Origin of the sequence: uncultured Erythrobacter sp. (genome assembly GCF_947492365.1) — a bacterium.
Lineage (GTDB): Bacteria > Pseudomonadota > Alphaproteobacteria > Sphingomonadales > Sphingomonadaceae > Erythrobacter.
In genome coordinates this window covers 226150-280624 of record NZ_CANLMB010000001.1, presented here as the reverse complement: position 1 = coordinate 280624, position 54475 = coordinate 226150, and the positions used below count along the sequence as shown (strand labels likewise).

Genomic DNA, 54475 nt, shown 5'->3' with positions numbered 1-54475 from the left:
GCAGCCGATCCATTCGCGGCCCAGACGTTTAGCCACCGCGCCGGTCGTGCCGGTGCCAAAGAATGGGTCGAGCACCACGTCGCCCTTTTCAGTCGTCGCCAGCAGCACGCGGTAAAGCAGCGCCTCGGGCTTTTGCGTGGGATGGGCTTTCTTGCCGTTTTCCTTCAGCCGCTCGCCGCCCGAACAAATCGGCAGCACCCAGTCGCTGCGCATTTGCAGCTCGTCATTGAGCGTCTTCATTGCGCGATAATTGAACTGGTAGCGCGATTTCTCGCCTTGGCTCGCCCAGATCAGCGTTTCATGCGCATTGGTGAAGCGCGTACCCTTGAAATTGGGCATCGGATTGGTCTTGCGCCAGATGATGTCGTTGAGGATCCAGAAGCCCAGATCCTGCAAAATCGCGCCGCAGCGGAAGATGTTGTGATAGCTGCCGATCACCCATAGCGAGCCATCGGGCTTGAGCACGCGTCGCGCTTCGGTCAGCCATGCGCGGGTGAACTCGTCATAGACGCGGAAGCTGTCGAACTGGTCCCAATGATCGGTCACCGCATCGACTTCGCTGCCATCGGGACGGTTCAGATCGCCGCCAAGCTGGAGGTTATAAGGAGGGTCCGCGAACACGCAATCGACCGAGTTATCGGGCAGCGAACGCATTGCCTCGATACAGTCGCCATCCAGAATCTTGCCCAGCGGCAGGAGCGCGCGCACATCCTCAGCCAACGGTTTCGCCGCCTTCTTGCTGCGCAGTTTCTGTTGTTCCATCACGCCCATAATTCGCCCCGAGAAATCACTATTCGCCAAACTTATCCACAGGCATGAGTCCTCGCGGACTCCACGTCAAGCGCTGAGATTCTCGGAGGTTATGGTTAACAGCTGGTAAACGCCATGAAGCTCATGCGGAACGAAAGGTGACCGGCACAAGATGTTGAGTCCCCCGGATTCCAGCGGACTCGATATGGAGGGGGTGTTGCGCTGAGGACTCAGCTAAAGACTATCACCACATTGGCCGCAAAAGCTGCGACCAAGATTGCACCCAGCGTCCGTCCAATCGACTTTGCATACCAAAGCAGCGCCAGCAGACCCACCGCGCTTGCTGTCAGCAGAGCCATCTGAAGCCCCGCAAGATCCATCGGCAGCGCAAAGGGCGCGATGCTCATGGTCGCTCCGCCGATCAGCAGGATGTTGTAGATGTTGGAGCCGAGCACATTGCCGATTGCGAGGCCCGATTTGCCGCGCACAGCGGCTGCAATCGAGGCCGCGAGTTCGGGCAGCGAAGTGCCGACAGCGACCACGGTCAGCCCGATCACCGTCTCAGGCACGCGGAAGATTGTCGCAAGCTCGATCGCGCCCTTCACCAGCGCGTCGCCTCCGATGACGAGGATCACAAGACCGCCGACAAAAAGCGCCACTGCAAGCAACGTGTTGGATGGGGCCTCGTCAGGAGCATCTTCTTCTGCCGCCGCGCTCGGATTGCGGTAGCGCCAGACGATATAGACCACGATCAGCACCAGCAGCGCCGCACCGATCCAGCGTGCGCCGAGGCCCGACAGCGCCAGCGCCCACAGCAGCAATGTCGCCGCCAGCGCGACCACCGCATCGCGCCTGCCGGTGCCCTTGAGCGCGATCGGCATCACCAGCGCCGACAGACCGAGGATCAGCAGCGTGTTGGCAAGGTTCGACCCGACAATATTGCCCCATGCGATCTCGGGCGATCCGGCAAGGCTGGCCTGCACGCTTGCCACCATCTCGGGCATTGAGGTTGCAAAGCCGACGATCACGAGGCCGGTAAACAGCGTCGAGACGCCCAGCTTTTGCGCAATGCCAACCGCACCGCGCACCAGCAATTCGCCGCCAATCGCAAGGCCGACAAGCCCCGCCAGACTCAATAGGATCGCTTCAATCATGCGCCGCGTGTTTCACAAAAGGCTGGCCTGGGCAACGGGCGCGAAGCTTTGGCGGTGCAAGCGTGTCGGGCCGTGGACGCGCAAAGCCTCCATATGCTCCTTCGTTCCATAGCCCTTGTTACGCTCCCAGCCGTAATGCGGATGCGCTGCGGCGGCGGCGATCATCAACCGGTCGCGCCACTCCTTTGCGATGATCGAGGCCGCGCCGATGGCAGGCTCGATCCCGTCGCCGCCGACGATAGCGCGCGCTGGCCAGTTCCACTCGGCGCAGCGCCGCTCGGGCGTCATATTGCCGTCGATCAGCACGATCTCGGGCGCTTGCTCAAATTGCACGCACAAATCGCGCACGCAGCGCGTCATCGCCACCATCGTCGCCTGAAAAATGTTGATCCGGTCGATCTCCTCCGGCTCCACAACCGCGACCGCCCAATGCGAGCTGGCGCGGATCTGTTCGTCGAGCACCGCACGGCGCTTGGCGGAAAGCTTCTTGGAATCGCCAACGCCAGCGGGTACCTCGGCTCCCAGCACTACCGCAGCGGCCACCACCGGCCCGGCGAGCGGCCCGCGACCGGCTTCGTCCACTCCAATGACGATCCGCGCCGGTGGCCGTTCGGCAACTTTTGAACGATCAGGAGCGACCTGAGCCATGAAATCCCTTTTCAAATCTTCCGCAATCTTGTCCCTCCCCGCGCTTGCGCTCGCAAGCTGCGCGCATGCGGAATCGGGGGACAGCGCCTCTGCCGCTGCCGATGAACCGAGCTGGACCGTCACCGAAATGGGCGAGTTCGAGCGGCCTTGGGCGATAGAATTCGTGCCCGGCACTGACATGCTCTTCATCACTGAAAAACCCGGCACGATCAAAGTGATGGACACGCGCACTGGCGCGGTCGGCAAAGTCAATGGTGCACCCGAAGTGGCCTTTGGTGGCCAAGGCGGTCTTGGCGATATTGCCTTCCTCGCCTCCGAAGCAGGCAATCCATTGAATGGCCGGACGGTCTATCTCAGCTGGGCCGAAGCAGGCGAAGGCGAAACGCGCGGCGCGGCGGTCGGTCGCGGCATTCTGGCATGCGACGATGTGAACGCCTGCGCCATCGACGGACTGTCGGTGATCTGGCGTCAGACGCCCAAGGTCGAAGGGCGCGGGCATTACTCACACCGCATCACCTTCTCGCCCGATGAGCAATTTATGTTTGTGGCCAGCGGCGACCGGCAGAAGATGGAGCCCGCGCAGGACAATTCGAATACAATCGGCACCATCGTGCGCCTCAACCTCGATGGCAGCGCGGCGGCCGGCAACCCGTTTGCAGACCAAGGCGGGGTAACGGCGGAAATCTGGTCCTACGGCCACCGCAATATCCTTGGCATGGATTGGGATGCTGAGGGGCGCCTGTGGGATGTCGAACACGGGCCTGCGGGCGGCGACGAGCTCAATCTGGTCGCGCGCGCGGCCAATTATGGCTGGCCCACCCGCTCCTATGGCGAACATTACAATGGCGACCCGATTGCCGATCACAGCGACGATGACGGCTTTACCAAGCCCGCAATCTGGTGGACGCCAGTGATCGCGCCGGGAGACATGATCTTCTACACCGGCGACATGTTCGAAGCATGGCAGGGCGATGCTCTGATTGCAGGCATGGGCAGCCGCGCATTGGTGCGGGTCGAGATTGACGGCGACAATGCCACCGAAGCTGCGCGCTACAGCTTCGACGGTCGAATCCGTTCGGTCGAACAGGGCCCCGATGGCAGCATCTGGATCGCCGAGGACGGCGAAGGCGGCAAGGTGCTGCGTCTGACCCTTTGATGTCCGCACCCCGTCCGAGGTGCGATTTCCTCGCTCATGCGACCTGAAGGTCGCGTCGCTGCGGGCGCGCAGTCGCGCTTGCGACACCTTCGGCGTCGTTTCAGTGCCCGATTTTGAGCTTGGACTGGCTCGATCTTGAGCCTAAGCGGCCTGACCGATGGATGACACCGCCACTCTGATCCCGCTCTCTGCGGTTGACCCTGCCATGGTCGAGGCCTTGCTCGATCGTGCTTTCGGGCCGGAGCGCCATGCGCGCACCGCCTATCGCATCCGCGCAGGGATGGAGTGCCTCGACGCGCTCAGCTTTGCCGCGCTCGACGCGGACGAGATGCTGGTGGGCACGATCCAGTGCTGGCCCATCGCGCTGATCGACAAGGAAGGCCGCCCCGTGCCGCTCGTAATGGTAGGCCCCGTTGCGGTGGTGCCCGAACGGCAGAGCGAGGGCTTTGGTCAGGGGCTGATGGCGGCGATGCTCGATTCCGAAGCACGGCTGGCGCAAGACGGATCACCCGCCTTTGCGCAAGTGCTGATCGGCGATCTCGATTATTATGGCCGCTGGGGCTTCTCGTCAGCGGCGACAAGCGGCTGGCGCTGTCCGGGGCCCTATGAACCCGAACGCCTGCTCGCGCGCGGTGCTGCCTTGGCGGCGATGCCATCGGAAGGGATGCTCGCGCCCTGGGGTAGTGAATAGCGCGCAGCGAATAGCCCCCTTCCCCAAGCTCCCGCGTTCTGCCAACGCGTATCGCCAATGCCTTACGAACCGCCACCCTACCTCGCCGAACTCACGCTCGCGCAGATTGCCGAGCAGGTCGCGCAGCGCAAACTGCCGCCGGTCGAAGGCTGGGCGCCTGAAACCGTGGGCGAGAGCCATATGCGCATCGCCGCCGATGGCACATGGTTTCACGAAGGCGACCCGATCCGCCGTCCGGCCATGGTGCGGGCCTTTTCGGGCCTTTTGACCCGCGACGAAGCAGGCGCGCACTGGCTCGTCACCCCGTTCGAAAAGCTCGCAATCACCGTTGAAGACGCCGCCTTCATCGCGGTCGATTGCGTGGAGAAGGACGGCGATCTCGCCTTCCGCTTGGACAGCGATGAGCTGCTCTTTGCAGGCCCTGACCACGCTCTGCGCGTGGCGGGCGATCTGGATACGCCGGCGATCTACCTGCATGTGCGGCGCGGGCTAGAGGCGCGGCTCAACCGATCAACCTATGCGCAGCTGGCTGAAATCGCGCTTTCAAACGGCGGTGAAGACTGGCGCGTTACCAGTCAGGGTCAAACCTTCTCGCTGCTTCCAGACGAACAGGGATGAGCGCGCTCTTCGATCATCTAAGCGCCGCCTTCGAAGCGGGGCACAGGCGCGAGGTCACTGACCTGCTCGATGACGGGCATTTCGCCCGCACCGAGCAGGCAACCCCAGCCGCCGTGCTGATCGCCGTCACCGACAGGCCCGAACCCGGCGTGATCCTCACCCAGCGCCCGCGCGACATGCGCGATCACCCTGGCCAAGTCGCCTTTCCCGGCGGCAAGATCGACGCGGGCGAAGATGCCACAGCTGCGGCGCTGCGCGAGGCGGAAGAGGAACTCAGCCTGCCGCGCGAGGCAGTGCGCGTGATCGGCACCAGCGACCTCTACCGGACCGGCACAGGCTTTGCTGTCACACCCGTCCTGGGCGTGGTGCCACCTGATCTCGACCTCATCCCCAGCCCTTCCGAAGTCGAAGCTTGGTTCGAAGTCCCGCTTGCGCTGCTGCTCGATTCTGAAAGCTGGACCAGCAATGAAGTGTTCTGGCGCGGCGCGATGCGGCGCTATCTGGAGATGGATTACGAGGGGTTTCGCATATGGGGCGTAACCGCCGCGATCATCGCCAATCTCGCCAAGCGCATGCCGCTCACTGAACTTAACGCCCATTTCCGTTCGGCCTGACCTTGCCCGAGGCAGGTGTTTTCTATTAGCGCATCGCTCGTGAATAACGCACTTGCCTCTGCCGACTGGCCCCGCCGCGAAGGAATGCGCGCGCTGACCGCTGCGTTGGGCGCGGAGCATATCCGCTGGGTCGGCGGTGCGGTGCGCGACACTTTGCTGGATCACCCCGTGCGCGACGTCGATTGTGCAACCACGCATACGCCCGACATTGTGATCGACCTGTGTGCCAAGGCGGGCATTCGCACCGTGCCTACAGGGATCGACCACGGAACAGTGACCGCCCTGACCGAAGGCGGGCCGGTCGAAATCACGACCCTGCGCCACGACGTTTCGACCGATGGTCGGCGCGCGACCGTAAGCTTCGCAACCGAATGGCGCGAAGATGCTGCACGGCGCGATTTCACGATCAACGCGCTCTACGCCCACCCCGAGACGCTCGAGATTTCTGACTATTTCGGTGGTCAGGCCGATCTGGCCGCGCGCCGCGTGCGCTTTATCGGCGATGCCCGCGCGCGCATTGCAGAGGATCACTTGCGGATCCTGCGCTATTACCGCTTCCAGGCTCGCTTTGGCTCAGAGCTCGACCACGATGCCGAAGAAGCCTGCGCGGACCTTGCTGAGACACTCAAAGGCCTCAGCCGCGAGCGGATTGCGAGCGAATTGCTCAACCTGCTTGGCCTGACCGACCCGCACGCAACTGTTTCGCGGATGCGCGAGCGCGGTGTGCTCGGCGTCATTCTGCCTGAGGCGTGCAAGGTCCATGTTGAGGCTTTGGCGCGGTTGATCGCAGCCGAGCGTGCGCAGGGATTTGCCCCCGAAGCGTTGCGCCGCCTCGCCGCGCTCCTGCCCCCCTCGCCCGACATTGCCGAAAGCATCTCCGCCCGCCTGCGACTGTCGCGGGCCCAGCGCGCAAGGCTGGTTTCGGCGGCTGAGCGCGGCGCGGGCACTGATACGAATATCGAGGGGCTCGCCTATCGGATCAGCCCCGATTTTGCCATCGACCGGCTGCTGCTGGAAGACAAAGACGCACGCGCCTTGGCAAGTTGGCAGCCCCCCACCTTCCCGCTCAAAGGCGGCGCGATCGTTGCGCGCGGCGTCGCTGCCGGTCCGCAGGTTGCACGCATCTTGCAGGCTGTCGAGAAGCGCTGGGTTGATGAGGGGTTCCCCGATGCGGCACGGGTCGACACCCTGCTCAATGAAGAACTCGGAAACGCTTGACGCTTACGTTAAGGCGAGCTTCAGCCGCGCATGTATAACCCCTGCTCATAGGCCGCCGACTTGTCAGATGGCCTATGTCCCGTTAGGGAACCGCCCGCGCGGTTGAGCCAAATCTGGCTCCGCGCGTTTTCCATCGCTGTTGGTGCGGCCAATGCGGTCTAGCGTCGACGCTTCGCGCGCTGCCCCCCTTTACTCGGCGGCCGAATGACGAATTTGAATTACTGGAGAGTTGAGTATCATGAAGTTTGCAAAGCTGGCCGTTCTTGCCACCGCTATCGCAGCCACCCCTATCGCAGCCAACGCGCAGGACGTTGGCGCGACCGTTTATGGCAATGATGATGCGCCGATCGGCACAGTAGCTGCCAACGAAGGCGGCGTTGTCACTGTCGACACCGGCAAGCACAGCGCCCCGCTGCCCGCAAACCTGCTTGCAGAGCGTGAAGGCAACTGGACGGTCAACGCAACCAAAGCCCAGATCGACGGCATGATGGACGCACAGGTTGCTGCTGCGAACCAGGCACGCGATGCGGCTCTGGTTGAAGGCGCTGCGGTTGTTAGCGCCGACGGCATGCCCGCTGGCACTGTCTACACTATCGACGATGCCGACACTGCGATCGTGCAGAGCGAAGCTGGCATTATCACTCTCACGCGCGAATCCTTCACTGTCGATCCGAGTGGCCGGCTGATGGCGCTCTATTCGGCTGAGCAGCTAGCTGCCAACACAGTGGCAGTGCCCGAAGGTGCGGAAATCCTCACCCCGGCACAGGCCGCTGCGAAGGAAGCCGAAATGGCCGCCGCCGAAGAAGGTGAAGCTGCCGCTGGCGCCAGCGAGTAAGTTAAGAGCAATCGCAAGGGTCCGACGGGACCTGAACGAGACCGCGGTCACCGGGGATGGTGGCCGCGGTTTTGTGATTCTTTGGGGTTAAGCTCCCACCTCCGTGGGAGCATCCTCGCTAGACGCGCAGCAAAGCTGCGCCCGCTGCGGGCGGCCAGTCGGCCTATGACTGCCGTGACCATGGGGATGGCTTGGAATGGCTCGACGCCGCAGGCGTCGCAAGGCCGACCGGCCGCCCGAGCTTATGCGAGGAAAGCCAAGCGACGCGGACGCGTCGCGCCCGGCGTCTGAGGGCGCAAACAAAAAACGCAAACAACCCTAAAAACGGTTGTTTTTAGGGAACCCCTGCGGCGGAAGCCTGCCCGCCGCTCCGCGCGCGACCTTCCATTGCCAGATCTCGCTTTCGGTGCGAGTGCGTTCGCCTGATCCGCCCATCTGCCAGCTAAGGCCATCGGCAAGCGTGAAGGTCGTCGCGTCGCTCAAACCGCCGTCGCGATAACGTTGCAGCATCACACCCTGCCCGCGCGTCATCACCGGCATTTCTTCGAGATTGAAGACGATCAGCTTGCGGTTCTCGCCCACCGCCGCGACGTGGTCATGACCTTCGGGGACTTCGCGGATCACCCGCAGCTTTGCATCGCCCTTGAGGTTCACCACCTGACGCCCTTTGCGCGTTTCCGCGATCAGTTCGGCGGTCTCAGCGATGAAACCTTTGCCGATGGAAGATGCGAGCAGCAGCTTGCCGCCCGGTCCGTGCACCAGCATCATCACAATCGACGCCTCGGTTTCGAGGTCGATCATCGTGCGCACCGGCTCGCCAAAGCCGCGCGCGCCCGGCAATTTGTCGCACCCAAGCGTGTAAAAGCGGCCGTCCGAGCCTGCGATCAGCAGCTTGTCGGTGGTCTGCGCGTGGAGGATGAAGGCGAGCGCATCGCCCTCCTTATATTTGAACTCCTGCGCCAGATCGACATGGCCCTTTGCCGCGCGGATCCAGCCCTTCTGGCTGAGGATCACCGTCACCGGCTCTTTCTCGATCATCGCATCCATCGAGAATTCAACTGCCGGAGCCGCCTCCTCAATCCGCGTGCGGCGCGCGCCGATCTTGGTGTCTTCGGCGTAATCCTTGCGCAAAGTGCGCAGGTCTTTCTTAAGCCGGGTGCGCTGCCGGGCGGGAGAATCAAGCAGCTTTTCAAGATCGTCCTTTTCCGCCAGCAATTCGTCCTTTTCCTGACGCAGCTGCATCTCCTCCAGCTTGCGCAAGCTACGCAGGCGCATGTTGAGGATCGCTTCGGTCTGGCGTTCGGTCAGGCCAAACTCGGCCATCATCACGGCCTTGGGTTCGTCTTCGTAGCGGATGATCTCGATAACGCGGTCGAGATTGAGGAACGCGAGGATGTAACCCTCGACCAGCTCCAGCCGCCGCGCGATCTGGTCGAGCCGGTATTGGGTGCGGCGCTGCAGGATCTCGATCTGCGCCGCAGTCCAGTGGCCCAGCAATTCCTTGATCCCCATCACCATCGGGGTCCGGGTCGCGTCGAGCACGTTCATGTTCAGCCCGAAACGCGTTTCCATATCGGTGAGCTTGAAGATGCTCTCTTTCAGCAGCTCCGGATCGACATTGCGGCTGCGCGGGACCAGCACGATGCGCATGGTCTCATCGCTTTCGTCGCGCACATCCTCCAGGATGGGCAGCTTCTTGTCGGCAATCGCCTGCGCGATCTGCTCGATCAGTTTGCCTTTGGCGACCTGATAGGGAATTTCCGAGATCACCAGCTGCCACTGCCCGCCGCCGAGCCGTTCGATACCAAGCGCCTGATCTTCGGCCTTCTCCGCCTCGGGCGCATGGAAGACACCGCGCAGACGGAAGCTGCCGCGACCGGTGCGATAGGCCTCCGAAATCACTTCGGCGCTGTCCACCAACTGGCCGCCAGTGGCAAAGTCCGGCCCCTGCATCAGTTCCATCAGGCGCTCATGCTCGACATGCGGATTGTCGATCAGCTCCAAGGTCGCATCGATCACTTCGGCGACATTGTGCGAGGGAATGTTGGTCGCCATGCCCACCGCGATCCCGCTCGCCCCGTTGCCCAGCAGATTGGGGAACAATCCGGGCATCAGTTCGGGCTCTTCCTCCTCGCCATTATAGGTCGGGATGAAGTCGACCGTGCCCGCATCCAGCCCTTCCATCAGCTGGATCGCGGTCTTGGTCAGCCGCGCTTCGGTGTAGCGATAGGCGGCGGCGTTATCGCCATCGACATTGCCGAAATTGCCCTGCCCCTCGACCAGCGGATAGCGCAGCGAGAAGTCCTGCGCGAGGCGGACCATGGCATCGTAAGCGGCGGTGTCGCCATGCGGGTGGTACTTACCGATCACTTCGCCGACGACGCGGGCGCTTTTCTTGAAGGTGCTGTCGGGCGACAGCTTCAACTGCCGCATGGTCCACAGCAGCCGCCGGTGAACCGGCTTCAACCCGTCGCGAAGATCAGGCAGCGAGCGCGCAGTAATCGTAGAAAGCGCATAGACCAGATAACGCTCAGACAGAGCGGCATCGAAAGGCGCATCGACAATCGCGTCGAACGGATCAGAATCATCTTTGGTGGTCGGATCGGACATGCCTCCCGCTTAGCAATGCGCGCGACGCTGAGGGAGAGGCGTTTCCACAGGGAAAAATGCTATTCTACGGGTTCTGCGCCTGCATCGTTCCCTTCTTTTGTATCAATCCGGGCATGCACCGCGATAATGGCAGCAGCGATCTCTGCAGGCACCTCTTCCTGAAGGAAATGCCCTGCCTCGGTTTCAATGACCGATGCTTCAGGGAATTGCGCACGCATTGAGTCCAATCCTTGAGCAAGGATCGGGTCATTCATCCCCCAAACCAGTGCGGCCGGCACATCAAGCGTTGCAACATAGGCTTCGATTTCGCGCATTTGATCAGAACTCGGATGGTCCGGGCCATTGGGCACCATTCGCATCAAAGCGAGCGGAGCTTTTGCATTTCCACTGTCTTCCACGGGCAGCGAATAGAGGTCGATCACGTCCTTCGGCATTGAGGCGGGATCACCCTGCACACTGGCGAGGTTGCTCCAAATCGATCCGATCCCTTCGAGCATCAATTCTCCGACAATCGGAGTGCTGACGGTATCGTGCGCGGCTGAAAGTGAGCGCTCTTCTTTGGGCGCAGTGAAGCCAGTGTTCATCGCCACAACGCCCTGCAAAAGGTCAGGCGAACGTGCCATAACTCCCATACCAACCGGGCCACCCCAATCCTGTCCGACATAGATCACCTGCGCGACCCCAATTTGATCGAGCGCATTCGTCATCCAACGGATATGATTTTCAAGTGTGTGCTCGCTTGCGGGCACCTTAGTTGAAAAGCCCAACCCGACCATGGTCGGCATGATCAGGCGGAACTGGTCGTGCGGGAGTCCAGCGGCGACCTTGCGGTAGAGCATGCCGTTGGTCGGATTACCGTGCTGGAGATAGACTGGATAGCCCTCGCCTACTTCGAGGACATGGATTTTGACACCCGGTTCCACCTCCACAAAGTAACTTTTGTAATCGTCAGTGAGCGCTGCTGCGGCGTAGTCTGGAAGTGTGAATCCTTCAAACTCGCCTCCAGCGGTGGACACGGTTCCGCTGCCTTCTGGGGTAACGGACGATCCATCGCGCGTGAGATAGAAGACATAGGCTGAGCCTGCAACGATCAGAACCAGCAAGAGGTTCAGTAGAATCCGCTTCATGCAATCTCTCTCCTTGGGACGAACGGCGGGCCGCGTATCTCAGCCCTTATCGCGCTCTATTCGCAAAGCTGCAACGTCGCTCCTTAGCATCCGTAACTGCTCCAAAATCTCCTCGCGCTCGCTATGTGCCTCCTCACCCGTCGCCTCGGCCATGGCGTTGACGATCACACCGATGAAGAGGTTCAGTACGATGAAGCTGGTGAGCAGGATGAACGGCACGAAAAATGCCCAGGCATAGGGGAACTCTTCCATCACCGGGCGCACGATACCCATGCTCCAGCTTTCCAGCGTCATGATCTGGAACAGCGAATAGAGCGAGGCACCGATGCTCCCGAACCACTCGGGGAAGGATGCGCCGAACAGATTGGTCGCCATCACCGCGCTGATATAGAACAGCAGCAGCAGCATCACGATAACCGTGCCAATGCTCGGGATCGCTCTGAACAGGCCGACGATCACCTTGCGCATGCTCGGCACGACCGAAATCAGCCTGAGCGCCCGCAGGATCCGCAACGCGCGCAAGACCGAGAATTGATCGCCCGCAGGCATCAATGCCGCGCTCACAATCGCAAGGTCGAAGATGTTCCAGCCATTCTTGAAGAAGGCGAGGCGGTAGACAAAGAATTTGAGTGCCAGTTCGACCACGAAAATCGATAGCGCGATTGTGTCGAGCCACGATATGACGCTGCCCGCGACGCCCATAACCGCAGGCGAGGTCTCCAGACCCAGCCCGATCGCGTTGATGACGATGATAGTGATGATGAAACGTTCGAATCCAGCAGATTCGACCAGCGCTGTTGCGCGTTCTCGCAAAGTCATGACCCCTTGAAATTCCTGCTCTTACATCTTTCGCGCATCGTTGCTCGTCGCAGGCACGCTAACGGTCAATCCGTCAAGCTCCCGCGTGAGGTCGATCTGGCACGACAGGCGGCTGGTGCGGCGCGCTCCGGCTGCGAAATCGAGCATGTCCTCCTCCTCTTCGGAAGCCTCGGTGAGCTTGTCGAACCATTCCGCCGCGACGACCACGTGGCAGGTCGAGCATGCCATCTGGCCCTCGCACGTCCCTTCGAGTGGAAGGCCCGCAGCCTGTCCGACCTTTAGCAGATTGTCGCCCGCTTCGGCCTCGCAGACAACCGGATTACCGCGCGGGTCGATGAATGTGATTTTTAGCCCGCCCATGTCATATCCATGCGTCCTGCTCCTTAACCGCCGCGTTGATCGCTTTGGCGGCGGCCTCCAGATCGTCAAGCGTGGTGTAGCGCCCGAAGCCGAGCCGGATCGAGCTTTTGGCCTGAGCGTCGGTCAGCCCGATGGCTTTCAGCACCTTGCTGGGCTTGCCAGAACCGCTGGCGCAGGCGCTTCCGGCGGAAAACATGACACCGCGCACATCCGACATCAGCCTAGCGACATCGAGGCCGTCCCTGCGGATGTTGAGGTTGCCGTGCCAGCGTGCGCTTTCGCTGCCATTCAGCTCCCACCCGGCGAACAAATCACGCGCGCGGGTCCAAAGTTGCTCGGTGTGTGCGGCGTCCGCTTCCATCCGCTCCTGCGCGAGCGCGGCGGCGGCTCCGAAACCGGCGATCAGTGCGGGCGAGAGCGTGCCGGAGCGCAGCCCAGCCTCCTGCCCGCCGCCTGTTTGCTGCTCGGTGAGTGCAACCCCGTCGCGCACCCACAAGGCGCCGATCCCTTTGGGACCGTGAAACTTGTGCGCCGAGACTGCGATCAGGTCGGCCTGCGCGACCGGCATTTTGCCATAGGCCTGCACCGCATCGACCAGGAATAGCACGCCGGCCTCCTTGGCGCGGCGGTGCCAGTCGCTCACGGACTGGATCACGCCGATTTCGTTATTGACCTGCATCACCGCGATCATCCGCGCGTCTTGCGGCAGGTTCTGCGCGGGATCGCACAGCCCGTCTTCGCCTACGCTTAGCACTTCATGCGCGCCCGCAGCCTTGGCCGTATCGGCGACTGCGGAATGCTCGATCGCGGAGAACGCCACCGCGCCATCCCCGGCCGAACCGCGGATCGCGAGGTTGAGCGCTTCGGTCGCGCCGCCGGTGAAGATCACCTGACCGCCGGGAGGGAAAAGCGCCGCCACCTTGTCGCGCGCCGCCTCGATTGCAGCCGCCGCCTGCCGCCCCATCCGATGCGGCGAATGCGGATTGCCAAAGCCCGCCCCATCCGGCCCGTCGAGCCATTTGAGCATCGCATCGCGCGCCTCGGGCGCAAGCGGCGTGGTGGCTTGGTAGTCTAGGTAGATCATGCAAGCGCTCTCCACGCTTCAGCAAATTTTTCAAGCTCTTCCGGCGTCGTGCTCCAGCCGATGCTGACGCGGATCGTGCGCGCGGCCACTTCGTCGGACACGCCGAAAGCGTCGAGCACGCGGCTTTTCTTGAGCGTGCCGGAGGAGCATGCACTGCCTGCCGAAACGGCAAAGCCTTGCGCGTCGAGCCGGATAAGGAGCGCCTGTGCGGAGAGTGTCGGGTGCGTGAGCGCGACAATGTAGTCGCAGGCCTCGCCCACAGTCAGTCGGTCCGCGCCGAGCTGCTCTGAAAATTGCGCGCGATCTTCTGCCGTCGTCGCCCAAGCACCCGCTTCAAGCGCCGCCGCCATGCCCATCGCGCCCGGTAAGTTCTCGGTGCCCTGACGATAGCCACGCTCATGCCCGCCCATCGGCTCCAGCAGATTGAAATCGCGCAGCAGCAGCGCGCCGATACCAATGGGGCCGCCAAATTTGTGCGCCGAGACGACCGCCATGTTTACGTGCGGGAGCACCAGTTTGCCCGCAGATTGCGCGCAGTCGGACAAGAGCACCGCTCCGGTGGGTGTGATGCTCTCACCCATCATACTCACCGGATTGATCGTGCCGGTTTCCGAGTTGACGTGCTGGATCGCGATCAAGGTCTGCGCGTCCAGTGGCAGTTCTTCATCGAAGATCTGTGCATCCGGCGCAGCCCTGAACACCGCGTCATGCTCCACCGCGCTTACAATCCGCCGCTCTACCTTCGCACGATTGAGCGCGATCCATAGCGCCTCGCTTGCGCCAGAAGTGAAGATCACCTCGCCATTCCACGCCAACGACCGCTTGATCCGCTCGCGCGCGTCTTCGAGCACCTGCTTGGCCTTGCGCCCCTCGGCATGCGGGCTGGACGGGTTCGCCCATAGCGCAAAGCCTTCCTCCATCGCCGCGCGCGCTTCGGGGCGCAGGGACGAAGTGGCGGCGTGGTCGAGGTAAATTCGCGTCTTAATGAGAACGATTCTTAAAAAATTGCAGAATGAAGTTCATCCCTATATAGAGCGCGCAACCGCAGGTGCCACCCGGCATCTTGCGCCACCCATATTGCAAGGTTTCCTCGATGCCATCAGTCATCTTCCCCGGCCCAGAGGGTCGTCTCGAAGGCCGTTTTTCACCTCCCCCGCGTCCGCGCGCGCCGGTTGCCATGATCCTCCATCCGCACCCCGAAGGCGGCGGCACGATGAATGACCGGATCGTTCAGCGGCTCTACAAGACCTTTGCCGATCGCGGCTTTGCGACATTGCGCTTCAACTTTCGCGGCGTGGGTCGCAGCCAGGGCAGCTTTGACAACGGCATTGGCGAGTTGAGCGATGCGGCAAGTGCGCTCGACTGGGTCCAGTCAATCCATCCCGAAGCGCAGACCACATGGGTCGCAGGCTATTCCTTCGGCGCGTTGATCGGCATGCAATTGCTGATGCGCCGCCCCGAAGTGCGCGGCTTCATCTCGGTCGCACCGCCGGCCAATATGTATGATTTCAGCTTCCTCGCACCCTGCCCCGCTTCGGGCATTTTCGTGCAAGGCGTCGCTGATACGGTGGTTCAGCCGAGCGCGGTTCAGAAACTGGTCGACAAACTGCGCACGCAAAAGCACATCACCATCCATCACGACGAGATCCCACGTGCCAACCATTTCTTTGAGAATGAGATGGAAGACATGATGGCATCGGTCGACAACTATCTCGACTTCCGCCTGTCGCCGGATTGTCCGATCAAGTAAGGGAATTTGCCGCGGGGCCGGAAGCTCCGCGCGCAACATTCTTACACAATCCTGATCAGTTTTGATCACATACGGGTTGCAAGGGGCAACGCGATAGTTCTTGCTTACTAAATGTTATGTTGTAACATCTATCTCATCTCACCAGAGAGAGGAGATGCCAATATGAGCTATGCAGCCAACGCCAACCGCCTGAATCCCGCCGCTATGGTCGGAGCGCTGGGCGTACCGGGAGCGTTTGGGGCCGTGCTGGTCATAGGACTGGCGGTCACCATCGTCGTCGATCCGCCGGTCGAGAATCCCGATGTCTTTGATGTCGTGCAAATACCGGAAGTCACCGAGGCTCCGGTTGAGCCAGACAAGCCGAGTTCGAGCTCAGAACGTGTGATCGAAGAGCCTGTCACGACACCTACCCGTCCCGATACTCCCTATGAATTCGAGATGGACAGTACCAATTCCATTACAACGCTTCCCGGCTTGGGCGATGACCTCATAGGGTTCGACCCTATCCCTTTTGAAGTCGAGCCAATCCCTCCAGCCCCCAATTTCAACCCTGTTTCGGCCTCCCCGCGCGGCAATCCGGGGCGCTGGATCACTGATAACGACTACCGCACCAGTTGGATCAATCGCGGATATTCGGGTGTGGCGAGCTTCTCGCTCGAAATCTCGGCCAGTGGGCGGGTGAGCGATTGCCAAATCACCAGGTCCACCGGACACGACGCGCTCGACGCAGCGACATGCCGCCTGCTGACCAACCGCGCGCGCTTTGATCCGGCAAAGGACAATTCGGGCAATTCAGTCGCTGGCACCTATTCCAGCTCGGTCAACTGGCAAATCCCGGAATAGGGCCTTTGCGCAATAAATCTTTCAGCGTCCGTCCGTGAAATTGGGTCGCTGGAAAGAAGCGGTCGGAGTGTTAGCGCGCTTCGGCCGCTTCGGCTTGTTCCAAAGGTGAAGATCCGTCTGCATTGGGCACCGTCCAGATCAGAACATTGCCAATCGCGATCAGCGCCAGCAGCACCATCAAGGCGGGCTGTTTGACCTCTCCAGTGCGACGCCACAGGAACACGGCGCCAAGCACCAGCAAGATCGCCGCCAAAACCACCAAAGAGAGCACCAAATCCATCTTCGCCAGCCTCGCTTTACCAAGCTTTACATTATCACACCGTCTGGAGCCATATGAGCACTGGAACATGCGCGCGTTACCGTCTAGCCTGAAATCAATCTCAGCACGAAGGAGGAAATCATGGGTATTTTCAGCTCAATCTCGAACGCAATTTTTGGCTCTGACGAAGAAGAAGCACCGGCAGCAGAAGCAGCTCCCGCCGCAGCACCCGAACGCGCCGCCATCAGCGGTGTCGATGTCGAACAGCGCATCGGCAGCATTCCGGGTTCGGACAAGCTCAACTGGCGCACTTCGATTGTCGACCTGATGAAGCTGGTGCAGATCGACCCGAGCTACGAGAACCGCAAGGAACTCGCGCAGGAACTCGGCAACACCGGTTATTCGGGAACTGCCGAAGACAATATCGCGCTCCACAAAGCCGTGATGCAGAAGATTGCGGATGCGGGCGGTATCGTTCCTGCCGATCTCAAGGACTGATTGACACAGGCCTGATTGACTCAGTCCTATAGCGGGCTAACACCTGCTGCATGACTGACAAAAACACGAACTTCACACGCCGTCAGGCCCTTTACGGGCTTGGCGGCGTTTCTACACTTGCTCTGACCAGCGCCGTGCTCCCAGGATGCAGCGGCTTACCCGGAGGCGCTGCCACAGCAGCCATGTCTCCGGACGAGAAGCTCGACGATATCGCCTACCGGATGCTCGCGCATGAGCCGGGACGCGCGACGGGACTTGGCGTCGACACGGGCGACTTTGCCGATTGGCGCGGCACCTTTGGCACAACCGGCGAAGCGGGCCGCGAAGCCTACAAAGCGACGCTGAGCGAATTGCTCCAAGTAACCCGCGACTATCCCAAGGACGCCCTGACTGCCGATCAGCAGACCGGTTTTGAAGTGGTCGAAAGCGCCTTTTCCAAAGCAGTCGAGGGTATGAACCTGCCTTACGGCGATGTCGCTGTCGGCAGCTGGCGCAACGCGCCCTATCTCGTCATCCAGAATGTCGGCGGTTACATCGACTTCCCGCGCTTTTTCGGCGCAACCCAGCCGCTGCGCGAGGCAAGCGATGTCGATCATTATCTCGGCCGCTTGAACGAGGTCAGCGCGGTGCTCGATGGCGAGACCGAGCGCGTTCAGCAGGCGCGCGGGATCGGCGTCGTCCCGCCCAACTTCCTGCTCGACAAAGCCATCGCGCAGATGGAGACCAACATTGCCGATGCGGCTGATGGCGGCGGCGCTTACACCGCGCCGCTTGCAGGGTCCGAACTCGACCCGGATGGAACGTTCGCGGGGCAGGCCGGCGGTATTGCTGCTGACCAGATCCTGCCTGCACTCCAGCGTCAGCTTGAAGAACTCAAAGCTCAGCGCGCCATTGCCAAATCGGATGCAGGCATGTGGGCGCAGCCTGACGGAGCGCAATGGTATTCATGGGCCACCAGCGCCTCGACCACCACCCCGCTCAGCCCCGATGAAATCCATCAGCAGGGCCTCGACGAGCTGGACGAATTGCACGGGCGGATGGACCCGATCCTGCGCGAGATTGGCTATACTCAGGGTTCTGTGGGCGAGCGGATGCAGGCGCTCTCCGACGACCCGCGCTACCAATTTGCCGAGGGCGATCCGGGGCGCGAAGAGATCAAGGAGTTCATCTGGGAGCGGTACAACTGGATCAAGGACCAGATGCCGCGTGCCTTTGACCAACTGGTCGATCCCAACTTTGAGGTGCGACGCATCCCGATCAATGAAGAGGCCGGTGCGCCGGGTGCCTATGGCGGAGCGGGCAGCAAAGACGGCCAGATACCGGGCCGGTTCTGGATCAATTTGCGCACGACTGACCTTCACCGCAAATACGATCTGCCTGACCTCACTTTCCACGAAGCCATTCCGGGCCATGTGTGGGAGGGCGAATATTCCAACCGTCTGCCGCTGATCCGCTCGATCCTCGCCTTTGGCGCATTCAGCGAAGGCTGGGCGCTTTATGGCGAGCAACTTGCCGATGAACTCGGCGCCTATGACGATTTCAAGGTCGGACGGCTTGGCTATCTGCAAAGCCTCGCCTTCCGCGCCTGCCGTCTGGTGGTTGATACGGGCCTTCACGACAAACGCTGGACCCGCGAGCAAGCGCGCCAGTTCTTTGTCGAACGCAACGGCTCAAAGGCCGAGGAAGTCGCGTCCGAAGTCGATCGCTATTGCAGCTGGCCCGGACAGGCCTGCTCTTACAAGATCGGCCACAGCGAAATCGTGCGCCAACGCGCCCGCGCCGAAGCCGAGCTGGGCGACGCCTACGACTTCAAGGCCTTCAACACCGCAGTGATCCTAGGCGGCAACGCCCCGCTCGACGTGGTGGGCAAGACGGTGGATCGGTATATTGCGGGTTCGCAAACCGGCTGAGAATTGCGAATGGACCATTCGGCAAGAAATGGTCTGGCCAATTGAGAATTACCGAATATAGTCAGTCCCAATCTGTGTAATCGCAGCCACAGATTGGGGGACTGTTTCTATGACTATTCGGCTAATTGCGCTTCTCGCTATGATGGCGGGCACGCTTATCTTCGCAAATCCTGCCGAGGCCAAATGGCACAAGGCCGAAAGCGAAAGATTTGTCATCTACTCTGACAGCCGGGCGGAGGATATTGAACAGTTTGCCAGTCTGCTTGAGCGCTATCATGTCGCACTCGAGCTGGAGACTCAGCGCCAGATCCCGGCTCCCAGCCCGTCCAATCGGCTGACCGTCTACATGGTCGGCAGCCGTGATGATCTGCGCGATCTGTATGGCGGCGGCAGTCGTTCAGCCGTAGCGGGTTTCTACATAGCGCGCTCCAATGGCTCTGTGACATTCGTGCCGAATATTCGTTTCGGCGTCCGCGATGCCGGCCGCGGCAGAATCGGCACACGATATTCGCGCAGTGTAGATTCGGGCGACGGTATTGGTTCAGATCCTTCCTTCTCGATCCTGTTGCACGAATACGCCCATCACTTCCTCATCGCTTCTTCGCGTCATGCCATGCCGCGTTGGCTCAGCGAAGGGGCAGCGGAATACTTCTCATCGGCGCGATTCAATGATGACGGCTCGGTCGATATCGGATTACCCAACAATGATCGCGCGTGGGAGATCAGTCAGGCTGCCCCTGTTTCTGTGCAGGAGCTGCTCGATTACAGCCTCTATCGCGACAATCGGGGCAATCGGTACACCGCCTATTACGGGCGCAGTTGGTTGCTCTATCATTATCTGCGTTTTGACTCCCGGCGTTCGGGCCAGCTCATTCGCTATTGGCAAGCGGTTGCCTCCGGCGCTGATAGTCTTGAAGCGGGTGAGCAGGTATTTGGCGATCTCGACCAGCTGGACAACGAGCTTCGCGCTTATGGCCGGCAGCGTTCCATGTCAGGCATGCGGTTTAGCAGTTCAGACATCTCAATTGGAGCGGTCTCCGTGTCCGAATTGAGCGAAGGCCACGCCGCGATGATGCGGGTGATCATGCGTTCAAAGCGCGGCGTCAACAGGGAGCGTGCGCAAGACATCGTCTCCGATGCACGGGAGGTTGCCGAGCGGCATTCGCAGGATGCAGAAGTTCTCGCCGCCCTTGCCGAAGCAGAATACGATGCCGGAAATGATGATGCCGCGATCGATGCAGCCCAGCGGGCAATCGCAATCGACCCCTTGGTACTCAATGCCTATGTCCAGCAAGGTTACGCACTGTTCCGCAAGGCGGAGAGCGCCGCAAACCAAGAGCAAGCCTATGCTGCAGCGATGCGCCCATTTGAAGCGCTCAATGCGATCGAAAGCGACCATACGCAGCCACTGATCTATTATTATCGCAGCTTTGTCAGACGCGGCGTGGCGGCGCCCGAGGGGGCGCAATTCGCGCTCGAACGGGCGACTCAGCTTGCCCCGTTTGACCAGTCACTCGCGGTTGAAGTGGCTGCGATGAAAGCAGGCCAAGGCGATCCCGTGGTTGCGCGCTATCTGCTCGCGCCGGTAGCAGCCAATCCGCATGGCGGGAAAGAGGCGCGCCTAGCACGTGCAATGACGACCTATCTGGAAAGTGTTTCCGACGGAACGCGCGTCAACTTCGCCGCCATGATGGAACGCTTCGAAGAAGCGGACAGCGATGATGACGATTCCGGCGAAGGAGATGACGGAGACGCATAACCTGCCTCTCCGTCCTTACCCCCTCTACCGGCTCATCATCCCCGTCACGATCGACCCCAGAATGCCGCCCAGCGGGTTGCTGCCACCTTGCGCGCCGCCTGCGCCGCCGCCGGTTGCCTGTTTGGCCATATAGCCAGCCACCGCCATGGCCAGGATCGGGAGCATCTTTTTCAGCATCCCTTCGTCCAGTCCGGTCATGGCTGCAACTTCGCCAGCGACCGAGCGGCTAACATCCTTGCTGCCGAAGATATTGCCGAGGATATCGTTGCCCGGCTGCGACGGGGTTGGCTGCGTGCCCAGAACCGCATCGAGCAATCCGCCGCCGAGCATTCCGCCCAACCCGCCGCCAGCGCCGCCGCTGCTGCCACCGCCGCCAAGGATCGCACCAGCAAGGCCGCCCAGCCCGCCCATCGGATCAGGTGTCGATGTGCCGCCGGTCGCACTGCGGCCCATCCCGGCCACGATTGCGGGAAGCAGCGCGCCCGCCGCGGTCTTCGCGGTGGCTTCGTCAACGCCAAGTTCGCGCGCCATCGATGTGATCGCGCCGCTCTGCTGAAGCATGGTTGCAAGGCTCATTTGGGTTCTCCTGAAAGTTGGATCATTTGCGGCCGAACAGGCCAGAGGCGAGGCCGGCAATATCGTCGAGCGGATTGCCGTCGCCATCCTGGTCGAGCATGCTCATCACACCCGAAAGCGCCGAATTATCCTTCATACCCTCAGCGATACCGCCCAGTGCGCTTTCGCCGCCAAGTTGTGACAGAATGCCGCTCAAAGCCCCTGCATCGATGCCGGTCTTCTGTGCCGCCAGCTCGACAGTGTCGCCTTCCTGCTCGTGCGATGCGCCCAGCGCGGCCACAGCCTTTTCCGCCAGCGAGGGGTCCAGGCCGACCTTCTCTGCCAGCGCTGCAACCGTGTCCGGTGAACCGGCGACCTGCTTCATGATGCCGTCGAGAATGCTCATTTGGTAGTTCCCTTCAAGTGATGAGGGCGCATGCTAGCCGTTTGTCAGCGCACAAAAAAGGCCCCGCGCGGCGAACCGGGCGGGGCCTTTGCAAGAACTTGTATCTTTTGCGCGATTAGGCCGCGACAGGGGCCGCGTTGCGCACGCCTTCGTCAACATGCGCTTCGAACTCGGCGAAATTGTCGATGAAGAGCTGGACGAGCTTGGCCGCGGTGGCGTCATAGCCGTCCTTGTCCGCCCAGGTGCTGCGCGGGTCGAGGATCGTCTGGTCGATACCCTGCTCTGCCAGAACCGGCACGTGGACCGGCACGGCAAAGCCGAAATTGGCATCGTCGCGGAATTCAACCGTTTCCAGATCGCCGTCGAGCGCGGCGTTGAGCAGCGCACGCGTGGCCTTGATCGGCATGCGGTTGCCGGTGCCGTATTTGCCGCCGGTCCAGCCGGTGTTGAGCAGCCAGCACTGGACCTGCCCCTTGGCGATCCGCTCTTTCAGAAGGTTGCCATAGACGCTGGGGTGGCGCGGCATGAAAGGCGCGCCAAAACAGGTCGAGAAGGTCGCTTCAGGTTCGGTCACACCGATTTCGGTGCCCGCTACCTTGGCGGTATAGCCCGAGAGGAAGTGATACATCGCCTGCTCCGGCGTCAGCTTCGCAATCGGAGGCAGAACGCCGAACGCATCGGCGGTCAGCATCACGACATTCGACGGCACCGGCCCCATATTTTCTGCGCTGGTGTTGGGGATGTAGTCGATTGGATAGGCACCGCGTGTATTCTCGGCGAGCGTGTTGTCATCGAAATCCAGCTCGCGTGTTTCGGGGTCCATTACTACGTTTTCGAGCACCGTGCCGAAGCGGCGGGTTGTGGCGTAGATTTCCGGCTCGGCCTCTTCAGACAGACGGATCATCTTGGCGTAGCAGCCGCCCTCGAAGTTGAAGACCGCCGTATCCGACCAGCCATGTTCGTCATCGCCGATCAGCGTGCGCGATGCGTCGGCGCTGAGCGTCGTTTTGCCCGTGCCCGACAGGCCGAAGAACACCGCCGTCCTGCCGTCAGCGCTGATATTGGCCGAACAGTGCATCGGCATCACACCCTTGACCGGAAGCAGGTAGTTGAGAATGCCGAAGACGCTCTTCTTCATCTCGCCCGCATAACGCGTGCCGCCAATCAGGATCAGCTTTTCGGTCAGATTGACCGCGATCACGGTTTCCGAATTGGTCCCGTGACGCACCGGATCGGCCTTGAAGCTGGGCAGGTCGATGATCGTGTATTCGGGCGCGAAATCGCTCAGTTCTTCCGCCGTGGGCCGCACCAGCAGAGTGCGGATGAACAGGTTATGCCAGGCGAGCTCGTTGATAACGCGCACATTGACGCGGTGCTCCGGCTGCGAGCCGCCGAACAGGTCAGCCACATAGAGCGTGTCCTTCGTGCCGACCGCTTCCATGAAGTCTGCCTTCAAGTTGGCGAAGTGGTCCGGCGACATCTCGGCATTGACCTTGCCCCACCACACCGTGTCTTCGGTGGTCGCGTCGCGGACGATGAACTTGTCCTTCGCGCTGCGGCCGGTCTTTGCACCGGTTTGCACGACCAGCGCGCCGTGCTTTGACAAAGCGCCTTCTTTGGCTGCCAGCGAGGCTTCGACCAGCTCGGCTGTGCCAAGATTTGTGTGCAGTGTGGCTTCGGTTTCGATGCCCTGGGCACCGAGCGAATGGGCGAGGGGGATCACTTTAATACTCCTGAATGCGGCAGAAATTCGCGGCTCATCGGGATCAATCCGCCGGAAAACGCCGCAATGAGAGAAGTTGCAGCGATTCGAATTTTCTGGCGAAATCCCGATCCGCCAAGCGGCATAGAAGCGCGATTTGCCACCGTCAAACCGGACCCGCTCGTGCTGCAATGCACAATTCGCCGGCACTCAGTCGCCCCGCTTCGCCAAGTGCAATTATCCTGTTGTAAGCAGGCCGATATCGTCGAGAAATTGCGCAGCTTCGCGCCGCCGCATTGCGCAATTGATTGTTTCGCTCTCTCGAAACGGCTACTCCTTTTTTGCGAAATGCGGAGGAACTCAAAGCCACAATGGCCAGCGACATAAGCGAAATCCCTGGCGAATCTTCGCCAAACCAAGCGCAGGCAATTCCGGCCGAGCCTCAAGAGGCGTTTGAAATCGCGCTGGTGGACGATGATCGCAACATCCTCACCACCGTCTCGATCGCGCTTCAGGCCGAAGGGTTTGTGACGCGGCTCTATTCGGACGGCGAAACCGCCTTGAAGGCGCTGCTCGACAATCCGCCCGACCTCGCCGTGTTCGACATCAAGATGCCCAAGATGGACGGGATGGAATTGCTGCGGCGGGTGCGCGAACAATCACCGCTGCCGGTGATTTTCCTGACCAGCAAGGATGACGAAGAGGACGAGGAAGCGGGGCTGGAACTGGGCGCGGATGACTACATCGCCAAGCCGTTCAGCCTGCGCCTGCTCACTGCCCGCATCCGCGCGATCCTGCGCCGCGCCGAACCGGACCGCGCTATCGGTAATGAGGAAAGCGCCCCCGAGCCAGCCAATCCCAACATTGATCGCGGGCGGCTGTTCATGGACCCTGCGCGCCACCATGTGACATGGAACCAGAAGCCGGTGAGCCTGACTGTCACCGAATTCCTTATCCTCGAAGCGCTGGCAGCGCGGCCCGGTGTCATTAAGAGCCGCAACCAATTGATGGATGCCGCCTATCCCGACGACGTCTTCGTCGATGATCGAACGGTGGACAGTCATATCAAACGCATGCGGCGCAAGTTCCGCAGCGTCGACCCCGAATTCGGCGCCATCGACACGCTCTATGGCGCGGGATACAGTTTCACCGATGGCTGACACGGGCCAGCTCGACGTCAATACATCCCGCGCGGATCGGGTCGCTGGCGATCTGGCGTCCGAAGAGCAACCTGCCATTGGCCGTCTAGAAGAGCGCCGAGGCGTAACAGGTCGCTTCTCGCTCACTGCCCGCATTCTGATCGTCAACATCTTGCCGCTTGCGCTGCTTTCCGGCGGGCTTTTCTATCTCGACACCTACCGCACCCAGCTGATCCAGGAACGCTTCAAGCTCGCCCGCATCGAAGCCCAGATCACCGCCGAAGCGCTCGCTGGCGCAACCCGTCAACGGCAAGAGGCTCTGCTGGTCCAGATCGGACGCGAGCAAGGGATGCGGATGCGCATGTTCGATGCCGAAGGGCTGCTCTGGGCCGACAGTTTCGCGCTCGCAGAGCCAGCCTTTGTGCTCGACGACATCACCGATGATAGCTGGGACGAGGAATGGGCGCGCTGGCTTGACCGGACGGTCGACACCATCGTCAGCGCCGAGGCAGTGCCTGACTATGTCGAACCCGAAGCGCAAAACGCCAATGCCTTCCCCGAGCTGGTGCAGGCGCGCGAAGAGGGGCTTAGCCAGGTGCGTCTCTATGAATGGCTCGACGGGACCCCGGTAATCACCGCTGCAGCGCCGGTGGGTTTGAACGGCGCGACCTTGCTGACTGTGCGCAATGCGGTGGACATTACCGAAAGTGTCCGTTCGGCGCGTTCGGCGCTGGTGATTGCGGTGCTGGCAGTGCTGTTCGCCTCGGCTCTGCTCTCGCTCTATCTGGCGCGCACGATCGTAAGCCCGCTCCAATTGCTTGCACGGGCAGCGCAAAAGGTCCGTCAGGGCCGTGAGCGCGATGTCGAAGTGCCGCGCCTGCCCGAACGCAGCGATGAAATCGGTCAGCTCGCCCGCTCCGTTTCCGACATGACGCTCGCCTTGCGCCAGCGGATCGATGCGGTCGACAGCTTCGCCGCCGATGTCGCGCACGAGATCAAGAACCCGCTCGCAAGCTTGCGTAGCGCAGTCGAATCGCTGCCCAAGGTCAAGGACCCCGATCTGCGCCGTGAGCTGGAGCAAATCGCCACACATGATGTGCGCCGGATCGACCGGCTCGTCACCGAAATTTCCGATGCAAGCCGGATCGACGCAGAAATGTCGCGCGCGACGCTGGAAGATATCGACATGCGTGACCTGGTGCGTGCGATCATCGGCAGCCGAGAAAACCGCGCAGAGAATGCCGATCACCGGATCGATCTGATCTCTCAGGGTGCTCCAGCAATTGTGCTGGGCGTGGGAGCACGGCTTGAACGCGTCGTCGAAAACCTGCTCGACAATGCGGTTTCCTTCTCGCCGCCCGACGCACCGATCGAGGTCGCAATCGACAATGATGGCGAATGCGTAACCCTGACCGTTTGCGATTCCGGACCGGGCATCCCCGAAGACGCACGCGAAAAGGTGTTTCAGCGCTTCCATTCGGTCCGACCGGACACTGAGGATTTCGGCAATCACTCGGGCCTTGGCCTCGCCATTGCGCGGGTAATTGCCGAGGCACATGACGGCTCGCTCGTCGCAGAGGCGCGGCCGGACGGGAAAGACGGCGCCTGCCTTCGCTTGCGCCTCCCCGCATCGTGAGCAGCAAGCCTTCTACGATAGCGCAAGCGAGCTGCGTCGCCATCGATGGGCGCGCCTTGATGATCGAGGGAGAGCCGGGCAGCGGCAAGTCTTCGCTTACACTCGCGCTGATCGATCGCGGCGCGCAGCTCATCGGCGATGATGGTGTGACACTGCAGCGTGAAGGCGATGCAATCGTCGCGCGCCCTCCCCCCAATATCGCCGGATTGCTGGAGGTTCGCGGTGTCGGGCTGGTCGAACTGCCGCTCGCCCCGCCCACGCCGCTGGCGCTTATCTTGCAATTGGACGGAGCGGGCGAGAGGCTTCCTGAGCGCCTTCCCACCCGCGACATACTGGGTGTGGAACTGCCCGTTCTGGCGTTCGAGCCGGGCACTATCGCCCCTGCCGAGCGCGCCGAATGGGCTTTGCGCGTGCATGGAATTGGGTCTGCCTGAAGGCGCTGCCGTAACGGGACAATTGTAAAATCCTTCTTTCAATCCGCGAAGCAACGCGCGAAAAGCGTGCGCATGGACGCCCCCGCCCCATCCTCTCCTGACAAACGCCAGCGGTTGCTGCTCGTCACCGGCCTGTCCGGCGCTGGCAAATCGACCGCGCTCGACGTGCTTGAGGATCTGGGGTGGGAGACGATCGACAACTTCCCCGTTCGCATGCTCGAAAGGCTCGTTGGTGATCCCGATGGCGATGCGACTGCCCCGCGCGCACCGCTCGCGCTTGGTTTCGATTCGCGCACGAGAGGCTTTGTTCCGGCGGAGATTATCGAGCTGGTGAAGGAGCTTTCGGCGCGCGACGATATCGCGCTCACTTCGATGTTCATCGATTGCACCGGCGGCGAGCTGGAGCGGCGCTATAACGAGACACGTCGCCGTCACCCGATGGCGCAAGGGCGCACCGTGCAAGACGGCATCGCGGCAGAGCGCGAACTGCTCGAACCTTTGCGCCGCTGGGCAGAGATCGTGATCGACACCTCCGCCATGGCCAGCAACGAATTGCAAGAGCAGGTGCGCAGCCTGTTTGGCAGCGAAGGAGAAGGCGCGATGACGCTCACCATCTCCAGCTTCGGCTTCGCGCGCGGCATGCCGCCGCTTGCCGACCTCGTATTCGACATGCGCTTTCTCGACAATCCGCATTGGGTCGAGGGCCTGCGCGAACTGACCGGGAGAGACGAGCCTGTGGGCAAGCATATCGAGACCGATCCCGCATTCCACAAAGCCTTTGGCCAGATCCGCGACCTGCTCGAAACGCTGCTTCCTCGCTATGCCGCGCAGGGCAAATCCTATGTCCACGTCGCCTTTGGCTGCACTGGCGGGCGGCATCGCTCGGTCTTCACCGCTGAACGCATGGCGCAGGACTTGCGCAGCGCAGGATTTTCGCCCACTGTCCGCCATCGCAATCTGGCCTCCCGCGCCGCCGACGAGATCGAAGGTCAACGACGTTGAAGACAGCTTTGCGAAAGACGGTGGTGTTTGGGATAGCGGGCTTTCCGCTGGAAACGTACGGACGATAAATCGCGTATGATCGGTTTGATCCTGGTTACCCATGGCCGCCTTGCGGACCAATTCGTTGAAGCGATGGAGCATGTCGTCGGCAAGCAAGCGGCGATTGCGACCGTCTGCATCGGCCCCAATGACGATATGGAACAACGCCGCGCAGAGATCGCGGACAAGATCGACGTTGTCGAAAGCGGCAGCGGCGTCATCATCCTGACCGATCTGTTTGGCGGCACTCCCTCCAACCTTGCGATCTCGCTGCTTGATGCCGGGCAGGTCGAAGTGATCGCGGGGATCAACCTGCCAATGCTCATCCGTCTTGCCGGAGCGCGCAAGAGCATGGGCGTGGTCGAAGCGGTTGATGCCGCGCAGACCGCAGGCCGCAACTACATCACTGTGGCGAGCGAGCTGCTCGGCAGCGACAGCGAACCGCGCAGCGCAAGCGGCGGGAACTAGGGCACAGGGTCCATGAGCGAAGTTCGTCAATCGGTCACCATCGTCAACAAACGCGGGCTCCACGCAAGAGCCAGCGCGAAGTTCGTCGGGGCGGTATCGGCGCTTCCCGAAGGCGCCGAAGTGCGCGTCGCCAAGGGCGGCAATGAAGCGGCGGGCGGCTCGATCCTCGGCCTGATGATGCTTGGCGCGGCGAAGGGCGATGATGTCGAACTGATCGTCGGCGGCACCGATGCCGATGGCGTTTTGGCGCAATTGGTGGCGCTGGTCGAAGACGGCTTCGGCGAAGAATAGCCCGATAGGACAGGCGCGATGCGCAAACACATTTCGGGTTTCTCCAATCCAACGGTCAAATATCTGCGCAGCTTGCGCGACAAGAAGCACCGCAAGCGCGCGGGCCAGTTTCTGGTCGAGGGCCTGCGCCTGCTCGAAGATGCGCGGGCCAGCGGGCGCGTGCCGCGGCAGGTCGTCATGGCCGAGGGCCGCGAGGAGCACGAATTGCTCTCCCGGCTCGAAGGCGAAGTCGCAGCGGCGGGCGGCGAAGTCATCACCACCACGCCCGACATCCTCTCCAAGATCACCGGCAAGTCGAACTCGCAAAGCGTTGTCGGCGTGTTCGACGAGTTCGACACCGCGCTCTCTGCACTCGAGCGCGATGCGGCGGCAATCTGGCTCGTCGCTCAGGACCTGCGCGATCCCGGCAACCTTGGCACCATGCTGCGCACGGGTGACGCGGTGGGTGCAGGCGGGCTGATCCTGATCGACGATTGCGCCGATCCGTTCAGCGCCGAAGCCGTGCGGGCCAGCATGGGCGCGGTGTTCACGCTCGGTCTGGCGCAGGCGCGGTGGGAGGAGTTTCTGCCGTGGCTGCGCAGCGGGTCCGGCCAGCTGGTCGCCGCGAGCCTGCGCGATGCCGTGCCCTATCGCGAAGCGCCTTATGCTGCGCCTTGCTTCATCCTTGTCGGCAACGAATCGCAAGGTCTGCCTGAGGCTTACGAGGCCGAATGCGACCTGCGCGTGACGATGCCGATGCGCGGGCGCGCCGACTCGCTCAATGCAGCGGTCGCCGGTGCGGTGCTGGCCTACGAGGTGTTCGACGCGCTCGATTGATCCGCGCCGGTTCATATCACCGCATTCTCCTCTGAAGTGGACCGCGCAAGTGGGGTCTTTGAAAAACTTTTCCGCCCCGCTTGAGGCTGGTTGCTGGCCGCTTGTAGTCGCTGGTCCTTGAACCGCCGGATCAGCCGCAAGAGCGCGGAATTGTCAGCTTTTCGCTCGATCGCAACCACGCGGCCGAAGTAGAGAACCGGCTTCACAAGTCCCGCTTCGAACCGTTCGACCAGCTCGTCTCGTGTAACCTTTCGCCAATCCATCCTGATGGGCGGCAATTTGCCCGTGCCCGGCTGCGCCAGAATGCTGTCCCAAGCGCGCGCGAAACTCGCCGCATCGGGGCGGGCTCGGAGGCGGTAGGCGCTCATGCGCGACATGCCCACACGGCGCGCAGCGGTGATGACAGTGCCGGAGAGGTAAAGCTCGGCGAGAAACAGGCACTGGCGCACTTCGCACCACCCATCAGCGCGCGAGCGGGTCTGCACAGGGCGGAAGAAATGCGGCTTGCGGCGGGTGCGGTGGGCTGGGACCGGTTTGCGGGTGGCTAGGTTAGCGTAGTTTTCCATCCGCCAGTGTGGAGCAGAAAACCGCGCTGTAGGAAAATGGGCTGGCAATCTCGAGCCGTCACCCCGGACTTGATCCGGGGTCCCGCTTTCTTTGGACCGGTCCACTGCTGCAAGAAGCGGGACCCCGGCTCGGGGGCCGGGGTGACGGGGAGCTATTTGGCCCTATTCAGCCGCGTCCTTGCGCTCTTCTTCGAGCATGAAGCCGTCGTCCTCGACCGCTTCCGCGTCTGCCGCATTGTAGCGGGGCGCTGACTCGACCAGCGGCACGTCTTCGATCTCACTCGCGATCTCGAGGCCCTTCTCGGCAAGCCGTTTGCCGGAGGACAGAACGTTGCGCTCAAAGCTCCCGACGAACTTGTTGTAATTGTTGACCGCGCTTTCGAGGCCTCCGCCAACGCGTTTCAAGTGGTCGGCTGCGGTCTTGAGACGACCATATAGCTCCGCGCCCATCCGTCCGATTTCTTGCGCCTCTTTCGCCAGCCCGTCCTGCCGCCAGACCTGCGCGACCGTGCGCGCAATCGCGACAAGGTTGGTGGGCGTCGCCAGCAAGACGCGGCGCTCGAACGCGAAGTCCCACAAGGTGGGATCGGCATCCAGAGCGGCGGTCACAAAATGCTCGCCCGGAATGAACATGATGACGTAGTCGGGCGCTTCCTCGAACTGGCTTTGATAGCTCTTCGCGCTCAAAGTCTGGACGTGGTTACGCATGGATTTGGCGTGCGATTCCAGCTCGCGCTTGCGGGTGTCGTCATCATCGGCCTCGAACGCGGCCTGATAGGCATTCAATGAAACTTTGGAATCGATCACCAGCTTCTTCTGACCCGGCACATTGATGATCGCGTCGGGGCGCAGACGGCCCTCTTCGGTGTCGATCGAATGTTCCAGTTCGAAATCGGTATGCTCGGCCAACCCGCATTGTTCGAGCAGGTTTTGCAGCGCCCGCTCGCCCCAGCGCCCGCGCGCCTTGGGGGCGTTGGTAAGCGAATTGCCGAGTCGCTGCGCTTCGCGCCGGACCTCTTCCTGCCCTTCGCGCATCGACTGGATCAAGCCGTTCAATTGCCCGAAGGCATCCACGCGTTGCTTCTCGAGCGATTCGACCTGCTTTTCGTATTTTTCCAGCCGCTCACCCACTGGTGCGAGCAGCGTCTTGATCTTGGCCTCGCCGGTTGCTTCGGATTGCTTGAAGCGTTCCTCGGCGCGTTTGAGGAAGTCTTCCTGATTGGCCTTGAGCACTTCCGCACCGGTCGCCTTGAACTGCGCGAGCATCTCCTCGCGCGCCTCTTTCATCTGCGCCATCTGGCGTTCGAAATTGGCCTCGTTCGCTTCGAGTGTCGCCACTTTGATCTGCGATTCGCCCAGCTCGGCGATCGACTTGCGAAACTTCTCGTCCAGCTCCTTCGCCGCAGCCTCTCGCTCACCCAGCCGCTCGCGCAGTTCGGCCACAGGACGCGAGGCAAAGAACCACGCCGCGCCGCCGCCCAGGGCCGCGCCGATGATCAGAAAGAGAGCAAGAAGAATCGGTTGTTCCATCGCGCCCTTATAGCACGGAACAAATTAGGAACACCAGCGCTTTGTAGGATATCCCCGACTAAGAAGCTGGATCCCGGATCAAGTCCGGGATGACGTTGGTGCGTGTGAAGCGAGAAACGGTCCGCAGGACCGCAAGGGCGCCTAAACTAATGGGCGCCCGCCCGCAGCGGGTGCGGCATGCCGCACATCTAGCGAGGACGCTCCCACGGAGGTGGGAGCGCAAAACAAACTACGCCGCCGCCCTCAACTTCTTCAGCTTCTTCAGCGCCATCTGCCGCTTCAAGCGCGAAAGGTGGTCGATGAAGAGGATGCCTTCCAAATGGTCCATCTCGTGCTGCAGGCAGGTTGCGAGCAGGCCTTCGAGGGCCTCTTCGTGGTGGTTGCCGTCGAGGTCCTGATACTGGACCGTGCAGGTCGCGGGGCGGTCCACATCGGCGTAGATTTCGGGGACCGAGAGGCAGCCTTCGTTGAAGGTCGACAGATCCTCTGCCGGATCGAGGATCACCGGATTGACGAAGACGCGCGGCTCTTTCTTGGTCGCGGGATGCGTGTGTTTGTGGCCGTCATGATCACACTCGACCGGCTCGGCGTCGGGGTCGTCGGGCTGCAAGTCGATCACCAGCAGACGCTTGGGAATGCCGACCTGAATTGCCGCCAGACCGATGCCGGGCGCGTCATACATCGTCTCTAACATGTCCTCAGCGAGCTGTTTGAGCTCGTCATTGAACTCTTGCGGCTCGACGGGGACGGAGACGGTCTTGAGCCGGGGGTCCGGCACTTCGAGGATTTCAAGGATAGCCATGGGGGAGCAGATAATCGCGCTGGCGGGATTATTCAACGGCGCGTTTACTCCACCGGACGCCGTGCCCTCAATGCCTGTGCGAGCGTGCCTTCGTCGAGGTAGTCGAGCTCGCCCCCGACCGGCAGGCCGTGGGCGAGCTGGGTGATGCGGACCTTGTGCTCCTCCAGCCGCTCGGCGAGGTAATGCGCAGTGGTCTGCCCCTCCAGCGTGGCGTTCATGGCGAGCACGACTTCGTCGACGGCTCCATCAGCAACGCGGGTGAGCAGCGAGGCGATGTTGAGGTCTTCCGGCCCCACCCCGTCGAGCGCGGAAAGCTTTCCGCCCAGCACATGGTAGCGGCCCTGAAACAACCGCGCGCGGTCGAGCGCCCAGACATCGGCGACATCCTCCACCACACAGAGCGCGCGCGCATCGCGGCGGTGATCGGCGCAAATACCGCAGGGGTCGACCGTGTCGACATTGCCGCAGGTTTCGCATTCGACCAGCGTCTCGGACACGGCAGCGAGCGTTTCGAGCAAGGCTGGCAAAGCGCCTTCGCGGTTCTTGACCAGCCACAGCACCGCCCGTCGCGCGGATCGCGGGCCGAGGCCGGGCAAACGGGCCAGAGCAGAGGATAAAGCTTCGATCTCTTGCGATGCCATGGGGGGAGAGATAGGGGCTGGAACCCATTCGAGAAAGGCCCACCGGACCCGTCATGCGCATCATTTTCATGGGAACGCCCGATTTTGCGGTGCCAGCACTGGTCGCACTCCATGCGGCTGGGCACGAGATTGCCTGCGTTTACTCGCAGCCGCCGAGCCGTTCGGGACGGGGCAAGAAGCTGCGCCCCTCGCCGGTTCACGCGAAGGCCGAGGAGTTGGGGATCGCGGTTCGCACGCCCAAGAGCTTGCGCGGTGAAGAGGCGCAGGTGGAGTTTGCGGCGCTCGGGGCCGATGTTGCGGTGGTGGCGGCTTACGGATTGATCCTGCCGCAGCCTGTGCTCGACGCGCCCACTCACGGATGCCTCAACATTCACGCCTCGGTCCTGCCGCGCTGGAGGGGGGCTGCGCCGATCCACCGCGCTGTGATGGCGGGCGATCAAGAGACCGGCGTGACGATCATGCAGATGGAGGCGGGCCTCGATACAGGACCGATGCTCCATATCGTGCGCACGCCGATTGCGGCCAAAACCACGGGCGAGTTGACCGCTGAACTGGCCGAGCTGGGCGCAGGCGCGATGGTGGAGGTGCTGGCGGGCCTTGGCGGATACGCGCCTCAGCCGCAGGACGATGAAGCCGCGACCTACGCTCCCAAGATCGACAAGGCAGAAGCGCGGATCGGCTGGTCGCGACCCGCTGGCGAGATTGTGCGGCATGTGGCTGGCCTCGCGCCGTTTCCGGGGGCGTGGTTTGAATTGGGCGAGGAGAGGGTGAAACTGCTGCTCGCCGAAGAAGTTGCAGGCGCAGGTTCGCCGGGCGAAGTGCTGGATGCCGACTTCACTATCGCTTGCGGGACCGGCGCGCTCCGCCCCCTGAGGCTCCAGCGCGCGGGCAAACCGGCGATGGACCGCGAGGATTTCCTGCGCGGGCGGGCGGTCGAAGTGGGCACGCGCCTCGCATGACCCGTTTCGCGCTGACCATTGAATTTGACGGCACGCCCTTTTTCGGCCTCCAGCGCCAGAAGCACGGGCCGAGCGTGCAGCAATCGATCGAAGACGCGCTTAACTCGATTACCGGCGAAAAGGCGGTGCTGCACAGCGCGGGGCGGACCGATGCGGGGGTCCATGCGCTCGCCATGCGCAGCCATGTCGATCTGGAAAAGGACATTGAGCCTTTCCGCCTGATGGGCGCGATCAATGCGCATCTTCGCCCTGACCCGATTGCCATTCTCGCCTGCGAAAAGGTGAGCGAGGACTGGCATGCGCGCTTTACCTGCACCGGGCGGCGCTATCTCTACCGCATCGCCAATCGCCGCGCGCCACTGACCCTGACCAAGGGCCGCGCGTGGCAGGTTGCACATGATCTCGACGTTGAGGCGATGCATGAGGCTGCGCAGGCGCTGGTGGGCAAGCACGATTTCACCACCTTCCGATCTGCCCATTGTCAGGCGAAGGATCCGGTAAAATCGCTCGACCGGCTTGATGTCGAGAAGGCCCAAACCCCGTGGGGCGAAGAGGTCCATATCCACGCCGCCGCGCGTTCATTCCTCCACCATCAGGTGCGCTCAATGGTGGGCTGTCTGAAGCTGGTCGGACAGGGCACTTGGCCCATCGAACAGGTGCGCGAAGCCCTCGAAGCCAAAGACCGTAGCAAATTAGGACTTAACGCGCCGCCCCAAGGTCTATACTTCGTCGAAGCAATCTATCCCGAAGACGCGATCTGTCCGCAAGACGAAGGCTAGCCGATGTCCAACTGGTACAAGATACCCAAGAGCACCAGAATGACGCAGCGCGAATATCGCGCGAATATCGAAGGCATCAATATCGTCTTTGGCGCGGTGCTGGGCTTTGTTCTGGTCGGCGCGGAGGGCTTGCCGGTCTTCGATTTCGTGCTGATGCTGGTGATGAGCGCTTCGATTGTCGTTCTGATCCTCTATCTGGGGTCGAGCGAGTATAAGTTGTTCTACGCCGTCCTCACCGCCGCCACGATCATTGCCCTGCCCTTTATCGCTGAAGACCTTTTCAGCCTTACCAGAGTCCCCAAATTACAGCCCACGCTCGCGATCTGGGCGCTTATGGTCGCTGGCGTTGAACTGATCCCGCGAACCCAGTCCGAACCCGATTCCACTCAGGAGAATACCGAATGACCACGACCGGAAAACAGCTTTTCACCACGCTTTCAGCAGACGGCAAACTGACGCTCGAGATCAGCGAGGAGAGCTTTCCCGCGCCCACCGGCAATCAGGTACTGGTCAAGATGGAAGCCGCGCCGATCAATCCGTCGGACCTTGCGATCCTGACCAGCGCGGCGGATTTTGAAACCGCCGAATATTCGGCTGGCAAGGTTGTCGCCAATATGCCCGAACCGTTCCTGTCAGGGCAAAAGGGCCGCCACGGCCAGCGTCTGCCAGCGGGTAACGAAGGCGCGGGCACCGTTGTCGCAACCGGCGACAGCGACATGGCCAAGGCTCTGATGGGTCAGCGAGTCGCCTGCGTTCCGGGCAATGCGTTCAGCCAATATGCGATTGCCGATGCGATGATGTGCCTGCCGCTGGGCGAACACGACGCCGAAACCGGCGCGTCGAGCTTTGTGAACCCGATGACCGCTCTGGGCTTTGTCGAGACCGCGCGCATGGAAGGCCACAGCGCGATCATCCACCTCGCCGCAGCGTCAAACCTTGGCCAGATGCTCAACAAGATCTGCCTCGAAGACGGAATGGGCCTGGTCAATATCGTGCGCCGTCAGGAGCATGTCGACCTGCTCAAATCGCAGGGTGCGACTCATGTCGTGAACTCGTCGGACGATGATTACATGGCGCAGCTCCGCAAAGCGATTGAAGAGACGGGCGCCTATCTCGGCTTTGACCCCATTGGCGGCGGTCAGGCGACCGACGGCGTCTTGAAAGCGATGGAACAGGTCGCGTCGAGCAAGATGGGCGAGTTTTCGCGCTACGGCTCTTCGCAGGACAAGAAGATGTACATGTATGGCCGTCTGGACCTCCAGAACCCGACCATCCTTACACCGTCCTACGGCCTGCAATGGACCGTTTCGGGCTTCCTGCTGACCCCGTTCCTGCAAAAGGTTGGCATGGAAACCGTGGTGAAAATGCGCACCCGCGTGCAGCAAAACCTCACCACCACCTTCGCCTCGCATTACAAGGCCAAGGTCAATCTGGAAGAGATGCTGACCAAAGACGCGATCACCGATTATCGCCAGATGAAAACCGGCGAGAAGTATCTGGTTACGCCTTGGGGGTGAGAGGGACTTGCCAGATCAGAAGCAACATGTTGAATTAAGAGGGGTATTGGCGTGGAAATTACTCTACCGCTGTTCGCATTGGGATGCCTGTTCGGCCTTGTAAATATCTGGATGTTTCAAGGTCTGATCGACTGGGCCATCACCAGCCGTTTCATGGACGATCCTGTGAAGGGTAAGATACTTTCCACGCTGCTGGCCTATATGCTCGGCGCCCTGACGTATCTGGCTCTAAGCGATTTGTGGCTAGGCTTCGTGCTCTATATTCCCGGCGCGCTGCTGATCGGTTTCCTTGAAGTACGCAAAGGCGCGCGGATGCAGCAGACGGCGCTGGACAGCGACGAGACGGCGACGTTCGAATAGAGCTGGAGCGTAGAGCTAAGGACTATCAAAGGCGCTCTGGATTGCATCCGGGGCGCCTTTTCCGTTGGCGAGCAGCACCATCAGAAGGATCCGCGCCTTTTGCGGGTTAAGCGCGCGGGCGGCGATGAAGCGGTTGGCGTCGTCCTCCGGCTCGCGGTCGACCAGCCCTTCGTCAACGCGGCTGGCGCGCACGACCGCTAGGCCTGCCTGCGCGCGCTCGACCAGCAATTGGCGCACCGGATCGGGCAGGTTGCCCTCGCCCACTCCGGCAACCACCAGCCCGCGAATGTCATCGCCCAGCAGCCGCTCAGCCGTCCAAGTCTCCAGACCGCCAGTTGCATAGAGAACGGGCACGCGGGGAAATTCTGCCGGGAAAGCGTAGCGCGCGCTGGTGTTGTCGCGCCACGGCTTGCCGAACCAGTCGAGCGCGGCGGGAGTGACCACCGCGACACTGCCGCGCGGAAAGCCGCGAAAGGCATCGTCGGTCCCGCGCGTGCGAACCTTGCGCGCATCTCTCGCCGCCAGCACCCGGTCGCCCATCACCACCAGCACTCCGCGCCCGCTGGCTTCCGGATCGCCTGCGACGCGCACGGCATTCACGAAATTGCGCATTCCGTCTGATCCCACCGCATCGGCGGGCCGCATCGCGCCAACCATCACCACCGGCTTGGTCGCAGGCAGGGTCAGGTCGAGCAGGAACGCGGTTTCCTCCGCCGTATCGGTGCCGTGGGTGATGACGACGCCGTCCACCGCATCATCCGCCATCGCGTCGGAGATCGCGGAATGAAGCGCGCGCCACACATCCGGGCCGATGTCTTCCGAGCCGAGATTGGCGATCTGCTTGCCCGTCAGCTCCGCTTGCATACCCAGATGCGCCGCATCCTCGAGCCATTCGTCGATCCCGATCTGGCCGGGACGATATTCATGGCGCAGGGCATCGCCGGCGATCCCGGCAATCGTGCCGCCGGTGCCCAGAACCAGAAGTCGCGGAAGTGTTTTGGCGTTGCTCATAGGGAGCGCCTTTAGCCCCCTCGCCCGGCAAACCCAAAATTTTTTGCGCCCCTCATGGATTAAAGCGCGGCGCGGGTCCGTTCTCCCTCTGACCGGACGGTTCACCGCCGGGATCTAAACAGATTTGGAGACAGACTATGAAACTCACCCGCACCGCCATCGTGATCGCCGCCGGCCTCATCGCCGCTTCGACCCAGGCCGCCGCCCCGATGCTCTATGAAGAGCAGGTCGCGCGCACCGAAGAACAGCGGATCATCAACGCACCCATCGCTGGGATCGAGAACCGCTTCTGGTTCGATTACCGCATCGACATCACCGAGGCTCAGAAAGAGCTGCGCAGCGACCTCAATCGCGCCAGCGACCTCGAAGACCAGCGCGACGCCTGGGAAGAATACGCCAACGAACTGCGCGAAGAACGCAAGGATTACATCGAGGAAATGGCCGAGCGCGGCTATCGCTACGGCACCATCACCATCGGATAAAACCCGCATCAAGAGAGCCTGTTAAGGGCCAATGGGGGGAAGGGATCGGCAGCAATGCCGGTCCCTTTTTCTCGTTTGTTTGTGTTTCCTCGGGGCAGCTCCTCCGCTTCGCTGCGGGCCCCTGCGGGCGGCCTTCAGGTGGCGCATCCGCGCCGTCTGCACCTTCGGTTTCGACTCCGCCCTTGCGGTCCTTTGGACAGTTTTGTGTCGGTAGGGTTTGTTTGATCAGCGCCAAGGTGCGTTCCTGCGGAAGCAGGAACCCATTGGAGGAGCGGTTGCTGTGCTGCTGGACTCCTGCTTTCGCAGGATATCACGGATTATGAAGTAATGAGAGCCTAGCGCCAGCCCTTCGCTTGCGCCTCGGCCTCTGCCTCGGCGTCCAGCGCATCGCCGGCGGCCATGTCTTGCGCGGCTGCCAGCAGATCGCCTTCGCTGCCTGCCTGGCGGAATTCGGTAGCCTGTGCGCCGTCCAGCATCATTTCGCGCTCGATCGACCAGCCCTGCTCGCTGCGGCAGGCGATCCCGCCCACCGATCCGCTGCGATAGGTGCGGCAATAGCGCCCCCGATCATTCTCAAAGCTGAGCAATATCTGTGTGCGCGAATCCGCTGGTTGGCTGGCGACAAGCTGGTTGTCGAGCGCAGCGGCGAGCTGCGGGGTCGGGGTGCCATCGGGCACAAACGGATCACTGGGCACATTGCCCGGAACCAGCACCACCGCTGCGACAACCGCCGCAGCCATGGCAGGACCAACCCAAACACCCCAACGCCGCACTGCAGGCGCAAGCCCGCGTTTTTGGCGCGCAGCGGCAAAGCTGACGACCTCGCCCTCAGGCGCAGTGTCTTCCTTGGGTTGCAACAGCGCAGACAGATGCTCCGGCACCGGCTGGTCCAGCACCGGCGCGAAATGCGCGCCCAGCGTGTCTTTGAGCTTGCGGTGCGCCGCGACCTTGCGGGCAAGCGCCGGATCAGCCGCAATCGCGGCTTCGACCTCGGCCAATGCCGCACCTTCAAGCTCGCCATCGGCATAGGCGGCTATCTGTTCTTCACTGATGCTCATGGTGTGTCCTCCAGCATCGCAGCCAGCGCATCGCGCCCGCGCACAAGGCGCGAATTGAGCGTGCCGACGGGGCAGTCGGCGATCTGCGCGGCTTCCTTGTAGGAATAGCCCTCGACCATCACCAGCAGCACAGCCTCGCGCTGATCCTCTGGCAGGTTCTGCATCGCGCGGTCCACCATCGACAGTTCGACATGCGCTTCCTGCGCACCGTCAGAGCCGACCGACAGGCCCGCATCCTCGTCCACGAATGTTTCGCGGCGGCGCGAGACCGCTCGTCCTTCATCTATGAAAATATTGCGCATAATCCGGTACATCCAGCTGTCGAGCCGTGTGCCATCCTGCCATTGATCCCGGCGGGTGAGCGCGCGCTCGATTGTCATCTGGCACAAATCGTCGCCGTCGGCCGCCGAACCGGCGAGCCCGATCGCAAACCGCCGTAAGCGCGGCAGCAGGTCGAGAACTTGCTGTTCGAACGTCTTTTCCAGCTCTTGTGCCTTTTCGTATGGATGAAACGGATGGCGCGCTTCGTTTCATCCATGCTTAATGCAAAAGATCGGATAGAAACAATCATGCGCTTCAAACTGCTCACAATTCTGGCTGCTCTGATCGTAGCCAGTCCGCTCGCTGCACAATTGCAGGTGCCCGGAACCGGCGTCGGCGTCGGCGTTCCTCCGGTGGGCGGAGCGCTGGGCGATGCGACCGACGCGTTGGGCCGCACGCTCGACGGGCTTGACGAGCAGGTCCAGCGCGAGGCGCGCAGCCTTCTGCGTGCGCGCGACCGCACCCTGTCTCGCCTGCTGCGTCGCAACCGCGACGTGATCGAGCGCGATGCCGATGGCGATCTGGCGCGGCGCGGTGAGCTGATCGCGTTCGGCCTCAACGAACCCTATCGTTTTGCCCTGATAGACGCCGGCTTCACATCTTTGGGTCGCGAGTCAATTGAGGGGCTGGACCTCTCATTCACCCGTCTGGCCGTGCCAGAAGGCATGGATTTGGCCGATGCGCAGGCGCTTGCGGGCGAGGTTGCACCGGGTGTCGAGATTGCCCCTGACCATCTGCACTTCCAATCGGGCAATGCACTGGCTGCACCTGCCAGCCTGCCGATGATGGTCCAATCCGCGACGCCTATTTCCGTAGAAGTCGGTGTGATTGACGGAGCCCCCGCCCCCGCCATCGGGGTCATGTCGGAACGCGGCTTTGCCCGCGGCGCTCCCAAGCCGTCCGACCATGGCAGCGCGGTGGCGAGCCTGCTTCGCAGCGCGGGTGTCACCCGCATTCGCATCGCCGATGTCTATGGTGAGGATCCCGCGGGCGGCAACGCGCTGGCCATCGCCCGCGCACTGGGCTGGCTGGTCGAAAATGGCAGCAAAGTCGTCTCGGTCAGCCTGGTCGGCCCGCGCAACGCCTTGGTCGAACGCGCCGTCAACGCAGCCCGCACGCGCGGAGTGGTGATCGTCGCCGCGGTGGGCAATGACGGGCCAGCAGCCCCGCCGGCCTTCCCCGCCTCTTACGAAGGCGTCGTCGCAGTCACAGGCGTTGACCGGCGCGAGCGCGCGCTGATCGAGGCAGGCCGCGCGCTCCACCTCGATTACGCTGCTCCCGGCGACCGGGTCTATGCGATGGATGCGCGCGGACGGGTAAAGAGCTGGCGCGGAACCAGTTTCGCAACACCTCTGGTCGCAGCCCGCATCGCCGCCGCCCTCCAGCGCGGCCGAAACTGGCGCCGCATCACCGATGCAGAAGCGCGCGATCTGGGCGCACGCGGTCCCGACGATATCTATGGTCGCGGGCTGCTTTGCAGAGGCTGCGGCGAGTGAAACTGAATTTTTTTCGCGGGTTCGTGGATTAAATCCGAAAGCCCGTCCGTTTTCCTTCCGAGCGAGCAAGACACCCCCTCTTGTTCGCCCCAAATTGAAGAAGGAACACGAAACCATGAAAAAGCTTATTCTCACAGCAAGTGCAATCGCTCTCATCCCCGCCGCTGCCCATGCGCAGCTGCTTGGCGGCGGTGGCGGTCTCGGCGGCGGCCTCGGTGGATCGCTCGGCGGCTCCATCAGCAACTCGATCGGTTCCACTATCGACAACACCACCCGCTCGGTCCGCAGCACCGTTGACAGCACAGCCAATGGCTCGGCTGCAACCGATGGCGATCAGAATGTCGACGCAAGCAATGGCAGCGTAAATGCCAATCGCAGCGCGGGCGGCTCGATCGCCGGTTCGACCGCAAGCCTCACCGACCTCGCAGTTCCGGGCCTGAGCAACAGCGCGAACGGTTCGGCCATTGGTCAGGCTTCGGGCAATGGCAATGCCAGCGCTCAACTGATCGGCACCGATGCCGTTACCGGCGCGGTTGCTCCGCTTGCAGGTCAGGCGCAGAATTTCGCAGGCAGTGCAGCAGGAACCGCCTCAAGCACCGCAACGGGCGCAGTCAATAGCGCTCCGATGCCGGGTCTGCCTGCTATCGGCGGTGCTTCTGGTGGCGCAAACGGCGAAGGTTCGGCGTCGGGCAATGGCTCTGCCTCACTGATGTCGACCCCGCTGGCTGTTGCCGGAACCGCCGCTTCTGCCGGTCAGGGCGCTGCAACTGTAACGCCCGGCATGCCGGTGATGACGCCCGAAGGCGCTTCGCTGGGTCAGGTCAGCCAGATCGTTGCCGATGGTAGCGGACAGGTCGAACAGGTCATCGTGACGCAAGGCAATGTCAGCCGCGCTCTGCCCGCCAGCATGTTCAGCGCAAACGGCGATGCCCTGATCGCCGGTCAGGCGCAGGGCAGTGCCTCCTCGCAGGATGATGCGGAACGCACCGAACCTGCTGGAGGCGAAGCAAACTAACGAATTTGACCCCCCGGCTTGCCCGCTGCCCCACTCACCTTTAGCGGCAAGCCAACCTCAAGAGGCGGGTACTCAAACGAGCGCCCGCCTCTACTTTTTTGCCTGAAGTGAAGATCGCAATTGATTTTGAACCTTTTGGCGCTAGATAGCGCTCACCCATCGCGCCAAATGAGGCGCGCAAGGCCGTGGGGCGATTAGCTCAGTTGGTAGAGCATCTCGTTTACACCGAGAGGGTCGGCAGTTCGAGCCTGTCATCGCCCACCACGTTTTCTCTCGCGGCAATTGGCCCAAACACAGTTTGGTCGAATGCCTGCCGAGGGGGCGGCCTGACCGGCCGGCGCGCGCCCGATTCTTTGGCGCGCTTGCGAACTCTGCGAGTTCGAGGTGATCCTCAGACGGTCCCCAACCTACCCATCCGAAAATGCTTCATTGAGCGTCCGCCGCAATCGCCTCGCGCACTTGCGCAATCGCGTCCTCGCTGTCCCAGGCATATTCGCCCGCCACGCGGAAAATCTCGCGGCCCTCGGCATCGAACAGGATCGTCATGGGCAGCAGACCGCCTTCCGATAACTCCTGTCCCAGCGCATTGGTGGGATCGAGCCACATCTCGAGCCGCTCGAACCCCTCGCGTTCGAAGAAGGGAATCACCACTTCAGCCCCGCGAATGTCCTGACTGACGGTCAGCACGCGCAGATCGCCCTCCATCTCGCCCGCCAATGTTTCCAGCGCGGGCATCTCCACGCGGCACGGCACGCACCATGTCGCCCACAGATTGACCAGCACCGGCTGATCGAGCGCGGCCAAGTCGAGCACATTGCCCTCAGGGTCTTCGAATGTCAGCGCAGGCAGCTCGGTCCCCGCAAAGGCGCGCACGATTTGGCCGGGCAGCTGCGGCGGTTGAGGAGCCTCGCTTGCCCCGTCCCTAGCAGTGGTTTCTTGCGCGCCGCTCCCCTGCCCACTATCGCAAGCCGCCAATGTAAGCGCCGCAAGGCTGACGAAAGCACAGACACGAAGCATGAGCGACTCCAAAAACACGATGTGGGGCGGGCGTTTCGCCGAAGGGCCTAGCGCGATCATGCGCGAAATCAATGCCTCGATCCCATTCGACAAGGCGCTGTGGCGCGAAGATATCCGCGCGTCCAAGGCGCATGTGGCGATGCTGGGCGCGCAGGGAATCGTAACGGCAGACGACGCAGCGACGATCAGCGGCGGGCTCGACCAGATTGCCGCCGAATATGAGCGCGACGGCGTGCCGGTCGACTGGGATCTGGAAGACATCCACATGACGGTCGAGGCGCGGCTGACTGAGCTGGTCGGACCGGTTGCAGGGCGCCTGCACACCGCACGCAGCCGCAACGATCAGGTCGCGACCGATTTCCGTCTGTGGGTGCGCGCCGCCAATGCTCGTGCGCTTGTAGGGCTAGGTGCATTGCGCAACGCTCTGGTCGAGCGGGCGGGCGAGCATGCCGAGACGATCATGCCCGGCTTCACCCATCTCCAGACCGCTCAGCCGGTGACTTTGGGCCACCATTTGATGGCCTATTACGAGATGCTCACCCGCGATGCCGCGCGGTTTGCAGCGGCGCAGGAGCGGCTCGATGAGTGCCCGCTCGGTTCCGCCGCTTTGGCAGGCACAGGCTTTCCGATTGACCGCGAGGCGACCGCTCAGGCTCTCGACTTCGCTGCCCCGACCCGCAATTCGCTCGACGCCGTGTCCGACCGCGACTTCGCGCTCGATTACCTGATGGCGGCGAGCCAATGCGCGATCCACCTCTCGCGCCTCGCCGAGGAGCTGATCCTGTGGGCGAGCCAGCCTTTCGGTTTCGCTTCGCTGCCCGATAGCCTTTCAACCGGCTCCTCGATCATGCCGCAAAAGCGCAATCCCGACGCCGCCGAACTGGTGCGCGGCCATTCGGGGCGGATAATCGGCGCGTGCACTTCGCTGATGATCACAATGAAAGGTCTGCCCCTCGCCTATTCGAAGGACATGCAGGACGACAAGCCGCCGCTCTTCGAGGCCGCGGGCCTGTTCGACCTGTGCCTTGCCGCGATGACCGGCATGATCGCCGAAACGACCTTCAAGCCCGAGCGGATGCGCGCAGCCGCGCAGGCGGGCCACGCCACCGCCACCGATCTCGCCGACTGGCTGGTGCGCGAGGCCGACATTCCCTTCCGCGAGGCGCACCACATTACCGGCGAAGCGGTGAAACTGGCCGACAGCAAGGCGTGCTCGCTGGAGGAACTCGCGCTCGCCGACCTACAGGCGATCGACGCGCGGATTGATGATCAGGTGTTCAAGGCGCTTTCGATCGACGCCTCGGTCGCAAGCCGAGCCTCCTATGGCGGGACCGCGCCCGATCAGGTAAAGCTGCGCGTTGCCGAAGCGCGTAGAGCGCTCGGACAGGAAACGAACACGGAGCTATGATGCGCATCGCCCTTACCCTTGCCGCAATGCTGGCGCTGACCGCCTGCGGTGCGCGCGCGCCGCTCGAACCGGCAGCAGGCAGCAGCCTGCCTCCCGCCGCACACGGCACGCAGGAAAGCGCCGATGTCGAGCAGTTGCTCGAACTCCCCGCCCTCGCCGCGCCCGAACGCAGCGTGGAACTGCGCCGACGCTCCGAAGAGCGCGAAGACGACCCTTTCGACCTCCCCCCCGAATAGACCGAGTTTCATGGACCATTTTGCTTTGAAAGACGGCGTGATGCACGCCGAGGACGTGCCGCTGCCGCTGATCGCGGATGAGGTGGGCACGCCGGTCTATGTCTATTCGCGCGCTACGCTGGAGCGGCATGCACGGGTGTTTCGCGCAGCGCTCGACGGCGTTCCCGACAAGCTGATCGCCTTTGCGGTCAAGGCCAATCCGAACCTCGCCGTGTTGCGGACCTTGCAGCAGCAGGGTTACGGCGCGGATGTCGTTTCGGTGGGCGAGATGCGTCGCGCGCTGGCAGCCGGGATTGCGCCTGCAAAGATCGTCTTCTCCGGCGTGGGCAAGACGCGCGCTGAGCTTGACGCCGCGCTCGATGCAGGGATCGGCCAGTTTAATATCGAGAGCGAGGAAGAAGGCCTCGAACTTGCCGAACTGGCCGCCGCTAAGGGAATGGAAGCGGCCTGCGCGCTGCGGATCAACCCCGATGTCGATGCGGGCACACATGACAAGATTTCGACCGGCAAGGCGGACAACAAATTCGGCGTTCCGATCAGCGAGGCTGGGCAGATATTCGGCAAGCTTGCTGGACAGCCCGGCGTCAATCTGCGCGGCGTGGCGGTGCATATTGGTAGCCAGCTTGCTGATCTCGCCCCGCTGGAACGAGCGTTCGAGAAGCTGGGCGAGCTGGTCAAGAGCCTGCGCGGAGCTGGGCACACGATCACTCATGTCGATCTGGGCGGCGGGCTTGGTGTGCCTTATCGCAAGGGTGAGGAGCTACCCTCTCCGGCGGAATATGGCGCGATGGTTGCGCGGGTGACAGCCGACTGGGGCGTGAGCCTGATTTTCGAACCCGGCCGCGTGATTGCGGGGAATGCGGGCGTTTTGCTGACCCGCGTGGTGCGGGTGAAGCGCGGGATCAACGATCCTTTCGTGATCGTCGATGCGGCGATGAACGACCTTGCGCGGCCAGCGCTTTACGGTGCCTATCACGACTTCTCTGCGGTCGAACCCGACGGCACGGACATGACCGCCAATATCGTCGGACCAATCTGCGAGACCGGCGACACCTTTGCGATGGGGCGCGAGTGCGACCGGCTGCGCGCAGGCGATCTGGCCGTGTTCCGCACCGCTGGAGCTTACGGCGCAACCATGGCTTCGTCCTACAACTCGCGCGGCTTTGTCGCCGAAGTGCTGGTCGACGGGGACAAGTTCGCTGTCGTCGCCGACCGGATCGACGCTGGCGAGATCATGGACGCCGAGCGGGTGCCGGAATGGTTGGCCTAGGTTCCGAATGAGCGAACTGTCCAGCCTCCCTTTGTTTCACCGGATCGAAGGACAGCAGGTCTTGGTCCTTGGCGAAGGGGCTGCGGCAGAGCCCAAGCGGCGCTTGGTCGAGCGCGCGGGCGGGATCGTGGTGGACGACCAGCAGCGCGCGATTGACGAATGCGTGCGGTTGGCATTTGTCGCTTTCGAGGACGAACGGGCCTGCGAAGCGGCGGCGATCAACCTTCGCAGTGCGGGGATGCTCGTCAACGTCGTCGACCGGCCCGACCTTTGCGATTTCACCACCCCCAGCATTCTGGACCGCAACCCTGTCCTGATTGCGGTCGGGACCGGCGGAGCGTCTGCCGGGTTGGCGAAGCATGTGCGGCTGCGGTTGGAGAGGTCCTTGCCGCAATCCTTGGGCGCATTGGCCAAGGCGCTGTTTGGCGCGCGCGAGAAGCTGCGAGCGGCCTTCCCCGACCCTTCAGACAGGCGTCAGGCCTTGGACGAGGCGCTTGCTGAAGGCGGCGCGCTTGATCCGCTTGATCCCGCTTCGCATGAGCGGGTGGAGGATTGGGCGAGTGGCGCTGCCGAAATTGGGGCGCCTGCGACCTACGAATTCACCTTGGCGAGCGGCGATCCTGAAGACCTGACCCTGAAACAAGCGCGGCTGCTCGGTCAGGCTGATACCGTCTGCGCCGATCCACAAGTGCCGCCTGCAATCCTTGCAAGAGCGCGCGCCGACGCGGTGCGCCTCACTTGCGATCGGGCTTCCAATCCCGATGGAGCATGCGGGGCTGCGAGAGGGTGTGCGCAGCCGCCGCAATGCCCCAAAAGTCAGGCCCGGTCGGGGAAGGGAGGCCTGACTGTCATTCTGCGCCGGGGGAACGCAGAAGAGCTCTAACTAATGCCGTCAGATCAGGCCGCTTTCGCCAATGGCACTTCGACCTCGTGGAAGTAGCGCGCCATCGCTTCGGTTGATTGCTCGCTCAAACCGATAAAGGCCCGTCTGCGGTCAGTGGAATCGGCCACGCGGACAAACACGCCGCTATCAACCAGCTGCTTGATCCAGCGAAGCGCCGTGGTCGCAGGCACCGCTGCAGCGATGCACAGCGAGGTCACCGAAACGCGCTGATGCTCTGCATGCGCGGCAGTGAGGTCGAGCAGCATGTCCCATGCGGGGTCGGCGAACAGCTCTTCGTCAAAGAACTTCGCGCGCGCCTGACGGCCGGAAATGATCTGGCGCACATGACGCGGATCGGGCAGCGGAGGTCGTGCGTCGGATTTAGGAGCTTTAAAGTTCAATAGCGGATTGACCTCGGCACCGCGGAATTCCTGCGCAAAGTCGCTAACCTGATTGTCGCCCTTCTCTTGCGAGAATTCCCGGTGATGAGAAAGGCTGTCCAGCTTGTGCGCAATCGCCTCAACCTGACGCGAAAGATGCAGCAGGCCCAGCCGGTCCTCCTCGGTCATTTCGCGCACACGCGAGCTACTTAGGTCGGCCAGCACGCGGCCCACCGCGATCACCCGTTCTGCACGGCTGGGCTGGACCAGGATTTGCGGATCGCATTGATCCAGCGCGGCGAACACATCGTCCAGCGCGTCAATCGAAGTCGAGACGATCAGATGCGCGCCTGCTTGCGACACACGCATGTCGAGCCGCGACAAGGCCGCCGAAGTCCTGGCATCCAGCACCGGACAATCGACCATCACCACATCGCCGAGCAACGTGATCGGTCCGTCGAGCAGATTGGCCACCGCCCCGCCATCGACAGTGCGGAAACCCGCGCCTGCGAGATCCTCTTCAATCTGGTCACGCGTGCTGCCCCGGTCAGCGAAGATCGCGACCCTTGCAGGCAGTCCGGCACCGTCGGTCACGGCAACCTCACCGCCACTATAGGCAAAATCCTGCGTCTGATATTCGAGCTGCGCCATCGAATCATCTCCCTGTTTGATGAGAACGAGAGTAGAACAAAACAGGGTCAAGTCAAGATTATTACCTAATCCGCTGATTTTCCACGCGCACAATTGAACTTTTCGCACCTTTTGCGCGACTACACTTGTGATGACCGACAAAGCTCACCCCCCAAGCGTCAACAACGCCGCTGCGCTGTTTGACGAGATGCTTGTTGTGCTTGTCCAAAAGGGCGACAGCCATGCGGGTGAACGGCTTTTCCAGCGCTGGAACCGGCGGCTGATCCGCGCCGCGCGGCGTTATTGCGGCAGCGAGGATGGCGCGCATGATCTGGCGCAGGATTGCTGGGTCGCGATCTGGAAAGGGCTGGGCACTCTGCGCGATCCGGCGCGGTTCCGCTCCTATGCCTTTGCCGTTCTGCACCGCCGGGGCGCGAGCCGTTTGCGCGATGTGATCCGCGAACGCGAAGCTGCCCCCGACCCGCTCGAAACCGCGCTCCCCGCATCGCAATCGGAAAGCGCCGCGATCACTCAGGCCTTCACCGCGCTCCCGCCAGACCAGCGACTCGCCGCGCATCTGCACTTCGTCGAAGGCCTAACCCTGCGCGAGATCGCCGAGGTTCAGTCCATCGCCGAAGGCACCGCCAAGAGCCGCCTCTTCCACGCGCGCCGCAAGCTCAAAGCCGCGCTTGATCCCTCCCCCCAATCCCAAGGAGAATTGCAATGACCACCCCTGACAACCGCATCACCGATGCTCTCACCGAAGACGACCGCGCCTTCCTCTCCCGCCTTGATGACGAGCGCGGGCTGTTCACCCAGGTCGGCGACGTGCTGACCGGCCCGCTGAGCGGCTGGACCCGGCTCATCTTCGTCGTCACCTTCTTCATGAGCATGGCGACCATCTACGCGGTCTGGATGGCCTTCACCGTCGAAGGCACCCGCGAGCTGGTCCTGTGGAGTGCGGGTGCGGTAGTTGGTTTTGTCGGCACCGGTTTCACCAAGGACTGGTTCTTCAGCCGCATGAACATGCTCAACGTCCTGCGCGAAGTGAAGCGCCTGCAGGTGCAGGTGGCGCTGCTCTCCGAAGACCGGAATTAGGGCCGGATTTCGATCCGTGTCCCGTCGGGAACGAGTCGCCACAGCTCTTCGATCTCTTCATTGGTGAGCGCGATGCAGCCATCGGTCCAGTCTCCGCGCATCCGCCCTGCCCGCCCCGTCGGCTGACCATGGATGAAGATGTCACCGCCCGGCGAGCGCCCATATTGCGCGGCGAATTCACGGTCGGCACGGTTGGGATAGGATATGCCGAGCGAGAGGTGAAAGCGGCTCTGCGGATTGCGACGATTGATCGTGTAGATACCCTCCGGCGTGCGTTCGTCTCCCTGAAAGCGTTTGTGCCCCGACGGCGCATCGCCGAACTGAAGCCCGCGATAGGCGCGCACGGGGCGGCCCTGGCTGTATGCGATCAGGAGCCGCTCCGATTTGTCGATCACGAGATAATCAACAACCAGCGGACGGCCTGACAAGGAATCACGCGGGATCGAGCGCGAGGCGTAGCGGGGGCCATAACCGGGCGGCAGCGCTGTAGGAAAGCTGTTTGACGCGCCGCTATCACCAACCCGCGCACCCTGCGAGCCCGCGCAGGAGGCGAGCAGGAGGAACATCAGCAAGGCGGCTATCCGTGTCATAGCTTCGCCAGAATAGGCTTCTCAAAGCGCCTCGGCAATTCCGCCTGATACCCGATGTCCCAAGTGAGGACTCGTTTAGGCGGTGCTTAGTCCTCGAACGGATCGCGCATCAGGATCGTGTCGTCGCGCTCCGGACTGGTCGAGACCAGCGAGACCGGGCACTCGATCAGTTCCTGAATGCGCTGGATATACTTGATCGCATTGGCAGGCAGATCAGCATAGCTGCGCGCACCGGCTGTGCTTTCGCTCCAGCCTTCCATCTCTTCGTAGATCGGTTCAACTGCAGCCTGATCGGCGGAGTGGGTCGGCAGGTAGTCATAGACGTTCCCGCGCAGCCGGTAGCCGGTGCAGATCTTGACCGTCTCCAGCCCGTCCAGCACGTCAATCTTGGTCAGCGCAATGCCGGTCACGCCCGAGACCGCGCAGGTCTGACGCACCAGCACGGCGTCGAACCAGCCGACGCGGCGCTGACGGCCGGTGACAGTGCCAAACTCGTGCCCGCGCTCGCCCAGACGCTGCCCGACATCGTCGTCAAGCTCGGTCGGGAACGGGCCGGAGCCGACGCGGGTGGTGTAAGCCTTGACTATGCCCAGCACGAAGCCGGTTGCATTGGGGCCAAGCCCGCTGCCGCTCGCCGCAGTGCCGCTCACCGTGTTCGAGCTGGTGACGAAGGGATAGGTGCCGTGATCGACATCAAGCAGCACGCCCTGCGCGCCTTCGAACAGGATCTTGGCGCCCGCCTTGCGGACCTTCTTCAATCGCTTCCACACAGGCTGCGCGAACCGCAGCACGAAGGGAGCAACATCGCGCAGTTCGGCAAGCAAGGCTTCGCGGTCCACTGGCGGCTGGTCAAAGCCAGCGCGCAAAGCGTCGTGGTGTGCGCAGAGGCGATCGAGCTGCGGCTCCAGATCGTCGAGATGCGCAAGGTCGCACACGCGGATCGCACGGCGGCCAACCTTGTCTTCGTAAGCCGGGCCAATTCCGCGCCCCGTAGTGCCGATCTTGCCCTTGCCCGCAGCGGTTTCGCGCAATCCATCAAGGTCGCGGTGGAGCGGCAGGATCAGCGGGCAATTGTCAGCAACAGCGAGGTTGTCCGCGCTGATCTCAACGCCCTGGCCTTCCAGCTTGGCGACCTCATCGCGCAAGGCCCACGGGTCCAGAACCACGCCATTGCCGATCATGCTCATCGTGCCCGAGACGATGCCCGATGGCAGCAGCGACAGCTTGAACACCTTGCCGTCGATCACCAGCGTGTGACCGGCATTGTGGCCGCCCTGAAAGCGCACAACGGCATCCGCGCGGCTCGCAAGCCAGTCGACGATCTTGCCTTTGCCTTCATCGCCCCACTGGGCGCCGATTACGGTGACGTTAGCCATTCAATTCGTTCCTCGCTCTGAGCAAACCGCGCGGGGCCTAGGCGCTCCATCGGACAAGAGCAAGAGGCCGTCTGCGGCAAGCGAGAGTTGGACCGCGCAAGTGGGGTTTTTGAAAAACTTCCTGACTTCACAAACGCATGATTTCACGCGGGAATTCGCAAAATTCGCGCGAATGGGTGTAACCTTAGGCTTTCGGTCCATTGGCCCGCCTGTGGAAGACGAGGTGAAAGGGGGGCGATGCGGCGACATCCGCCCCATCTGCCACACCCCACGCAAGTAGGAAAATGCGCGAGCGCTTACTCGAAGGTCACGCTGGTCACTTCGCAGGCGTTGATCTGCGTGACAGCAATCTCGCGCCCACCAGCGGTCACGCCTTTGAAGTCAAAGATACACGCCGCCGAACCGTCATAGACATTGATGTTCCATTGCTGTCCGCTGGCGAGCATCCCGCTATCGCCCAGCTTGTTCTCACCCCAATCGACCACGGCCGAGTTTGACCACTGGATCGAAGTGAGCGCTTCGCCCGAACGGTTGAGCAGCGCGATATTGCGGTTGGCACCATCCGGGCTGATCGTGTCTTCCGGCACATCGACGATGGTTTCAGTTGCGGCAGCTTCTGCGGCGGCTGCTACGGCATCAGCGACGGCTTCCGCAGCAGCGTGTGCGTCTTCCCACCCGTTCGCTGTGCTGACGAAGAACACATTATAGACCTGACCAAGATTGCTGACTTCAAGCTGGAAGGTAGAGCATTTGCGCCCCGGATCAGCGGAAAACGCGGTCACGTCGGTCATGTCGTAGTTGGAATGGATCACGTCGCCATTTTCGGCGCGGACGACGAAATCAAGATCGGTATCGCCGTTACCTGCGACAGTGACCCAAGTCACGTCGCAAAGCCGCAGATTGACCGTCACTTTGCTGTTGGCATCGGCGCGATATTCGCCCGGACCGCTGCCCACCACTTCGTTACCGCTGCTTGGCAAGCTGGGGATCACCGGAGGCGGAGCCGGAGCGATTGCAATCGGCGAAGGCGGCCTCGCCACGGCCGCATCCGGCCCCAATTCCTCGCCATTATAGGTCACCGTGAGGATGTTGTAGACATCGCCCAAATTGCTCACCGACATCTGGAAATTCTCGCAGCCTGATCCAGGATCGAGGGTGAAATCGGTCTGGTCGGTCATGTCGTAATCGGTATGAACCGACGCGCCGCTTGAATCGTTGATATCGAAATCGAGATCGGTGTCCCCGTCCCCGCGCGCAGCAACCCGCGTCGTTTCGCAAACGCGCAGCAACATCTTGGTCTCCGACGTCGCGTTGATCCGGTACTGCCCTGAACCCGAGACGCCGCCCTGCTCGTTCACATCGGTCAGCGTGACCGAGAAGACGTTGTAAACATCGCCCAGATTGTCGACCGCCATCGCAAACGTCTCGCAGCCGTCAGAGGGCGATAGCGTCGCATAGGTCACATCGGACAGGTCGAAGTCGGAATGGATGGTATCGCCACCCTCATCGGTGATGGTGAAGTCGAGATCGGTGTCACCATCGCCGCGCACTTCGAGCAGGCTGGTGCTGCACACTGGCAGATCGACGCGGATGGAGGAATTGGCCGCAGCGTTGTAGCTGCCCGGCCCGCTTTCCTCGGCAACCGTGCTCACCCGCGACACCGCGGAAGTCGAATTCGAAGCAAGGCTGGTGCTCGGCGCGGTGCCGCTGAACGGCTCCTCGCTCACCCCTTCGGGCGAGACCATCACCATCAGCGCGTTATAGACCTCGCCCAGATTAGCGACTTCCATCTCGAACTTCTCGCAATCCGACAGCAATCCGGCGAGCGTCGCGGTTGTCTCATCGGACAGGTCGTCATTCTCATGCACCACCGCGCCATCGGAATTGCGCACGATAAAATCGAGATCGGTGTCGCCGTCGCCGCGCGCGAGCAATTGCGCCGAAGTCCCGCAGGCCTTGAAATCGACAGTTTGAGTGGCGCTGGGCTGAATGATGTATTTCTCGATGCGCGGCGAGCTTTCGGTGACCGGCTCCAGCACCACGGTGAAGGTGTTTTCCTCTTCACCCAGATTGGAGACCGCAAGACCGAAGGTTTCGCACCCCTCGCCCTCTTTCTCGATCACGACGGAGAGATAATCATCGATCCCCTGATCGGAATGGACCTGTCCACCGCGCGAATTGCTGACCACGAAATCGAGGTCGGTGCCGGTATCGCCGCGCACCGCCAGCTGGCTCTCGGCCGAGCAGATTTCGAGGTTGATCCGCACAAGGTCTTCGCCCGCGACAGTGTATTCATCGATACTCGCCTGAGCAGGAGCCGCGACAAAAGCGGCCAGTGCCGTGCATGCGAGAAGTGAAGTCCGTGTGCGTGTCATCTGCGCCCCTGTGATCGTGCCCTTTGATTTCAGGCAAAAGCTATAGAGGTTTGATCCTGAATAACAGGTGATTTGTTGCGATTGTCGCTGGGATACAATCATGCGGGGGCCCCGCGAGACGTATCAGATCTCGCTGAGGTCGCTGCCCGTCAGGATATGGGTGCAGCCCAGCCGTGCGGGGTCTTCGTCAGCGGATAGCTGCGAAATGGTGCGCGCGCCCTGTGCGCGAAAGGCTCCCGCGATGGCCGCGTCGTGCCCGTCGGGCAGGTAGATTGTGGTGGCCGCTTCCGGCTGCGGCACTGCCTCGGCCAGCCGGTCGAGATAGAGGGTGAAGCCGGTGGCGGCTTCCTCGCTGCCGCTAATCCGGTAGGTGCCCCCGCGCCCGGCGGCTCCGCGCACGCCCTCGGCATAGAGGGTGAAGCCGAACCAGCTTTGATATTCGAACCCGTGCCGTTCGGTCGGGTCGAGGGTGACGCGCGCAAGGCTGCCCACCCGCGCTGCAATCGCCTCCAGCCCGTCGAGCCGCGTTGCCAGCACACCGCTGGCATCCAGCTCGCGCAATTGCGGCAGGGCGTCGGCGATCGGCCCTGCGGCGTAGAGCAGCGGCAGATAGGCCGCCCCGCCCGCCGCTTTCAGCCCGCCAGCATCCTTGGTGTCGAGTTCAGCGCGGATCGCTTCCACCGTGCCTGCATCAAGTGACCCGTCCTGCGCCGCGAGCGTATCAACCAGATCAGGCATGGTGAAATCGACTGACAATCCGGTAAGGCCCGCCGCCGCCAGCGCTTCGAGCGCAGTGCTGACAATCTCGCTTGCCGCCGCAACCGTGTCCGCTCCGATCAGCTCACCGCCCAGCTGTAGCCGCTCGCGCGCCGGGTCGAGCTGGCTTGCCTCGATCAAAGCGGTGTCGCCGGAATAGGCGAGCCGCAAGGGGCGTGGGGCGTCCTTCATGCTGGTGGCTGCAATCCGGCTTATCTGCGGGGTGATGTCTGAACGCAAAGCCAGCGTGCGCAGGCTCGCCGGATCGGTCATGCGGAAACAGCGCTCGGTCGCAACGCCCTTCATGCGGCTCGCCAGCGAACTTTCAAATTCGAGCAGCGGCGGGCGCACCCTCTCATAGCCATGCGAGGCCAGCACATCGAGGCACGCGCGCATGGCGCCGGTAATCCGCGCGGCGGATTGCGGCAGGCGGTCCTCAAGACCGACGGGGAGAAGATCGCTGGATTTGCTCATCGGCACGCCCCTACCCAATTCGTCATGCAAGCGGAAGGCTCGCATGACGAATGGTAAGTCAGATTAAAAGCTCAAAGCTTTCACCACCTTCACGCCTTCCAGCGCGCAGGCCGCCTGGATCACCTCTGCGCCCGGCGCATCGTCGAGGCTGAGCAGCAGCACCGCCTCCCCGCCCGCATCGCGCCGGCCAAGGTTGAAGGTGCCGATATTGATGCCAGCCTCACCCAGCAAAGTCCCGATCCGGCCAATAAAAC

Annotated in this window: 59 protein-coding genes and 1 tRNA gene (2 of these 60 running past the window's edge); 33 read left to right on the top strand and 27 right to left on the bottom strand. The window is 62.3% G+C overall.

The window, feature by feature from the left end; all coding sequences use genetic code 11:
• From Q0887_RS01335 to Q0887_RS01325, 3 genes are all read right to left on the bottom strand, one after another.
• Window positions 1–771, bottom strand: the 5' portion of a protein-coding gene (locus Q0887_RS01335) for a site-specific DNA-methyltransferase (protein WP_299191698.1). Its footprint begins 372 nt before the window's first position; 771 of the gene's 1143 nt are visible here — the first part of the coding sequence; the start codon lies at window positions 769–771; its stop codon lies beyond the left edge, outside the window.
• Window positions 772–980: 209 nt separating this feature from the next.
• Entirely contained in the window at window positions 981–1904 is a 924-nt protein-coding gene (locus Q0887_RS01330) for a calcium/sodium antiporter (RefSeq protein WP_299191696.1), read from the bottom strand.
• A 12-nt stretch (window positions 1905–1916) separates the two neighbouring features.
• Window positions 1917–2552 carry a ribonuclease HII gene (locus Q0887_RS01325; RefSeq protein ID WP_299191694.1) on the bottom strand — a complete coding sequence of 212 codons (636 nt, stop codon included), beginning with the start codon at window positions 2550–2552 and terminating at the stop codon, window positions 1917–1919.
• Here Q0887_RS01325 and Q0887_RS01320 point away from each other — a divergent pair.
• From Q0887_RS01320 to Q0887_RS01295, 6 genes are all read left to right on the top strand, one after another.
• Window positions 2551–3708, top strand: coding sequence for a PQQ-dependent sugar dehydrogenase (locus Q0887_RS01320; RefSeq protein WP_299191692.1), 1158 nt, complete (start codon window positions 2551–2553; stop codon window positions 3706–3708). The two genes, Q0887_RS01325 and Q0887_RS01320, sit on opposite strands and share 2 nt — an antisense overlap.
• A gap of 157 nt (window positions 3709–3865) precedes the next feature.
• The gene (locus Q0887_RS01315) at window positions 3866–4399 is read left to right on the top strand and encodes an N-acetyltransferase (RefSeq protein WP_299191690.1); all 534 of its coding nucleotides are present in this window, start codon (window positions 3866–3868) and stop codon (window positions 4397–4399) included.
• Between the two features lie 57 nt (window positions 4400–4456).
• The gene (locus Q0887_RS01310) at window positions 4457–5017 is read left to right on the top strand and encodes a DUF1285 domain-containing protein (protein WP_299191689.1); all 561 of its coding nucleotides are present in this window, start codon (window positions 4457–4459) and stop codon (window positions 5015–5017) included.
• Window positions 5014–5631, top strand: a complete 618-nt coding sequence (locus Q0887_RS01305; RefSeq protein ID WP_299191687.1) for a CoA pyrophosphatase — start codon at window positions 5014–5016, stop codon at window positions 5629–5631. Before Q0887_RS01310 ends, Q0887_RS01305 begins: the two co-directional genes overlap by 4 nt.
• Before the next feature lie 39 nt (window positions 5632–5670).
• Window positions 5671–6849, top strand: coding sequence for a CCA tRNA nucleotidyltransferase (locus Q0887_RS01300; protein WP_299191685.1), 1179 nt, complete (start codon window positions 5671–5673; stop codon window positions 6847–6849).
• Window positions 6850–7087: 238 nt separating this feature from the next.
• Window positions 7088–7684, top strand: coding sequence for a hypothetical protein (locus Q0887_RS01295; RefSeq protein ID WP_299191683.1), 597 nt, complete (start codon window positions 7088–7090; stop codon window positions 7682–7684).
• 318 nt (window positions 7685–8002) lie between these two features.
• Here Q0887_RS01295 and parC read toward each other — a convergent pair whose 3' ends face one another.
• Genes parC through Q0887_RS01265 form a run of 6 tightly spaced genes read right to left on the bottom strand, consistent with a single transcriptional unit; the run spans window position 8003 to window position 14658 of the window.
• Window positions 8003–10294 carry a DNA topoisomerase IV subunit A gene (parC, locus tag Q0887_RS01290; RefSeq protein ID WP_299191681.1) on the bottom strand — a complete coding sequence of 764 codons (2292 nt, stop codon included), beginning with the start codon at window positions 10292–10294 and terminating at the stop codon, window positions 8003–8005.
• 59 nt (window positions 10295–10353) lie between these two features.
• Window positions 10354–11421: an alpha/beta fold hydrolase gene (locus tag Q0887_RS01285; RefSeq protein WP_299191679.1), complete on the bottom strand. Its 1068-nt coding sequence runs from the start codon at window positions 11419–11421 to the stop codon at window positions 10354–10356.
• A 39-nt stretch (window positions 11422–11460) separates the two neighbouring features.
• A complete protein-coding gene (locus Q0887_RS01280; RefSeq protein ID WP_299191677.1) occupies window positions 11461–12240 on the bottom strand; it encodes an ion transporter in 780 nt (259 codons plus the stop codon).
• A 21-nt stretch (window positions 12241–12261) separates the two neighbouring features.
• The gene (locus Q0887_RS01275) at window positions 12262–12600 is read right to left on the bottom strand and encodes a 2Fe-2S iron-sulfur cluster-binding protein (protein WP_299191675.1); all 339 of its coding nucleotides are present in this window, start codon (window positions 12598–12600) and stop codon (window positions 12262–12264) included.
• Between the two features lies 1 nt (window position 12601).
• Window positions 12602–13684: an aminotransferase class V-fold PLP-dependent enzyme gene (locus Q0887_RS01270; RefSeq protein ID WP_299191674.1), complete on the bottom strand. Its 1083-nt coding sequence runs from the start codon at window positions 13682–13684 to the stop codon at window positions 12602–12604.
• Entirely contained in the window at window positions 13681–14658 is a 978-nt protein-coding gene (locus tag Q0887_RS01265; protein WP_299195162.1) for an aminotransferase class V-fold PLP-dependent enzyme, read from the bottom strand. The genes Q0887_RS01270 and Q0887_RS01265 overlap by 4 nt, the downstream gene beginning before the upstream one ends.
• A gap of 119 nt (window positions 14659–14777) precedes the next feature.
• On the opposite strand from Q0887_RS01265, the gene Q0887_RS01260 reads away from it, so the two are divergent.
• A complete protein-coding gene (locus tag Q0887_RS01260; RefSeq protein WP_299191672.1) occupies window positions 14778–15434 on the top strand; it encodes an alpha/beta hydrolase in 657 nt (218 codons plus the stop codon).
• Between the two features lie 162 nt (window positions 15435–15596).
• Window positions 15597–16277, top strand: coding sequence for a TonB family protein (locus Q0887_RS01255; protein ID WP_299191670.1), 681 nt, complete (start codon window positions 15597–15599; stop codon window positions 16275–16277).
• A gap of 70 nt (window positions 16278–16347) precedes the next feature.
• Here Q0887_RS01255 and Q0887_RS01250 read toward each other — a convergent pair whose 3' ends face one another.
• On the bottom strand, window positions 16348–16557 hold the full coding sequence (locus Q0887_RS01250) for a hypothetical protein (protein ID WP_299191668.1): 210 nt from the start codon (window positions 16555–16557) through the stop codon (window positions 16348–16350).
• A 120-nt stretch (window positions 16558–16677) separates the two neighbouring features.
• Between Q0887_RS01250 and Q0887_RS01245 the strand changes: the two genes are divergently transcribed.
• The 3 genes from Q0887_RS01245 to Q0887_RS01235 all read left to right on the top strand — a co-directional run bounded on the left by Q0887_RS01245 (window position 16678) and on the right by Q0887_RS01235 (window position 20703).
• Entirely contained in the window at window positions 16678–17034 is a 357-nt protein-coding gene (locus Q0887_RS01245) for a DUF3597 domain-containing protein (protein ID WP_299191666.1), read from the top strand.
• Between the two features lie 50 nt (window positions 17035–17084).
• Window positions 17085–18944, top strand: coding sequence for a DUF885 domain-containing protein (locus Q0887_RS01240; protein WP_299191664.1), 1860 nt, complete (start codon window positions 17085–17087; stop codon window positions 18942–18944).
• A gap of 109 nt (window positions 18945–19053) precedes the next feature.
• Entirely contained in the window at window positions 19054–20703 is a 1650-nt protein-coding gene (locus Q0887_RS01235; protein ID WP_299191662.1) for a DUF1570 domain-containing protein, read from the top strand.
• Window positions 20704–20727: 24 nt separating this feature from the next.
• On the opposite strand, the gene Q0887_RS01230 is transcribed toward Q0887_RS01235, so the two are convergent.
• From Q0887_RS01230 to Q0887_RS01220, 3 genes are all read right to left on the bottom strand, one after another.
• Window positions 20728–21279, bottom strand: coding sequence for a DUF937 domain-containing protein (locus Q0887_RS01230; protein WP_299191660.1), 552 nt, complete (start codon window positions 21277–21279; stop codon window positions 20728–20730).
• Window positions 21280–21301: 22 nt separating this feature from the next.
• Window positions 21302–21664 (bottom strand): hypothetical protein, encoded by a 363-nt coding sequence (locus Q0887_RS01225; protein WP_299191658.1) that lies wholly within the window; start codon window positions 21662–21664, stop codon window positions 21302–21304.
• Window positions 21665–21779: 115 nt separating this feature from the next.
• The gene (locus Q0887_RS01220) at window positions 21780–23387 is read right to left on the bottom strand and encodes a phosphoenolpyruvate carboxykinase (protein WP_299191657.1); all 1608 of its coding nucleotides are present in this window, start codon (window positions 23385–23387) and stop codon (window positions 21780–21782) included.
• Window positions 23388–23737: 350 nt separating this feature from the next.
• Between Q0887_RS01220 and Q0887_RS01215 the strand changes: the two genes are divergently transcribed.
• From Q0887_RS01215 to Q0887_RS01185, 7 genes are all read left to right on the top strand, one after another.
• Window positions 23738–24526, top strand: coding sequence for a response regulator transcription factor (locus Q0887_RS01215; protein WP_299191656.1), 789 nt, complete (start codon window positions 23738–23740; stop codon window positions 24524–24526).
• Window positions 24519–26141 (top strand): stimulus-sensing domain-containing protein, encoded by a 1623-nt coding sequence (locus Q0887_RS01210; protein ID WP_299191654.1) that lies wholly within the window; start codon window positions 24519–24521, stop codon window positions 26139–26141. The genes Q0887_RS01215 and Q0887_RS01210 overlap by 8 nt, the downstream gene beginning before the upstream one ends.
• Window positions 26138–26575 carry an HPr kinase/phosphatase C-terminal domain-containing protein gene (locus tag Q0887_RS01205; protein WP_299191652.1) on the top strand — a complete coding sequence of 146 codons (438 nt, stop codon included), beginning with the start codon at window positions 26138–26140 and terminating at the stop codon, window positions 26573–26575. Before Q0887_RS01210 ends, Q0887_RS01205 begins: the two co-directional genes overlap by 4 nt.
• Before the next feature lie 72 nt (window positions 26576–26647).
• The gene (rapZ, locus tag Q0887_RS01200) at window positions 26648–27577 is read left to right on the top strand and encodes an RNase adapter RapZ (RefSeq protein ID WP_299191650.1); all 930 of its coding nucleotides are present in this window, start codon (window positions 26648–26650) and stop codon (window positions 27575–27577) included.
• Window positions 27578–27652: 75 nt separating this feature from the next.
• On the top strand, window positions 27653–28084 hold the full coding sequence (locus tag Q0887_RS01195; protein WP_299191649.1) for a PTS sugar transporter subunit IIA: 432 nt from the start codon (window positions 27653–27655) through the stop codon (window positions 28082–28084).
• A gap of 12 nt (window positions 28085–28096) precedes the next feature.
• Window positions 28097–28375: an HPr family phosphocarrier protein gene (locus Q0887_RS01190; protein ID WP_299191647.1), complete on the top strand. Its 279-nt coding sequence runs from the start codon at window positions 28097–28099 to the stop codon at window positions 28373–28375.
• An 18-nt stretch (window positions 28376–28393) separates the two neighbouring features.
• The gene (locus tag Q0887_RS01185) at window positions 28394–29191 is read left to right on the top strand and encodes an RNA methyltransferase (RefSeq protein WP_299191645.1); all 798 of its coding nucleotides are present in this window, start codon (window positions 28394–28396) and stop codon (window positions 29189–29191) included.
• Between the two features lie 11 nt (window positions 29192–29202).
• Here Q0887_RS01185 and Q0887_RS01180 read toward each other — a convergent pair whose 3' ends face one another.
• The 4 genes from Q0887_RS01180 to recR all read right to left on the bottom strand — a co-directional run bounded on the left by Q0887_RS01180 (window position 29203) and on the right by recR (window position 32730).
• Window positions 29203–29757, bottom strand: a complete 555-nt coding sequence (locus Q0887_RS01180; protein ID WP_299191642.1) for a hypothetical protein — start codon at window positions 29755–29757, stop codon at window positions 29203–29205.
• 162 nt (window positions 29758–29919) lie between these two features.
• Window positions 29920–31287, bottom strand: coding sequence for a DNA recombination protein RmuC (gene rmuC, locus Q0887_RS01175; protein ID WP_299191639.1), 1368 nt, complete (start codon window positions 31285–31287; stop codon window positions 29920–29922).
• A gap of 229 nt (window positions 31288–31516) precedes the next feature.
• Entirely contained in the window at window positions 31517–32089 is a 573-nt protein-coding gene (locus tag Q0887_RS01170; protein WP_299191637.1) for a peptide deformylase, read from the bottom strand.
• Between the two features lie 44 nt (window positions 32090–32133).
• Window positions 32134–32730, bottom strand: a complete 597-nt coding sequence (gene recR, locus Q0887_RS01165) for a recombination mediator RecR (protein WP_299191635.1) — start codon at window positions 32728–32730, stop codon at window positions 32134–32136.
• Between the two features lie 53 nt (window positions 32731–32783).
• Between recR and fmt the strand changes: the two genes are divergently transcribed.
• The 5 genes from fmt to Q0887_RS01140 are packed head-to-tail and all read left to right on the top strand — an operon-like array spanning window position 32784 to window position 36345.
• Window positions 32784–33689, top strand: a complete 906-nt coding sequence (gene fmt / locus Q0887_RS01160; RefSeq protein WP_299191633.1) for a methionyl-tRNA formyltransferase — start codon at window positions 32784–32786, stop codon at window positions 33687–33689.
• A complete protein-coding gene (gene truA / locus Q0887_RS01155; RefSeq protein ID WP_299191631.1) occupies window positions 33686–34468 on the top strand; it encodes a tRNA pseudouridine(38-40) synthase TruA in 783 nt (260 codons plus the stop codon). Before fmt ends, truA begins: the two co-directional genes overlap by 4 nt.
• 39 nt (window positions 34469–34507) lie before the next feature.
• Entirely contained in the window at window positions 34508–34873 is a 366-nt protein-coding gene (locus Q0887_RS01150) for a hypothetical protein (RefSeq protein WP_299191630.1), read from the top strand.
• Complete coding sequence (locus Q0887_RS01145; protein WP_299191628.1) at window positions 34870–35985, top strand: zinc-binding dehydrogenase; 1116 nt, start codon at window positions 34870–34872, stop codon at window positions 35983–35985. The genes Q0887_RS01150 and Q0887_RS01145 overlap by 4 nt, the downstream gene beginning before the upstream one ends.
• A gap of 51 nt (window positions 35986–36036) precedes the next feature.
• On the top strand, window positions 36037–36345 hold the full coding sequence (locus Q0887_RS01140) for a hypothetical protein (RefSeq protein ID WP_299191626.1): 309 nt from the start codon (window positions 36037–36039) through the stop codon (window positions 36343–36345).
• A 15-nt stretch (window positions 36346–36360) separates the two neighbouring features.
• Here the strand turns inward: Q0887_RS01140 and Q0887_RS01135 are convergent, their stop codons facing one another.
• A complete protein-coding gene (locus tag Q0887_RS01135) occupies window positions 36361–37356 on the bottom strand; it encodes an asparaginase (protein WP_299191624.1) in 996 nt (331 codons plus the stop codon).
• Between the two features lie 137 nt (window positions 37357–37493).
• On the opposite strand from Q0887_RS01135, the gene Q0887_RS01130 reads away from it, so the two are divergent.
• Window positions 37494–37838, top strand: a complete 345-nt coding sequence (locus Q0887_RS01130; RefSeq protein ID WP_299191623.1) for a hypothetical protein — start codon at window positions 37494–37496, stop codon at window positions 37836–37838.
• 335 nt (window positions 37839–38173) lie between these two features.
• Here Q0887_RS01130 and Q0887_RS01125 read toward each other — a convergent pair whose 3' ends face one another.
• Both Q0887_RS01125 and Q0887_RS01120 read right to left on the bottom strand, forming a co-directional pair.
• Window positions 38174–38896, bottom strand: coding sequence for a hypothetical protein (locus Q0887_RS01125; protein ID WP_299191621.1), 723 nt, complete (start codon window positions 38894–38896; stop codon window positions 38174–38176).
• Window positions 38893–39381: an RNA polymerase sigma factor gene (locus Q0887_RS01120; RefSeq protein ID WP_299195160.1), complete on the bottom strand. Its 489-nt coding sequence runs from the start codon at window positions 39379–39381 to the stop codon at window positions 38893–38895. Before Q0887_RS01120 ends, Q0887_RS01125 begins: the two co-directional genes overlap by 4 nt.
• 84 nt (window positions 39382–39465) lie before the next feature.
• Between Q0887_RS01120 and Q0887_RS01115 the strand changes: the two genes are divergently transcribed.
• The 3 genes from Q0887_RS01115 to Q0887_RS01105 all read left to right on the top strand — a co-directional run bounded on the left by Q0887_RS01115 (window position 39466) and on the right by Q0887_RS01105 (window position 41992).
• Window positions 39466–40713, top strand: coding sequence for a S8 family serine peptidase (locus Q0887_RS01115; RefSeq protein WP_299191619.1), 1248 nt, complete (start codon window positions 39466–39468; stop codon window positions 40711–40713).
• Between the two features lie 115 nt (window positions 40714–40828).
• Entirely contained in the window at window positions 40829–41728 is a 900-nt protein-coding gene (locus Q0887_RS01110; protein WP_299191617.1) for a hypothetical protein, read from the top strand.
• A 188-nt stretch (window positions 41729–41916) separates the two neighbouring features.
• Window positions 41917–41992 (top strand) — tRNA-Val (locus Q0887_RS01105).
• Window positions 41993–42154: 162 nt separating this feature from the next.
• Here the strand turns inward: Q0887_RS01105 and Q0887_RS01100 are convergent.
• Window positions 42155–42745: a TlpA disulfide reductase family protein gene (locus Q0887_RS01100; protein ID WP_299191615.1), complete on the bottom strand. Its 591-nt coding sequence runs from the start codon at window positions 42743–42745 to the stop codon at window positions 42155–42157.
• A gap of 19 nt (window positions 42746–42764) precedes the next feature.
• On the opposite strand from Q0887_RS01100, the gene argH reads away from it, so the two are divergent.
• Genes argH through Q0887_RS01080 form a run of 4 tightly spaced genes read left to right on the top strand, consistent with a single transcriptional unit; the run spans window position 42765 to window position 46542 of the window.
• Window positions 42765–44153, top strand: coding sequence for an argininosuccinate lyase (argH, locus tag Q0887_RS01095; RefSeq protein WP_299195158.1), 1389 nt, complete (start codon window positions 42765–42767; stop codon window positions 44151–44153).
• Entirely contained in the window at window positions 44150–44389 is a 240-nt protein-coding gene (locus Q0887_RS01090; protein ID WP_299191613.1) for a hypothetical protein, read from the top strand. Before argH ends, Q0887_RS01090 begins: the two co-directional genes overlap by 4 nt.
• A 10-nt stretch (window positions 44390–44399) precedes the next feature.
• The gene (gene lysA, locus Q0887_RS01085; RefSeq protein WP_299191611.1) at window positions 44400–45659 is read left to right on the top strand and encodes a diaminopimelate decarboxylase; all 1260 of its coding nucleotides are present in this window, start codon (window positions 44400–44402) and stop codon (window positions 45657–45659) included.
• 7 nt (window positions 45660–45666) lie between these two features.
• Entirely contained in the window at window positions 45667–46542 is an 876-nt protein-coding gene (locus Q0887_RS01080) for an NAD(P)-dependent oxidoreductase (protein WP_299191609.1), read from the top strand.
• 14 nt (window positions 46543–46556) lie between these two features.
• Here Q0887_RS01080 and Q0887_RS01075 read toward each other — a convergent pair whose 3' ends face one another.
• Window positions 46557–47573 (bottom strand): MarR family transcriptional regulator, encoded by a 1017-nt coding sequence (locus tag Q0887_RS01075; RefSeq protein ID WP_299191607.1) that lies wholly within the window; start codon window positions 47571–47573, stop codon window positions 46557–46559.
• 130 nt (window positions 47574–47703) lie between these two features.
• On the opposite strand from Q0887_RS01075, the gene Q0887_RS01070 reads away from it, so the two are divergent.
• Both Q0887_RS01070 and Q0887_RS01065 read left to right on the top strand, forming a co-directional pair.
• On the top strand, window positions 47704–48279 hold the full coding sequence (locus Q0887_RS01070) for an RNA polymerase sigma factor (protein ID WP_299191605.1): 576 nt from the start codon (window positions 47704–47706) through the stop codon (window positions 48277–48279).
• Window positions 48276–48650 carry a DUF6768 family protein gene (locus Q0887_RS01065; RefSeq protein WP_299191603.1) on the top strand — a complete coding sequence of 125 codons (375 nt, stop codon included), beginning with the start codon at window positions 48276–48278 and terminating at the stop codon, window positions 48648–48650. Before Q0887_RS01070 ends, Q0887_RS01065 begins: the two co-directional genes overlap by 4 nt.
• Here Q0887_RS01065 and Q0887_RS01060 read toward each other — a convergent pair.
• The 5 genes from Q0887_RS01060 to serA form a co-directional block, all read right to left on the bottom strand.
• Entirely contained in the window at window positions 48647–49240 is a 594-nt protein-coding gene (locus Q0887_RS01060) for a L,D-transpeptidase family protein (RefSeq protein ID WP_299191601.1), read from the bottom strand. The genes Q0887_RS01065 and Q0887_RS01060 overlap by 4 nt on opposite strands.
• Window positions 49241–49326: 86 nt before the next feature.
• Complete coding sequence (locus Q0887_RS01055; RefSeq protein ID WP_299191599.1) at window positions 49327–50616, bottom strand: adenylosuccinate synthase; 1290 nt, start codon at window positions 50614–50616, stop codon at window positions 49327–49329.
• A gap of 296 nt (window positions 50617–50912) precedes the next feature.
• The gene (locus tag Q0887_RS01050; protein ID WP_299191597.1) at window positions 50913–52991 is read right to left on the bottom strand and encodes a hypothetical protein; all 2079 of its coding nucleotides are present in this window, start codon (window positions 52989–52991) and stop codon (window positions 50913–50915) included.
• A gap of 123 nt (window positions 52992–53114) precedes the next feature.
• Window positions 53115–54221 (bottom strand): ATP phosphoribosyltransferase regulatory subunit, encoded by a 1107-nt coding sequence (locus tag Q0887_RS01045; protein ID WP_299191595.1) that lies wholly within the window; start codon window positions 54219–54221, stop codon window positions 53115–53117.
• Window positions 54222–54284: 63 nt separating this feature from the next.
• Window positions 54285–54475, bottom strand: partial view of a phosphoglycerate dehydrogenase gene (gene serA, locus Q0887_RS01040; protein WP_299191593.1) — the end only. 1405 nt of this gene lie beyond the right edge of the window; 191 of the gene's 1596 nt are visible here — the last part of the coding sequence; the start codon falls outside the window, past its right edge; its stop codon occupies window positions 54285–54287.

What these genes read in the sequence shown, in the direction of transcription:
- Q0887_RS01320 (WP_299191692.1), top strand. Translation starts at nt 2,551, where the DNA reads ATGAAATCCCTTTTCAAATCTTCCGCAATCTTGTCCCTCCCCGCGCTT.
- Q0887_RS01235 (WP_299191662.1), top strand. Translation starts at nt 19,054, where the DNA reads ATGACTATTCGGCTAATTGCGCTTCTCGCTATGATGGCGGGCACGCTT.
- Q0887_RS01305 (WP_299191687.1), top strand. Translation starts at nt 5,014, where the DNA reads ATGAGCGCGCTCTTCGATCATCTAAGCGCCGCCTTCGAAGCGGGGCAC.
- Q0887_RS01145 (WP_299191628.1), top strand. Translation starts at nt 34,870, where the DNA reads ATGACCACGACCGGAAAACAGCTTTTCACCACGCTTTCAGCAGACGGC.
- Q0887_RS01150 (WP_299191630.1), top strand. Translation starts at nt 34,508, where the DNA reads ATGACGCAGCGCGAATATCGCGCGAATATCGAAGGCATCAATATCGTC.
- Q0887_RS01225 (WP_299191658.1), bottom strand. Translation starts at nt 21,664, where the DNA reads ATGAGCATTCTCGACGGCATCATGAAGCAGGTCGCCGGTTCACCGGAC.
- rapZ (WP_299191650.1), top strand. Translation starts at nt 26,648, where the DNA reads ATGGACGCCCCCGCCCCATCCTCTCCTGACAAACGCCAGCGGTTGCTG.
- Q0887_RS01065 (WP_299191603.1), top strand. Translation starts at nt 48,276, where the DNA reads ATGACCACCCCTGACAACCGCATCACCGATGCTCTCACCGAAGACGAC.
- Q0887_RS01075 (WP_299191607.1), bottom strand. Translation starts at nt 47,573, where the DNA reads ATGGCGCAGCTCGAATATCAGACGCAGGATTTTGCCTATAGTGGCGGT.
- Q0887_RS01080 (WP_299191609.1), top strand. Translation starts at nt 45,667, where the DNA reads ATGAGCGAACTGTCCAGCCTCCCTTTGTTTCACCGGATCGAAGGACAG.
- Q0887_RS01310 (WP_299191689.1), top strand. Translation starts at nt 4,457, where the DNA reads ATGCCTTACGAACCGCCACCCTACCTCGCCGAACTCACGCTCGCGCAG.
- parC (WP_299191681.1), bottom strand. Translation starts at nt 10,294, where the DNA reads ATGTCCGATCCGACCACCAAAGATGATTCTGATCCGTTCGACGCGATT.
- Q0887_RS01055 (WP_299191599.1), bottom strand. Translation starts at nt 50,616, where the DNA reads ATGGCTAACGTCACCGTAATCGGCGCCCAGTGGGGCGATGAAGGCAAA.
- Q0887_RS01060 (WP_299191601.1), bottom strand. Translation starts at nt 49,240, where the DNA reads ATGACACGGATAGCCGCCTTGCTGATGTTCCTCCTGCTCGCCTCCTGC.
- Q0887_RS01050 (WP_299191597.1), bottom strand. Translation starts at nt 52,991, where the DNA reads ATGACACGCACACGGACTTCACTTCTCGCATGCACGGCACTGGCCGCT.
- Q0887_RS01195 (WP_299191649.1), top strand. Translation starts at nt 27,653, where the DNA reads ATGATCGGTTTGATCCTGGTTACCCATGGCCGCCTTGCGGACCAATTC.
- Q0887_RS01285 (WP_299191679.1), bottom strand. Translation starts at nt 11,421, where the DNA reads ATGAAGCGGATTCTACTGAACCTCTTGCTGGTTCTGATCGTTGCAGGC.
- Q0887_RS01115 (WP_299191619.1), top strand. Translation starts at nt 39,466, where the DNA reads ATGCGCTTCAAACTGCTCACAATTCTGGCTGCTCTGATCGTAGCCAGT.
- Q0887_RS01270 (WP_299191674.1), bottom strand. Translation starts at nt 13,684, where the DNA reads ATGATCTACCTAGACTACCAAGCCACCACGCCGCTTGCGCCCGAGGCG.
- Q0887_RS01250 (WP_299191668.1), bottom strand. Translation starts at nt 16,557, where the DNA reads ATGGATTTGGTGCTCTCTTTGGTGGTTTTGGCGGCGATCTTGCTGGTG.
- Q0887_RS01190 (WP_299191647.1), top strand. Translation starts at nt 28,097, where the DNA reads ATGAGCGAAGTTCGTCAATCGGTCACCATCGTCAACAAACGCGGGCTC.
- Q0887_RS01170 (WP_299191637.1), bottom strand. Translation starts at nt 32,089, where the DNA reads ATGGCTATCCTTGAAATCCTCGAAGTGCCGGACCCCCGGCTCAAGACC.
- Q0887_RS01185 (WP_299191645.1), top strand. Translation starts at nt 28,394, where the DNA reads ATGCGCAAACACATTTCGGGTTTCTCCAATCCAACGGTCAAATATCTG.
- argH (WP_299195158.1), top strand. Translation starts at nt 42,765, where the DNA reads ATGTGGGGCGGGCGTTTCGCCGAAGGGCCTAGCGCGATCATGCGCGAA.
- Q0887_RS01325 (WP_299191694.1), bottom strand. Translation starts at nt 2,552, where the DNA reads ATGGCTCAGGTCGCTCCTGATCGTTCAAAAGTTGCCGAACGGCCACCG.
- rmuC (WP_299191639.1), bottom strand. Translation starts at nt 31,287, where the DNA reads ATGGAACAACCGATTCTTCTTGCTCTCTTTCTGATCATCGGCGCGGCC.
- Q0887_RS01125 (WP_299191621.1), bottom strand. Translation starts at nt 38,896, where the DNA reads ATGAGCATCAGTGAAGAACAGATAGCCGCCTATGCCGATGGCGAGCTT.
- Q0887_RS01130 (WP_299191623.1), top strand. Translation starts at nt 37,494, where the DNA reads ATGAAACTCACCCGCACCGCCATCGTGATCGCCGCCGGCCTCATCGCC.
- recR (WP_299191635.1), bottom strand. Translation starts at nt 32,730, where the DNA reads ATGGCATCGCAAGAGATCGAAGCTTTATCCTCTGCTCTGGCCCGTTTG.
- Q0887_RS01045 (WP_299191595.1), bottom strand. Translation starts at nt 54,221, where the DNA reads ATGAGCAAATCCAGCGATCTTCTCCCCGTCGGTCTTGAGGACCGCCTG.
- Q0887_RS01070 (WP_299191605.1), top strand. Translation starts at nt 47,704, where the DNA reads ATGACCGACAAAGCTCACCCCCCAAGCGTCAACAACGCCGCTGCGCTG.
- Q0887_RS01280 (WP_299191677.1), bottom strand. Translation starts at nt 12,240, where the DNA reads ATGACTTTGCGAGAACGCGCAACAGCGCTGGTCGAATCTGCTGGATTC.
- Q0887_RS01180 (WP_299191642.1), bottom strand. Translation starts at nt 29,757, where the DNA reads ATGGAAAACTACGCTAACCTAGCCACCCGCAAACCGGTCCCAGCCCAC.
- Q0887_RS01330 (WP_299191696.1), bottom strand. Translation starts at nt 1,904, where the DNA reads ATGATTGAAGCGATCCTATTGAGTCTGGCGGGGCTTGTCGGCCTTGCG.
- Q0887_RS01100 (WP_299191615.1), bottom strand. Translation starts at nt 42,745, where the DNA reads ATGCTTCGTGTCTGTGCTTTCGTCAGCCTTGCGGCGCTTACATTGGCG.
- lysA (WP_299191611.1), top strand. Translation starts at nt 44,400, where the DNA reads ATGGACCATTTTGCTTTGAAAGACGGCGTGATGCACGCCGAGGACGTG.
- fmt (WP_299191633.1), top strand. Translation starts at nt 32,784, where the DNA reads ATGCGCATCATTTTCATGGGAACGCCCGATTTTGCGGTGCCAGCACTG.
- Q0887_RS01090 (WP_299191613.1), top strand. Translation starts at nt 44,150, where the DNA reads ATGATGCGCATCGCCCTTACCCTTGCCGCAATGCTGGCGCTGACCGCC.
- Q0887_RS01245 (WP_299191666.1), top strand. Translation starts at nt 16,678, where the DNA reads ATGGGTATTTTCAGCTCAATCTCGAACGCAATTTTTGGCTCTGACGAA.
- Q0887_RS01240 (WP_299191664.1), top strand. Translation starts at nt 17,085, where the DNA reads ATGACTGACAAAAACACGAACTTCACACGCCGTCAGGCCCTTTACGGG.
- Q0887_RS01255 (WP_299191670.1), top strand. Translation starts at nt 15,597, where the DNA reads ATGAGCTATGCAGCCAACGCCAACCGCCTGAATCCCGCCGCTATGGTC.
- Q0887_RS01315 (WP_299191690.1), top strand. Translation starts at nt 3,866, where the DNA reads ATGGATGACACCGCCACTCTGATCCCGCTCTCTGCGGTTGACCCTGCC.
- Q0887_RS01215 (WP_299191656.1), top strand. Translation starts at nt 23,738, where the DNA reads ATGGCCAGCGACATAAGCGAAATCCCTGGCGAATCTTCGCCAAACCAA.
- Q0887_RS01230 (WP_299191660.1), bottom strand. Translation starts at nt 21,279, where the DNA reads ATGAGCCTTGCAACCATGCTTCAGCAGAGCGGCGCGATCACATCGATG.
- Q0887_RS01110 (WP_299191617.1), top strand. Translation starts at nt 40,829, where the DNA reads ATGAAAAAGCTTATTCTCACAGCAAGTGCAATCGCTCTCATCCCCGCC.
- Q0887_RS01295 (WP_299191683.1), top strand. Translation starts at nt 7,088, where the DNA reads ATGAAGTTTGCAAAGCTGGCCGTTCTTGCCACCGCTATCGCAGCCACC.
- Q0887_RS01275 (WP_299191675.1), bottom strand. Translation starts at nt 12,600, where the DNA reads ATGGGCGGGCTAAAAATCACATTCATCGACCCGCGCGGTAATCCGGTT.
- Q0887_RS01260 (WP_299191672.1), top strand. Translation starts at nt 14,778, where the DNA reads ATGCCATCAGTCATCTTCCCCGGCCCAGAGGGTCGTCTCGAAGGCCGT.
- truA (WP_299191631.1), top strand. Translation starts at nt 33,686, where the DNA reads ATGACCCGTTTCGCGCTGACCATTGAATTTGACGGCACGCCCTTTTTC.
- Q0887_RS01135 (WP_299191624.1), bottom strand. Translation starts at nt 37,356, where the DNA reads ATGAGCAACGCCAAAACACTTCCGCGACTTCTGGTTCTGGGCACCGGC.
- Q0887_RS01210 (WP_299191654.1), top strand. Translation starts at nt 24,519, where the DNA reads ATGGCTGACACGGGCCAGCTCGACGTCAATACATCCCGCGCGGATCGG.